This is a genomic window from Belliella baltica DSM 15883, from assembly GCF_000265405.1.
Taxonomy (GTDB): domain Bacteria; phylum Bacteroidota; class Bacteroidia; order Cytophagales; family Cyclobacteriaceae; genus Belliella; species Belliella baltica.
The window spans coordinates 1-55,787 of record NC_018010.1 but is presented as its reverse complement, the minus strand read 5'-3'; the positions used below and the strand labels follow the sequence as shown (position 1 = coordinate 55,787).

General features: G+C 35.9%; 61 protein-coding genes (1 of these 61 running past the window's edge). 41 read left to right on the top strand and 20 right to left on the bottom strand.

Annotated elements, in window-relative coordinates:
• The 3 genes from BELBA_RS00300 to BELBA_RS00290 all read left to right on the top strand — a co-directional run.
• Positions 1-920: the 3' portion of a TonB-dependent receptor gene (locus BELBA_RS00300; protein ID WP_014770750.1), read on the top strand. Its footprint begins 1,594 nt before the window's first position; only the last 920 of its 2,514 coding nucleotides appear in the window; the start codon falls outside the window, past its left edge; the stop codon is at positions 918-920.
• A 116-nt stretch (positions 921-1,036) separates the two neighbouring features.
• Positions 1,037-1,276, top strand: coding sequence for an addiction module protein (locus BELBA_RS00295; RefSeq protein ID WP_014770749.1), 240 nt, complete (start codon positions 1,037-1,039; stop codon positions 1,274-1,276).
• Positions 1,266-1,568: a hypothetical protein gene (locus BELBA_RS00290; RefSeq protein WP_014770748.1), complete on the top strand. Its 303-nt coding sequence runs from the start codon at positions 1,266-1,268 to the stop codon at positions 1,566-1,568. The genes BELBA_RS00295 and BELBA_RS00290 overlap by 11 nt, the downstream gene beginning before the upstream one ends.
• 76 nt (positions 1,569-1,644) lie before the next feature.
• On the opposite strand, the gene BELBA_RS00285 is transcribed toward BELBA_RS00290, so the two are convergent.
• Together BELBA_RS00285 and BELBA_RS00280 are read right to left on the bottom strand one after the other, a co-directional pair.
• Positions 1,645-2,625: a pyruvate dehydrogenase complex E1 component subunit beta gene (locus BELBA_RS00285; RefSeq protein WP_014770747.1), complete on the bottom strand. Its 981-nt coding sequence runs from the start codon at positions 2,623-2,625 to the stop codon at positions 1,645-1,647.
• Positions 2,626-2,745: 120 nt separating this feature from the next.
• Positions 2,746-3,165 carry a rhodanese-like domain-containing protein gene (locus BELBA_RS00280; protein ID WP_014770746.1) on the bottom strand — a complete coding sequence of 140 codons (420 nt, stop codon included), beginning with the start codon at positions 3,163-3,165 and terminating at the stop codon, positions 2,746-2,748.
• Positions 3,166-3,244: 79 nt separating this feature from the next.
• Here BELBA_RS00280 and BELBA_RS00275 point away from each other — a divergent pair, with 79 nt between their 5' ends.
• A complete protein-coding gene (locus BELBA_RS00275; protein ID WP_014770745.1) occupies positions 3,245-3,745 on the top strand; it encodes a metallophosphoesterase family protein in 501 nt (166 codons plus the stop codon).
• A 63-nt stretch (positions 3,746-3,808) separates the two neighbouring features.
• On the opposite strand, the gene BELBA_RS19805 is transcribed toward BELBA_RS00275, so the two are convergent.
• Positions 3,809-3,946, bottom strand: coding sequence for a hypothetical protein (locus tag BELBA_RS19805; RefSeq protein WP_014770744.1), 138 nt, complete (start codon positions 3,944-3,946; stop codon positions 3,809-3,811).
• 190 nt (positions 3,947-4,136) lie between these two features.
• Here BELBA_RS19805 and hisS point away from each other — a divergent pair, with 190 nt between their 5' ends.
• On the top strand, positions 4,137-5,513 hold the full coding sequence (hisS, locus tag BELBA_RS00270) for a histidine--tRNA ligase (RefSeq protein WP_014770743.1): 1,377 nt from the start codon (positions 4,137-4,139) through the stop codon (positions 5,511-5,513).
• A gap of 4 nt (positions 5,514-5,517) precedes the next feature.
• Here the strand turns inward: hisS and BELBA_RS00265 are convergent, their stop codons facing one another.
• Positions 5,518-5,799 (bottom strand): hypothetical protein, encoded by a 282-nt coding sequence (locus tag BELBA_RS00265; protein WP_014770742.1) that lies wholly within the window; start codon positions 5,797-5,799, stop codon positions 5,518-5,520.
• A gap of 201 nt (positions 5,800-6,000) precedes the next feature.
• Between BELBA_RS00265 and BELBA_RS00260 the strand changes: the two genes are divergently transcribed.
• Both BELBA_RS00260 and BELBA_RS00255 read left to right on the top strand, forming a co-directional pair.
• On the top strand, positions 6,001-6,333 hold the full coding sequence (locus tag BELBA_RS00260; RefSeq protein ID WP_014770741.1) for a YbaB/EbfC family nucleoid-associated protein: 333 nt from the start codon (positions 6,001-6,003) through the stop codon (positions 6,331-6,333).
• On the top strand, positions 6,333-7,334 hold the full coding sequence (locus BELBA_RS00255) for a glycosyltransferase family 2 protein (protein ID WP_014770740.1): 1,002 nt from the start codon (positions 6,333-6,335) through the stop codon (positions 7,332-7,334). Before BELBA_RS00260 ends, BELBA_RS00255 begins: the two co-directional genes overlap by 1 nt.
• Here the strand turns inward: BELBA_RS00255 and BELBA_RS00250 are convergent.
• Positions 7,331-7,549 (bottom strand): PspC domain-containing protein, encoded by a 219-nt coding sequence (locus tag BELBA_RS00250; protein WP_014770739.1) that lies wholly within the window; start codon positions 7,547-7,549, stop codon positions 7,331-7,333. The two genes, BELBA_RS00255 and BELBA_RS00250, sit on opposite strands and share 4 nt — an antisense overlap.
• A 77-nt stretch (positions 7,550-7,626) precedes the next feature.
• Between BELBA_RS00250 and BELBA_RS00245 the strand changes: the two genes are divergently transcribed.
• The 4 genes from BELBA_RS00245 (at position 7,627) to BELBA_RS00230 (ending at position 11,890) form a co-directional block, all read left to right on the top strand.
• The gene (locus tag BELBA_RS00245; protein ID WP_014770738.1) at positions 7,627-9,420 is read left to right on the top strand and encodes a tetratricopeptide repeat protein; all 1,794 of its coding nucleotides are present in this window, start codon (positions 7,627-7,629) and stop codon (positions 9,418-9,420) included.
• Between the two features lie 153 nt (positions 9,421-9,573).
• Complete coding sequence (locus tag BELBA_RS00240) at positions 9,574-10,551, top strand: isoaspartyl peptidase/L-asparaginase family protein (protein ID WP_014770737.1); 978 nt, start codon at positions 9,574-9,576, stop codon at positions 10,549-10,551.
• Between the two features lie 4 nt (positions 10,552-10,555).
• Positions 10,556-11,293, top strand: a complete 738-nt coding sequence (locus tag BELBA_RS00235) for a copper homeostasis protein CutC (protein ID WP_014770736.1) — start codon at positions 10,556-10,558, stop codon at positions 11,291-11,293.
• 138 nt (positions 11,294-11,431) lie between these two features.
• A complete protein-coding gene (locus tag BELBA_RS00230; protein ID WP_014770735.1) occupies positions 11,432-11,890 on the top strand; it encodes a CBS domain-containing protein in 459 nt (152 codons plus the stop codon).
• Positions 11,891-11,926: 36 nt separating this feature from the next.
• On the opposite strand, the gene BELBA_RS00225 is transcribed toward BELBA_RS00230, so the two are convergent.
• The 3 genes from BELBA_RS00225 to BELBA_RS00215 all read right to left on the bottom strand — a co-directional run bounded on the left by BELBA_RS00225 (position 11,927) and on the right by BELBA_RS00215 (position 14,604).
• Positions 11,927-12,964 (bottom strand): sensor histidine kinase, encoded by a 1,038-nt coding sequence (locus tag BELBA_RS00225; RefSeq protein WP_014770734.1) that lies wholly within the window; start codon positions 12,962-12,964, stop codon positions 11,927-11,929.
• Positions 12,965-12,974: 10 nt separating this feature from the next.
• Positions 12,975-13,664 carry a response regulator transcription factor gene (locus tag BELBA_RS00220; RefSeq protein WP_014770733.1) on the bottom strand — a complete coding sequence of 230 codons (690 nt, stop codon included), beginning with the start codon at positions 13,662-13,664 and terminating at the stop codon, positions 12,975-12,977.
• 148 nt (positions 13,665-13,812) lie between these two features.
• On the bottom strand, positions 13,813-14,604 hold the full coding sequence (locus tag BELBA_RS00215; protein ID WP_014770732.1) for a DUF3108 domain-containing protein: 792 nt from the start codon (positions 14,602-14,604) through the stop codon (positions 13,813-13,815).
• A 187-nt stretch (positions 14,605-14,791) separates the two neighbouring features.
• On the opposite strand from BELBA_RS00215, the gene recA reads away from it, so the two are divergent.
• The gene (recA, locus tag BELBA_RS00210; protein ID WP_014770731.1) at positions 14,792-15,823 is read left to right on the top strand and encodes a recombinase RecA; all 1,032 of its coding nucleotides are present in this window, start codon (positions 14,792-14,794) and stop codon (positions 15,821-15,823) included.
• Positions 15,824-15,992: 169 nt separating this feature from the next.
• Positions 15,993-16,406, top strand: coding sequence for a hypothetical protein (locus BELBA_RS00205; protein WP_041779158.1), 414 nt, complete (start codon positions 15,993-15,995; stop codon positions 16,404-16,406).
• Between the two features lie 33 nt (positions 16,407-16,439).
• On the opposite strand, the gene BELBA_RS00200 is transcribed toward BELBA_RS00205, so the two are convergent.
• Positions 16,440-17,690, bottom strand: a complete 1,251-nt coding sequence (locus BELBA_RS00200) for an ABC transporter permease (protein ID WP_014770729.1) — start codon at positions 17,688-17,690, stop codon at positions 16,440-16,442.
• A 123-nt stretch (positions 17,691-17,813) separates the two neighbouring features.
• Between BELBA_RS00200 and queA the strand changes: the two genes are divergently transcribed.
• The 5 genes from queA to BELBA_RS00175 all read left to right on the top strand — a co-directional run bounded on the left by queA (position 17,814) and on the right by BELBA_RS00175 (position 22,326).
• Complete coding sequence (gene queA / locus BELBA_RS00195; protein WP_014770728.1) at positions 17,814-18,863, top strand: tRNA preQ1(34) S-adenosylmethionine ribosyltransferase-isomerase QueA; 1,050 nt, start codon at positions 17,814-17,816, stop codon at positions 18,861-18,863.
• Positions 18,864-18,944: 81 nt separating this feature from the next.
• Positions 18,945-19,613 (top strand): 2-C-methyl-D-erythritol 4-phosphate cytidylyltransferase, encoded by a 669-nt coding sequence (locus BELBA_RS00190; RefSeq protein WP_041779157.1) that lies wholly within the window; start codon positions 18,945-18,947, stop codon positions 19,611-19,613.
• A gap of 136 nt (positions 19,614-19,749) precedes the next feature.
• Positions 19,750-20,541, top strand: a complete 792-nt coding sequence (locus tag BELBA_RS00185) for a LiaF transmembrane domain-containing protein (protein ID WP_014770726.1) — start codon at positions 19,750-19,752, stop codon at positions 20,539-20,541.
• Between the two features lie 14 nt (positions 20,542-20,555).
• Positions 20,556-21,614 (top strand): sensor histidine kinase, encoded by a 1,059-nt coding sequence (locus BELBA_RS00180; RefSeq protein ID WP_014770725.1) that lies wholly within the window; start codon positions 20,556-20,558, stop codon positions 21,612-21,614.
• Positions 21,592-22,326 (top strand): LytR/AlgR family response regulator transcription factor, encoded by a 735-nt coding sequence (locus BELBA_RS00175; protein WP_014770724.1) that lies wholly within the window; start codon positions 21,592-21,594, stop codon positions 22,324-22,326. The genes BELBA_RS00180 and BELBA_RS00175 overlap by 23 nt, the downstream gene beginning before the upstream one ends.
• 29 nt (positions 22,327-22,355) lie before the next feature.
• Here the strand turns inward: BELBA_RS00175 and BELBA_RS00170 are convergent, their stop codons facing one another.
• A complete protein-coding gene (locus BELBA_RS00170) occupies positions 22,356-22,577 on the bottom strand; it encodes a DUF2795 domain-containing protein (protein WP_008625540.1) in 222 nt (73 codons plus the stop codon).
• Positions 22,578-22,652: 75 nt separating this feature from the next.
• Positions 22,653-23,903, bottom strand: a complete 1,251-nt coding sequence (locus BELBA_RS00165; RefSeq protein ID WP_014770723.1) for a DUF349 domain-containing protein — start codon at positions 23,901-23,903, stop codon at positions 22,653-22,655.
• 131 nt (positions 23,904-24,034) lie between these two features.
• On the opposite strand from BELBA_RS00165, the gene ettA reads away from it, so the two are divergent.
• From ettA to BELBA_RS00145, 4 genes are all read left to right on the top strand, one after another.
• Positions 24,035-25,714 carry an energy-dependent translational throttle protein EttA gene (gene ettA, locus BELBA_RS00160; protein ID WP_014770722.1) on the top strand — a complete coding sequence of 560 codons (1,680 nt, stop codon included), beginning with the start codon at positions 24,035-24,037 and terminating at the stop codon, positions 25,712-25,714.
• Positions 25,715-25,902: 188 nt separating this feature from the next.
• Positions 25,903-26,103, top strand: coding sequence for a hypothetical protein (locus BELBA_RS00155; RefSeq protein ID WP_014770721.1), 201 nt, complete (start codon positions 25,903-25,905; stop codon positions 26,101-26,103).
• 124 nt (positions 26,104-26,227) lie between these two features.
• Positions 26,228-27,532 (top strand): pyridoxal phosphate-dependent aminotransferase, encoded by a 1,305-nt coding sequence (locus BELBA_RS00150; RefSeq protein WP_014770720.1) that lies wholly within the window; start codon positions 26,228-26,230, stop codon positions 27,530-27,532.
• 63 nt (positions 27,533-27,595) lie between these two features.
• Positions 27,596-27,823, top strand: coding sequence for a hypothetical protein (locus tag BELBA_RS00145; protein WP_014770719.1), 228 nt, complete (start codon positions 27,596-27,598; stop codon positions 27,821-27,823).
• Positions 27,824-27,970: 147 nt separating this feature from the next.
• On the opposite strand, the gene BELBA_RS00140 is transcribed toward BELBA_RS00145, so the two are convergent.
• Positions 27,971-28,990 carry a zinc dependent phospholipase C family protein gene (locus tag BELBA_RS00140; RefSeq protein ID WP_014770718.1) on the bottom strand — a complete coding sequence of 340 codons (1,020 nt, stop codon included), beginning with the start codon at positions 28,988-28,990 and terminating at the stop codon, positions 27,971-27,973.
• A 210-nt stretch (positions 28,991-29,200) separates the two neighbouring features.
• Between BELBA_RS00140 and rpsT the strand changes: the two genes are divergently transcribed.
• The 9 genes from rpsT to BELBA_RS00095 all read left to right on the top strand — a co-directional run bounded on the left by rpsT (position 29,201) and on the right by BELBA_RS00095 (position 37,911).
• Complete coding sequence (gene rpsT / locus BELBA_RS00135; protein WP_014770717.1) at positions 29,201-29,455, top strand: 30S ribosomal protein S20; 255 nt, start codon at positions 29,201-29,203, stop codon at positions 29,453-29,455.
• A 117-nt stretch (positions 29,456-29,572) separates the two neighbouring features.
• Positions 29,573-30,268, top strand: a complete 696-nt coding sequence (gene radC, locus BELBA_RS00130; protein ID WP_014770716.1) for a RadC family protein — start codon at positions 29,573-29,575, stop codon at positions 30,266-30,268.
• A gap of 3 nt (positions 30,269-30,271) precedes the next feature.
• Positions 30,272-30,892, top strand: a complete 621-nt coding sequence (locus BELBA_RS00125) for a DUF1684 domain-containing protein (RefSeq protein WP_014770715.1) — start codon at positions 30,272-30,274, stop codon at positions 30,890-30,892.
• 113 nt (positions 30,893-31,005) lie between these two features.
• Positions 31,006-33,417: a phenylalanine--tRNA ligase subunit beta gene (gene pheT, locus BELBA_RS00120; RefSeq protein ID WP_014770714.1), complete on the top strand. Its 2,412-nt coding sequence runs from the start codon at positions 31,006-31,008 to the stop codon at positions 33,415-33,417.
• A gap of 3 nt (positions 33,418-33,420) precedes the next feature.
• Positions 33,421-33,705, top strand: a complete 285-nt coding sequence (locus BELBA_RS00115) for a hypothetical protein (protein WP_014770713.1) — start codon at positions 33,421-33,423, stop codon at positions 33,703-33,705.
• 1 nt (position 33,706) lies between these two features.
• Positions 33,707-33,991 carry a cell division protein ZapA gene (locus BELBA_RS00110; protein ID WP_014770712.1) on the top strand — a complete coding sequence of 95 codons (285 nt, stop codon included), beginning with the start codon at positions 33,707-33,709 and terminating at the stop codon, positions 33,989-33,991.
• A 65-nt stretch (positions 33,992-34,056) separates the two neighbouring features.
• A complete protein-coding gene (rny, locus tag BELBA_RS00105; RefSeq protein ID WP_014770711.1) occupies positions 34,057-35,622 on the top strand; it encodes a ribonuclease Y in 1,566 nt (521 codons plus the stop codon).
• A gap of 155 nt (positions 35,623-35,777) precedes the next feature.
• Entirely contained in the window at positions 35,778-36,557 is a 780-nt protein-coding gene (locus tag BELBA_RS00100) for a zinc-dependent peptidase (protein ID WP_014770710.1), read from the top strand.
• A 73-nt stretch (positions 36,558-36,630) separates the two neighbouring features.
• Positions 36,631-37,911: a M20/M25/M40 family metallo-hydrolase gene (locus BELBA_RS00095; RefSeq protein ID WP_014770709.1), complete on the top strand. Its 1,281-nt coding sequence runs from the start codon at positions 36,631-36,633 to the stop codon at positions 37,909-37,911.
• 16 nt (positions 37,912-37,927) lie between these two features.
• Here BELBA_RS00095 and BELBA_RS00090 read toward each other — a convergent pair whose 3' ends face one another.
• Both BELBA_RS00090 and BELBA_RS00085 read right to left on the bottom strand, forming a co-directional pair.
• On the bottom strand, positions 37,928-38,848 hold the full coding sequence (locus BELBA_RS00090) for an IS1595 family transposase (protein ID WP_014770708.1): 921 nt from the start codon (positions 38,846-38,848) through the stop codon (positions 37,928-37,930).
• Positions 38,849-39,136: 288 nt separating this feature from the next.
• A complete protein-coding gene (locus BELBA_RS00085) occupies positions 39,137-40,771 on the bottom strand; it encodes an ABC-F family ATP-binding cassette domain-containing protein (protein ID WP_014770707.1) in 1,635 nt (544 codons plus the stop codon).
• 194 nt (positions 40,772-40,965) lie between these two features.
• Here BELBA_RS00085 and BELBA_RS00080 point away from each other — a divergent pair, with 194 nt between their 5' ends.
• A complete protein-coding gene (locus BELBA_RS00080; RefSeq protein WP_014770706.1) occupies positions 40,966-41,232 on the top strand; it encodes a hypothetical protein in 267 nt (88 codons plus the stop codon).
• A gap of 79 nt (positions 41,233-41,311) precedes the next feature.
• On the opposite strand, the gene sucD is transcribed toward BELBA_RS00080, so the two are convergent.
• Positions 41,312-42,193 (bottom strand): succinate--CoA ligase subunit alpha, encoded by an 882-nt coding sequence (gene sucD, locus BELBA_RS00075; RefSeq protein WP_014770705.1) that lies wholly within the window; start codon positions 42,191-42,193, stop codon positions 41,312-41,314.
• A 129-nt stretch (positions 42,194-42,322) separates the two neighbouring features.
• Between sucD and BELBA_RS00070 the strand changes: the two genes are divergently transcribed.
• The 5 genes from BELBA_RS00070 to BELBA_RS00050 are packed head-to-tail and all read left to right on the top strand — an operon-like array spanning position 42,323 to position 49,321.
• Positions 42,323-45,754 (top strand): ATP-binding protein, encoded by a 3,432-nt coding sequence (locus BELBA_RS00070; RefSeq protein ID WP_014770704.1) that lies wholly within the window; start codon positions 42,323-42,325, stop codon positions 45,752-45,754.
• Positions 45,755-45,805: 51 nt separating this feature from the next.
• Positions 45,806-46,984, top strand: coding sequence for a hybrid sensor histidine kinase/response regulator (locus tag BELBA_RS00065; RefSeq protein ID WP_014770703.1), 1,179 nt, complete (start codon positions 45,806-45,808; stop codon positions 46,982-46,984).
• Positions 46,985-46,986: 2 nt separating this feature from the next.
• Entirely contained in the window at positions 46,987-47,616 is a 630-nt protein-coding gene (locus BELBA_RS00060; RefSeq protein ID WP_014770702.1) for an ABC transporter ATP-binding protein, read from the top strand.
• Entirely contained in the window at positions 47,616-48,839 is a 1,224-nt protein-coding gene (locus BELBA_RS00055; RefSeq protein ID WP_041779156.1) for an ABC transporter permease, read from the top strand. Before BELBA_RS00060 ends, BELBA_RS00055 begins: the two co-directional genes overlap by 1 nt.
• 44 nt (positions 48,840-48,883) lie before the next feature.
• Complete coding sequence (locus BELBA_RS00050) at positions 48,884-49,321, top strand: hypothetical protein (protein ID WP_014770700.1); 438 nt, start codon at positions 48,884-48,886, stop codon at positions 49,319-49,321.
• A 78-nt stretch (positions 49,322-49,399) separates the two neighbouring features.
• On the opposite strand, the gene BELBA_RS00045 is transcribed toward BELBA_RS00050, so the two are convergent.
• Complete coding sequence (locus BELBA_RS00045) at positions 49,400-50,221, bottom strand: aminotransferase class IV (RefSeq protein WP_014770699.1); 822 nt, start codon at positions 50,219-50,221, stop codon at positions 49,400-49,402.
• 55 nt (positions 50,222-50,276) lie between these two features.
• On the opposite strand from BELBA_RS00045, the gene BELBA_RS00040 reads away from it, so the two are divergent.
• Positions 50,277-50,702, top strand: coding sequence for a MerC domain-containing protein (locus BELBA_RS00040; RefSeq protein WP_014770698.1), 426 nt, complete (start codon positions 50,277-50,279; stop codon positions 50,700-50,702).
• Positions 50,703-50,757: 55 nt separating this feature from the next.
• Complete coding sequence (locus BELBA_RS00035; protein ID WP_014770697.1) at positions 50,758-51,189, top strand: hypothetical protein; 432 nt, start codon at positions 50,758-50,760, stop codon at positions 51,187-51,189.
• A 2-nt stretch (positions 51,190-51,191) separates the two neighbouring features.
• Here BELBA_RS00035 and BELBA_RS00030 read toward each other — a convergent pair whose 3' ends face one another.
• The 3 genes from BELBA_RS00030 to BELBA_RS00020 are packed head-to-tail and all read right to left on the bottom strand — an operon-like array spanning position 51,192 to position 52,836.
• On the bottom strand, positions 51,192-51,635 hold the full coding sequence (locus tag BELBA_RS00030) for a c-type cytochrome (protein WP_014770696.1): 444 nt from the start codon (positions 51,633-51,635) through the stop codon (positions 51,192-51,194).
• A complete protein-coding gene (locus BELBA_RS00025; protein ID WP_014770695.1) occupies positions 51,635-52,285 on the bottom strand; it encodes an SCO family protein in 651 nt (216 codons plus the stop codon). Before BELBA_RS00025 ends, BELBA_RS00030 begins: the two co-directional genes overlap by 1 nt.
• 8 nt (positions 52,286-52,293) lie before the next feature.
• Positions 52,294-52,836 (bottom strand): CopD family protein, encoded by a 543-nt coding sequence (locus BELBA_RS00020; RefSeq protein WP_014770694.1) that lies wholly within the window; start codon positions 52,834-52,836, stop codon positions 52,294-52,296.
• A gap of 52 nt (positions 52,837-52,888) precedes the next feature.
• Here BELBA_RS00020 and BELBA_RS00015 point away from each other — a divergent pair, with 52 nt between their 5' ends.
• The gene (locus tag BELBA_RS00015; RefSeq protein WP_014770693.1) at positions 52,889-53,296 is read left to right on the top strand and encodes a hypothetical protein; all 408 of its coding nucleotides are present in this window, start codon (positions 52,889-52,891) and stop codon (positions 53,294-53,296) included.
• Positions 53,297-53,317: 21 nt separating this feature from the next.
• Positions 53,318-54,322, top strand: coding sequence for a methylmalonyl Co-A mutase-associated GTPase MeaB (meaB, locus tag BELBA_RS00010; protein WP_014770692.1), 1,005 nt, complete (start codon positions 53,318-53,320; stop codon positions 54,320-54,322).
• A 15-nt stretch (positions 54,323-54,337) separates the two neighbouring features.
• On the opposite strand, the gene dnaA is transcribed toward meaB, so the two are convergent.
• Positions 54,338-55,762 (bottom strand): chromosomal replication initiator protein DnaA, encoded by a 1,425-nt coding sequence (gene dnaA / locus BELBA_RS00005; RefSeq protein ID WP_014770691.1) that lies wholly within the window; start codon positions 55,760-55,762, stop codon positions 54,338-54,340.
• Between the last annotated feature and the right edge of the window lie 25 nt (positions 55,763-55,787).

The following is a 55,787-nucleotide window of genomic DNA, read 5'->3' as shown; positions in this document are numbered from 1 at the left end:
CTGATTTTAAAAATTCTGATTTGCCAGCAGATATTCCTTCTTATGGGGTATTTGTACCAAGTTTCAACATCGGTAGAAAGTTAGCAAATGGGAACATGCTGAAGGCAGCTTATAACAGAAGAATCCAAAGACCTTCTTTGCAGTTTTTGAATCCTAACATTAATCAGGCAAACCCACAGCAACAGTCTCAAGGAAATCCATTACTTGACCCTGAATTGACAGATAATTATGAATTGGCTTATAGTACATTTATAGGAGGGAGTTCTTTAAACTTTACTTCTTATTTCAGAAATACGACAGGATCTATCCAGCCAGTAAGAACGATCAGTGATAATGATGTGATTTTCACAAGCTTTGAAAACATTGGTAGTGAAAAAGCAATAGGTTTCAGTGTGTTTTCAAATATTAATATATCAGGGAAATTCTCTTTGAACGGAAGTATTGATACCTATTATGCAATGCTTACTAATGGCTTAGATGACCCAATGTTTGCGGCTTCAAATGAAGGTTATGTAGTCAGTGGTAGATTATTTGGTAACTATACACTTCCGAAAAACTGGCAGCTTCAGGCTTTCACTTTTGCAAGAGGCAGAGCAGTTCAGTTGCAAGGTTCAGCGGGCGGATTTGGAGTCTATGGAATGAGCATCAACAAGCAGTTCAATGAAAAACGTGGTAGTGTAGGTTTTGGAATGGACAATTTCTTTACTAAAGAGTTTAGAATCAAAAATGAATTGATCACTCCGACAATCATGCAACAAAGTACGGTTGGTATGAGAAACATGAACTTCAAAATCAATTTCTCTTACAGAATCGGTAAACTTAGTGTAGAAGGAAGCAGAAGAAAGAAAAGAGGAGTAACTAATGATGATATGAAAGAAGGTGGTGAAGGTGCTGCTGGAGCGATAATGAATAATAACTAATAAGAATTTTAAATTCTTATTTTATCAAAAAAAAGTCTGCTGGAAACAGTAGGCTTTTTTTTATCTTTACATTCAATTCTAAAAAAAAGTATCTTTATCTATTAAAATAATCAACCATGGATATTCAATCGCTTAAATTAGACTTGATTAATTGGCTAACTAATTTACAAGATAAAGCCATTTTGAAACAACTTCAAGGTTTAAAAGAACAAGATAAGAATTCAATTTTAATGAGTGCAGATCAGGAAAGTGAATTAGAAAGAAGAATTCAGCATTATGAAAATGGGGATTCAAAGTTTTCATCTTGGGAAGATGTAAAGCAAAGAGTCAAAGATAAAGCTAAAGATGTCTTATAATTTCAGATATTCTGAAGAAGCAGAAATAGATATTTTTGATTCATATCTTTTTTATGAACGTAAAAAGCTTGGCTTGGGAGAAGATTTTTTAGTGGAACTAGAATATGCTAAGAGGGCAATTTTGATTAGCCCTTTTACATACAGAGTAGTTTTCAAAAATAAAGTCAGAGTGTTTATTATTCAAAGATTCCCTTATTCTTTATATTATATCATAAATGGTTCTAATGTAGATGTGATTTCTGTGTTCAATACAAATCAAAATCCAACGAAGTGGAAAGAAAGATTGGGTTAAATCGATATGTTATCTGGGATTAAAAAAGACCTACTTCTCAGCAGGTCTTTATTAATTCTATTTTTCGAGATACTTCTTATTTCTTATACATCACTTGCTTTACAGCATCGATGGTTCTTTTTACGTTCGGGATAGTTACATCAATGTAAGTTGGTGCATAACTCAATGGCACATCCATCGAGTTTACTCTAACAACAGGTGCATCAAGGTAATCAAATGCATTTCTTTGGATATTGTAAGTCAATTCAGAAGAGATGGCAGCAATTGGGTTTGCTTCTTCCACTACAACGCATCTGTTTGTCTTCTTAACAGACTCAAGACATGTAGCGTAATCAATTGGTCTCACAGTTCTCAAATCAATCACTTCAGCTTCAATACCATCTTTAGCAAGTTCTTCAGCAGCTTCCAAAGCTACTTTCATCATCTTACCAAAAGAAATTATCGTTACATCTTTTCCTTTTCTTTTGATATCAGCAACTCCGATAGGTAACAAATATTCGCTTTCGGGAACTTCACCTTTGTCACCATACATTAATTCTGACTCCATGAAAATTACTGGATCATCATCTCTGATTGCTGCTTTCAATAAACCTTTTGCATCGTAAGGATTAGAAGGAACTACTACTTTCAATCCTGGCGTGTTTGCAAACCAGTTTTCGAAATTTGAAGAGTGCGTAGCACCAAGTTGTCCGGCATTCCCTGTTGCACCACGGAATACGATAGGTACATTGTATGCACCACCAGACATGGCATACATCTTAGCGGCAGAGTTGATGATTTGATCAATTGCTACAAGAGAAAAGTTGAAAGTCATAAACTCAATGATTGGTCTAAGTCCATTCATCGCAGCGCCTACTCCAAGACCAGAAAATCCTAGTTCAGCAATAGGAGTGTCATATACTCTCTCTGGACCAAACTCGTCTAACATGCCTTGGGATACTTTGTAAGCTCCGTTGTATTCTGCTACTTCTTCACCCATGAGAAACACGTTTTTGTTGCGTCTCATTTCTTCTGACATAGCTTCTCTTAATGCTTCTCTGAATTGTATAACTCTCATTTTTATATCAAAATTTTCGTGCGTAAAAATAGAAAGTAATCGTTCAATTACAAAACCATATCAGGAACTTCCAGATATATTTTCAACTCAAAACCGATTGTTTTTACCTTAAAATTGAATTTATTCTGGTTTTATTACGCTTTTACCAGATTCGATCCAGTTGTTTAGACCTCCTTCCAGCATAAAGACTTTTTTGAAACCCATCTCTTTCATTTTGGCAGTGGCTGGAATCGTTCGTTTGGCAGATCTGCAATAGACATAGTATGTTTTCTTCTTGTCTAAGGTGCTGATTTCCTTTTCAAAATCATCACCCAAAAAGTCTGCAAACTCAGCGCCTTCGATATGACCATCAGCTACTTCCTCGGGAGTTCTAATATCAAGAATTACCGCTTTTTTGCTCTTTTTGGTAGCTTTTTCGAATTTATCAGGAGTTAAAGCTTTTACTTCTTCCTGAGCAGAAGCGTTGTTGATCTGCAAAGTGAATGTGAAGACAAAGGCTAAAAGGATGGCTTTTGAGAAGTTGTTAAATATGTTTTTCATGATCGTTTTTATTGGTGATTCATTTGATTTACTTTAGCATAGTATTGCATCAAATTTACAAACTTATAACACATCAACCTTGAAGAAAATTGCTTTAATTTCAGATTCTCATGGATATATGGACGAGGCGATTGTAAGCCATTTGCAAGATGCAGATGAAGTTTGGCATGCAGGAGATATTGGCGACTTGGAAATTTTGGAATATTTACCAAAAGAAAAAATCCATAGAATCATTACAGGAAATATTGATGACCAAACTGCTCAGGAACGCTATCCCGAAGAAATTTGGTTTGAAGTAGAGGGTTTGAAAGTTGGGATGCTTCATATTGGGGGCAAACCACCGAGATATGCAAATGGTGTGAAGGAGAAAATCCAAAAAAATGGTGCAAAGTTATTTGTTTGCGGTCATTCACATATTTGCAAAGTGGAATTTGATCCGAAAGTAGATTGCCTTTATATGAATCCAGGAGCTATTGGAAGACATGGATTTCATGTGATTCGGACCATGTTGCTTTTTGAAATCAATCAGGGAAAATTACAAAATCTTCGTGTTGTTGAACTTGGCAAAAGAGCAAAATAAAAAGGGTAGCAATCTGATCGCTACCCTTTTTATTTCTCGAAAAAAGAAACGTTGAATTCCAACTTAGAAGTTTTTCTTCAACTCTTCGATGTCCACATTTTTGATTACCGGCTTGGCACTCAATTGCTTAATCTTTATAACTCTAGTAGTCTGAGCTTGTCTCTTTCTTTTTAATTTTCTCTTTAATGTAGTAACAGCCATTGTCTTATCTGTTTATATGATCTCAAATGAAGCGCAAAATTAATGGATTATTTTGAAATGACCCTACAACCTTCAGAATATTTTGTAATTCATTTTGTCAAAGTTAATCATACAATACAAATGATATTGTAAATTTAGATTCAATTGTTTCACTTGATCTGTTAACTTTGCCCAAAATTCAGAAATCAGCATGGCAATTCAGAAACCTACTTTACCTAAAGGCACGAGAGATTTTGGTCCGCTTCAGATGGCTAGGAGAAATTATATTTTTGATATCATCAAAGATACTTTTAAGCTTTTTGGCTATCAGCAGCTTGAGACTCCTTCAATGGAAAATCTCAGTACGCTAACTGGGAAATACGGTGATGAAGGAGATCAGTTGCTTTTTAAAATTCTGAATAGTGGGGATTATTTGAAGGATGTTACTGCTGCTGACTTGGAAGCAGGAGCGAGTGCTACTTTATCAAAAGTTTCAGAAAAAGGACTTCGTTATGACCTCACAGTTCCTTTTGCGCGCTATGTGGTGATGAATCGGAATGAGATTTCTTATCCATTCAAACGATTCCAAATTCAGCCTGTTTGGAGAGCCGATAGGCCGCAAAGAGGGAGATATAGGGAATTCTATCAGTGTGATGCAGATGTAGTTGGGACGGATAGTTTGGTTTGTGAGTTGGAGATTTTACTGATGATCAAGCGGGTATTTGCTCAGTTAGGTTTGAAGGATTATGCGATTAAAATCAACAACAGAAAAATTCTCACAGGCTTAGCAGAAGTAATCGGTTCAGCAGGGCGAGAGTCAGATTTGTGTGTCGCAATTGATAAACTGGATAAAATTGGTTGGGAAAAAGTACAAGAGGAACTTGTTCAGCGTGAGTTTTCTTCCGATGCTATCAGCAACTTAAACCCTATTATAGATTTAAAAGGATCGAATGCTGAAAAATTAGAGTTTTTATCTTCCTTCTTGGCGAGTTCAGAAACTGGACTAAAAGGAGTAGAAGAATTAAGAGAAGTTTTTGACCTAATCGAACAATATGGAGACACGGAAGATTTTATTGATTTTGATGTGGTTTTGGCCAGAGGCTTGTCTTATTATACAGGTGCGATTTTCGAAGTAAAAGTAAATAACGTATCCATCGGCTCGGTTAGTGGAGGCGGAAGATATGATAATTTAACAGGTGTTTTTGGTCTTGAGGGGGTTTCTGGAGTTGGTTTTTCCTTTGGAGTAGATAGGATTTATGATGTTTTAGAGGAGTTGGATTTATTCCCGTCTGATCAGCTGAAAGGAACTCAGGTTTTGATTACATACTTTGATGAGGAGGGTAAAAAATATGGTTTGAAGGTGCTCAATCAATTGAGAAGCAATGAAATTCCAGCTGAACTTTATCCAGATATTTCCAAAATTAAGAAGCAATTTACTTATGCTGACAAGAAGCAAATTCCTTTTGTGATTGTAATTGGATCTGAAGAAATAGAAAAGAGCGAAGTGAGTTTGAAAAATCTAATTACTGGAAACCAAAAAGCTATGTCACTTAAGCAGGCAATTGAAGAAGTAAAAAAAGGAGTTTGATAAATCAATCAACTTCTAAAACTGCATTGACAGGAATATGAACACCGCCTTTAAGCGTGATAAACTCTTGGCCAACTGCCCAAATTGTAGAGTAAACCATAAATATTCTTTCATCGGCTGTTTCGAAGGTGATGTTCACTTTGCTTTGCAGTAGATTACCCAAAGCCTGAGCTCTAAAAAGTTCATTCCATCTTTTTTTGATTTCTACATTTGTCGATAAGACTTCTCTTTTGTTGAAATTCAAGTTTTTGATATCTTCTTTTTCAATTTTTTCAATAGTTTTCATCGCCTTTAATCTCCTTTATGTTTAGATATACTGATTTAATACTGTGAAAATCTTATAATGGTTTCATTTTTGTTGAATTAATTTTAAAAATAAAATTATATTTTATTTTTATTGTTTTTATGATATAATATATCGAGTCGCTAACATTTAAAACTCTAGCTAAAAAGATTATATTTGCAGTCAAAAATAAGGAACAAGAATATGTTTGATTTTATGAATATCATGAATAAGGTGAAAGAAGCTCAAGCCAAAATCAAAGAGACTCAGGCTAAGCTCGTGCACCTTACTGCAGAGGGAGAGGCTGGTGCAGGAATGGTTAAAGTAATTGTCAACGGTAATCGAAAAGTAGTTTCCATAGCTATGGATGATACGCTAATCAATCCATCAGACAAAGAAATGCTAAGTGATTTGACCGTGGCAGCGATAAACAAAGCAATGGAAGCGATCGAAGTTAAGATTAAAGAGGAAATGAAGTCAGCTACCGAAGGAATGATGCCAAATATTCCAGGCATGGATTTAGGAAATATGTTTTAATGCAGAAGGCTGCAATAGTTATATTGAATTATAATGGGGAGGAAATGCTCAAGCGTTTTCTTCCTTCTGTTTTGGAGCATAGTTATTATCCAGTGATTATTGCAGATAATGCAAGTACTGATAATTCGCTTTTATTTTTGGCTCAAAATTATCCATTGCTTCAAGTTTTAAAACTTGAAAAAAACACAGGTTTTGCAGGTGGATATAATGAAGTGCTTCTGCTGCTCCAAGGGCATTATGAATATTATATCTTACTCAATTCTGATGTCGAAGTTACTCCTTTTTGGGACAGAAAACTGATTGATTTTTTAGAACAAAATCCGAAATATGTGGCTGTTCAGCCAAAAATTCTATCAGTTCTTAATGAAGGTTATTTTGATTATGCAGGTGCAGGTGGTGGTTTTTTGGATCATTTAGGTTACCCCTATTGTCGAGGAAGGATTTTTGATTCAATAGAAAAAGACAGTTCACAATATAATGATACAGTAGAAGTAGATTGGACTTCAGGAGCATGTATGGCTATCAAAGCTGAAGTTTTCAATAAATTTGAAGGCTTTGATGATCGTTTTTTTGCACACATGGAAGAAATTGATTTATGTTGGAGAATCAGATCTGCGGGATTCAAAGTTGCTTATTTTGGAGAGGTGGAGGTTAAGCATCTAGGGGGAGGTACCTTGTCAAGATCAAGTCCTAGAAAAACATTTTTGAATTTCAGAAACAATTTAATCATGTTGCATAAGAATTTACCACTTGAGGAGTTCAGAAAGAAATATTTCGTAAGAATTCTTCTTGATTGTCTAGCAGCAATTGTGTTTTTGTTTCAAGGAAAGAATAGAGAAAGCAAAGCAATTTTCGAGGCACACTATGATTTTCAGCGTATCAAAAAAATATCTAAGGTAAATTCTATGGCATTAAACTTGTCGTCAAAATCTGTCAAGAAAATTGACTCTATTGTTTGGCAATATTATGTTAAAAACAAAAAGTTATTTTCTGAACTTTAATCGAATAAAACAGGATTGTTCATCTTTCTAAAATACTTCCTGATTTTCATCATCATTGCCATGCTGACATAAATAATCACAGGCGAACCTAAAGTGATGAAAGAGCTGTATATAAAAAATAGTCTAATGCTATCAATTGGAAAGTTGAGTTTTTCCCCTAATCTAGAGCAAACACCAAAGGCACGGTCTTCAAAGAAAAGTCTTAGTTTATTCATAATAATTGGTTTTCAACTAGTTTGAAATAAATGTAACAAATAAATTGCAATAATTTGATAATCTATTTTAATGCCAAATGTTTAAAATCACGCAAAGTATATTGACAATCGCATTTTTAATTGTTCTTTTTGGCAACTGTTCGCCAAAGCTAAGCAAATTTGATAATTTGTTAGACGGAATAAATGCAAAACCTGAGGCATTGACTATGCATAGAGATTCTGTAAGGTTCAAATTGGATGGCGCTATTCCATTACAATATCTCAGAAGTGATGTAAAAATTCTTCTTTATCCAGAATATAGCTATGGAGAAGGTGCATTGAGGCTCTCTGAAATAGTTGCTTTTGATGGTGCTTACACGAAGGTTAATAATGAGGTTAAAGTAGAATCTAATTTTGTTTTCCCTTATCTACCAGGTATGGAATCGGGTGAGTTGATTCTCAAAGGCCTTGTTATGCAAAAAGGTCGTGCTAGAAATATTACTTCAAAAAAAGTGGCTGATGGATTATATACAACTCCACTTTTAGCGAGAATTGGTCAAGTGACTCCTGATGAGCCAATTCCATCAATTGGAGTTTACATGGAATCTGATTTTTCCCAAATTCAAAGAGAGGTTTCTCAAGAATTTACTGTTTCATTTCCTTTGGCAAGTAACTTATTGAAAGATAATTCCTTGGATAATTCAGATGGTTCGCCTATGATATCTTTGGTAAATCCAGGTAAGGTTCTCAAAAAAATCACCGTTACAGGAATACATTCATTGGAAATTCAAGAGCTTGATGATACAGATGTTGCTTTACGAAGGAGCGAAATAGTCGGTCAAAAATTAAGAACTCTAATTAATAATCCAAATATTCCAGTCATCTCTACCATAAGGCGACAGGATTGGTTTGATTTTAGGATTTTGCTTGCAGAATATGATGGAATCACACCTCAGCAAAAAGAAGAATATTATAAAATTATTTTAAGTGAAAAGGCTTTCGATACGCAACTCAGGGAGATTCAGCGATTGAAAACTTATAACCAAGTGTCAAGAGCACTTTTCCCGAAATTAAGAGTTGCAAAAATATCGGCTGTGTATGAGAATACAGGTTTTTCTGATCCAGAAGTTTCAGCGAGTGTATATAAATTATTGAATGAAGGGAATTCATTAGAAGGGTTTTCTAAAGAACAATTAATTTATGCTGGCCAAGTCGCAAAAAGATTAAAAGAGAAAGAGCAGATTTTTTCGCTTTTAAATGAAACAGATAAATCTGAGCTTTCCTTAAACAATCTTGGCGTAGTCTATCTCAATCAAGCCCAACGTGAGTTGAATTTGCGAGAGAAAAATCAACTAATAAGCAAAGCAATTAGTCTTTTTAGAGAGGCAAATAGATTAAACCCTAATTCCTATTCTTTTTATAATTTGGGACAAGCGTATTTATTGAGAGGAGATTATTTTGAAGCTTATGTTGCCATTTCTGAAGCATCTTCGCTTGAAAGAGATGAAACTAACGAGTTTTTAAGATTTAATGAAGGGCTACGTGGAGCTATCGATATCATTAATGGAGATTATAAGCTCGCAACGATTAGATTAAATCGAGCTCCTGAAAATGAAAGTAATTTGTTTAATAAAGGACTAGCATATTTTTTGGCAGAGGATTTTCGAAATGCTTTGGAGGCCTTCGAAGAAAGTGTCCAATATAATCGTGAATATGGCTATGGTTTTTATGGACTTGCTATGGTAGCAACGATTACTGATGATAAGCAAGCAGTTTTTGAAAATCTTTCAAAAGCTGTAGAAAGAAGTGAGTATTTACGAGAAAGGTCAATGACAGATTTGATTTTTAAAAAATTCAGATCAGATCCAGAGTTTCTGGAAGTATATAAATAGGACTTAAAATGAAACATATAAAGCTACTCGTAAGGGTGGCTTTTTTTATTTCGTCAAAAATATGCTGCGTGGACATTAACTTTTTGTTTTTTTTTAGAATATTGAGAGTAAATACCGAAAATCAAATACTTTCTCAATTCTAACAGTTCTTACATGACAAACAGAAGATCATTTCTAAAAAAATCCTTTTTATCTACATCTTTATTATTGCCAGGAGTTTTAGGTAGTGCATGTGGAAGCGAGAAAAAACTTGGGGAGCATTTTAAGCCTTTGATCCTTTCTACTTGGGAACATGGAATGGCTGCAAATGATGTGGCATGGGATATTTTATCTAAAACAGGGGATTTGGTAGAGGCGGTTGAACAAGGTGTGAAGGTGACCGAGTTAGATTTGACCAATCTTTCCGTAGGGTTGCAAGGTTTACCAGATAGAGAAGGTTATGCGACTTTAGACGCTTCCATAATGAAAGGTGATGGTTCCTGCGGTACTGTGGCCTTTGTCAGAAAAGTCAAACATCCAATATCACTTGCTAGAAAGGTGATGGAAGAGACGCCACATGTAATGCTTGCAGGGCAAGGTGCACTACAATTTGCCATGGAACAAGGTTTTCCAATTGAAGAAGAAGTGCTTAGCCCAAAAGCAGAAGCACTTTATAATGAGTGGAAAAAATCATCTGAATACAAGCCAATTATCAACATTGAAAATCATGATACTATTGGCATGATTGCATTGGGAGCCGATGGGAAATTAGCAGGTTCTTGTACTACTTCAGGTCTAGCTTATAAAATGCATGGCAGGGTAGGCGATAGTCCAATAATTGGGGCTGGTCTATTTGTAGATGATGAAGTAGGTGCCGCTACAGCTACAGGATTGGGAGAATCAATTATTCGAATTTGCGGAAGTTTTTTGATCGTCGAACTGATGCGTCAAGGAAGAAGTCCTCAAGAAGCATGTGAAGAAGCAGTAAGAAGATTGATAGCCAAAAACAAAAATATAGATGATATCCAGGCTGGTTTTTTAGCTATCAATAAAGACGGGGAGTATGGTGCTTATTCTGTTCGACAAGGCTTTAATTTTGCAAGGCATCAGGCTGATGGTAGCGATTTGATAGATTCTAAGTATAAGTTGTGATCCAATGACAAAGATACTTTTGGAAGTGCCCGTATTTACTATTGAGGCTGCACTTTTAGCAAATCGATTTGGTGTAGATCGTTTAGAGTTGTGTTCTGATTTTGGAGAAGGTGGAGTTACACCAAGTGTTGGAGCATTGGCTTTCCTGAAAGAAAAAATGAAGACTCCAATCTTTGTCATGATCAGACCTAGAGGAGGAGATTTTGTATATACCGAGGAAGAAATAGAAGTGATGCGTAGAGATATTCAAATATTATCTTCTTACGGTGCTGATGGTTTTGTTTTTGGTGTTTTAGATGAGAAGGGGAATATTGATAAAAGGGCTTGCGAAGTTTTGATTAAAGAATCTAGGGGAAAACCCTGTACTTTTCACCGTGCTTTTGATGTCTGTTCAAATCCATTTATGGCATTAGAAGAGATTATTGATTGTGGGTTCAAGCGAATATTGACTTCAGGAATGCGGAATTCAGTTTCAGAAGGGTTAAAAATAATTTCTGAATTACTTAAATTGGCTCAAGACCGAATTATTGTAATGCCTGGAGGAGGTTTGAAACCTTCAGATGTTGAAAAATTGAAACCTTCAAAGCGTTTATTAGAAGTGCATGCAAGTTGCAAGAGTTATAGAAACTCAAAGTCAATTTACACATCAAATGACCTTAATTTGTCTCAAAATATCGATACGTCTAATAAAGTTTTGACCTTAGATGAGAAGGTGCTTTCAGAATTTAATAAAGTTCTTTAGAGTCAATACTTTTTTATAATTCTGAAATATGGAGATATAAATATTGAAATCATTGAATTTTGTATTTTTTCCAAATTAATGTTTTGAATGGTAATTTATTTTAGCTATTTTTAAACTCACATTTAACTCAAAATCAAGATGGTAAAAAGTTTTCAAGGAGTAAGAGTAGTAGAATCAAAAAAGGCAGCAGCACCAATTTTAGTTCAGGATCACATGTCAACGAATTTGGTGACTTTTTATCCAGAAGATACCATTGATCATGTTTTAGAATTATTAACTAAAAGGAAAATTTCAGGTGCTGCTGTAGTAGATCAAAGTGGACATTTAGTAGGGATAATATCAGAAGTTGATTGTCTCAAAGAGATCATCAAAGGGAAATACTCCAATACTCCTAAATTCCCAGGTACAGTAGCTGAACATATGACAAAAGATGTGATAACCCTGAAGCCGGATTTAAGTCTTTTTGATGCAGCTCAATTGTTTTTGGATAAAAAAATTAGAAGATTTCCAGTAATGAAAGATGAAAAGCTTGTGGGACAATTAAGCTTGTCTGATGTGATTCGTGCGTTTCCAAAGTTGAAAGATACTACATGGTAAAATTTTTGATTACTAAGGAAGGTTTTAGAAAAAAAATTACTTCTCAGCTGCTAGTGAAAAACTAAATACAGAACCTTTTCCTAATGTGCTGCTTACAGAAATTTTGCTCTTATGAGCTTCTAAGATGTGTTTTACGATAGCCAATCCAAGTCCTGTGCCTCCCTTTTCTCTTGATCTGCTTTTGTCTACTCTATAGAATCTTTCAAATATTCGCTTCAAGTCCTCAGGAGGGATACCTTTTCCATTGTCTTTCACATCGACAGTTTGTTGGTTTTTATTTGAATTTAAGCGAACCTCCACTTCTCCACCTTCATGATTATACTTGATGGCATTCGAAATAAGGTTTTGACAAACACGGAAGATTTTATCTCTATCAGCATTGGTTAAGAAAGACTTTTCTTTGTCATAGTAAAACCTGATCAAAACATCTCTCTTTTCAGCTTTGTGTTCCAATTCATCTATCACTTCAAGAAGGACATCCTTTAGATCAAATTTCTCAAAATGAAATTTAATCACTCCACTCTCCATTTGGTTTAGTGTCAAAAGATCTTGAACAAGTTTGTCAAGCGAATTTAGACTTTTGGCCGCTCTCTTGAGAAATTTGTATCTAACTTCTTCATCATCTACTGCACCATCAAGTAGCGTGTGAATAAATCCCTGTGCGGCAAAAATAGGAGTCTTCAGTTCGTGTGAAATATCCGCAATAAACTCCCGTCTAAATTCTGCATTTTTTTGTAGGGTTTCAATCTCCTTATTTTTTGAAAGTGCGTAGGAATTGATAGTCTTATTGATTTTTCGAAGAGGTGAGATTGAAGTCTTAGTGGACTTATCTGCGATGGTAGAAAGATCTTTTTTTTGTATTTTTTCTAAAACTGTGTAGATATTACTTATCTCCTTGAAGATTAAAAATTCCAGTGTGATGTTCATCAAAATATAAGAAACTGAAAAGGAAATTCCCCCAGCTACTAACAATAAAGTAGCCGTAGCTTCATCCATCAAAAACAAAAAAGCCACAGTCAGGGCAGAAATAGCTATTGCTAAAATTAGAGAAATACCCCGTGATGTGGTAAACATGTGTTTAAAATCAGTTCAGTTCGAATTTATATCCTACTCCTTTTACAGTAGTGATGTAATCGTCACCAATTTTTTCTCTCACTTTTCTAATGTGGACATCAACGGTTCTTGCTAAGACAAAAACATCTGCTCCCCAAATATTTTGTAAAAGTTCATCTCTACTAAATACCATATTAGGGTTTTTTGCAAGGAAATACAAGAGTTCAAATTCTTTTTTTGGAAGGATGATTGTTTTACCGCTTTTGTCGATAGTGTAGCTAGTTCTATCAATCGTAAGGTCCTTGATTTTGATTTGGGTGAGTTCTTGTTCTTTTTTGGATTCTCTTCTGAAAAGCGCAGCAATTCTACTCATTAAAGCCCTAGGCTTGATAGGTTTCGTGATATAATCGTCTGCCCCTACATCAAAAGCCGCAACTTCAGAATATTCTTCCGAGCGAGCAGTTAAAAATATAATAAAAGTATTTTTTAAATCTGGATTTTCTCTGATTTGCCTACAAGTTTCAACACCATCTTGGTTCGGCATCATGATATCTAGCAAGATGACATCTGGTTGAAATTTGGCGGCTAGTTTTACGCCTTTAATCCCGTCTTCTGCGGAGGCTACTTCATAACCCTCTTTATTGAGATTGTAAGAAAGAATTTCAACAATATCTGGCTCGTCATCTACTACTAAAACCTTGACTTTTTGTTTTTCGCTCATTTTTGACAACAGGTTTATTAAGCTATCGTGATGCTAATTTAAAAAAAGACCTAAGATAAAATCACTTTTAATTATTTGCTTCACACAAATACAATAAAAATTTTTAATAATCGACTTTAATATTATGAAAATGTTATCTCAGGATAAATTAATTATTACGTAAACCAGTGGCTTTAGTAATGTCCATGTTGAGCGCACCAACCATAAGCCTAGCTTTTATTTTCAAAGGGATTTTGTTCTGATCATCAGAAACCCATATAGTCACAGGGTGCTCTCCTCTGAAAAGTTTGTTAGAGGGCATAATTGGAGTTAAAACGAATGTTTCAAAGTCTCCAACTTGGGTGGAAAGCCTTTCTTTTCCCTCGAATATTAATTTTAGGTTATATATTTCTTTATCAAAAAAACCAGTTAGCGTGATAATGTCACCTTTTTTGAATTTTTTCATGTCCATCGTTCTTAGATAATAAAATCCGCTAACTATATCTTGAACATTTTTTGGTACATCATAACTTTTAGTTTCTACAATTTTTTTATTCTCTCTATCATAGAGACGCATCATGGCTTTCCCCTGGTCATGGTCAAAAACTACTCTTTCATTTTTTCTGTATTTCCCTTCTTCAATAAATCGGTAAGATTGATGAGGAATTATTTTCACTGTATCTAAATAGCTTCCCCATGTATCGTTTACTTTAAAAAGTTTGAAAAGACCCAAAGTTTCTCCAGTTACATCAATACGATATACTGGTCGGCTTTTAATTGTATTTACATAAGGATTGATTTTCATCTTGGCTTCAGCGGCATCAAGAAAACCATAGCTAACTTTAAAAGTAAGTTCCTCTCCATTTTTGAAGGCAGTATTTTTTTGCTGAGCAAAACTGCTTATTGCTGTTATGCATGAAAAAATTGCGACAATTACTGACTTTAATAGCTGATTTTTCATTAACTTAAGGTTTCAGAATAAATCTTTTCAAATCTTATTCCAATATTTACGAGGAATAAAATATAAGTTGATTTTCTACGCAGCAAATACATACGCAATACCTCGATAGAGTGTTCAATCATTTGAATCTCCAAGTATCAATTATTATTTTCACAAATTCAAATTAGATAATTAATAATAAAGAAATATGAGCGCAAATACAGAAAAACTTAAAGCACTTCAATTGACCATAGATAAATTGGAAAAAACCTATGGAAAAGGGACAGTGATGAAGCTTAGTGATAATAAAGTTCAGGATATCCCTGCGATTTCTACTGGTTCATTAGGCTTAGATATGGCACTAGGTATTGGTGGAATTCCAAGAGGAAGAGTGACGGAGATTTATGGACCTGAGTCTTCTGGTAAAACCACATTGACTATGCATTGTATAGCTGAAGCTCAAAAAGCTGGAGGTTTGGCTGCGTTCATTGACGCAGAGCATGCTTTTGATAAAGCTTATGCAGAAAAGCTTGGTATAGATACGGAAAATTTATTGATATCTCAGCCTGACAATGGTGAGCAGGCGTTGGAGATTGCTGAGCATTTGATTCGCTCTGGTGCAATTGATATTATTGTAATTGACTCTGTAGCTGCCTTGGTGCCAAAAGGTGAATTGGAAGGCGATATGGGTGATAGTAAAATGGGTTTACAAGCTAGATTGATGTCTCAAGCATTAAGAAAGCTCACAGGCGCAATAAATAAAACTGGCTGTGCTTGTGTATTTATTAATCAGCTTAGAGATAAAATAGGGGTTATGTTTGGTAGTCCTGAGACAACTACTGGTGGTAATGCCTTGAAGTTCTATGCTTCGGTAAGGTTGGACATTAGGAGGATTGGTCAAATCAAAGAATCAGCTGACAATATTCTTGGAAACAGAACTAAAGTAAAGGTGGTGAAAAACAAAGTAGCACCACCGTTCAAAGTGGTCGAGTTTGACATCATGTATGGTCAAGGGATATCTAAAGTAGGAGAAATTATCGACCTTGGAGTTGAATTTGAAATCATCAAAAAAGCAGGATCTTGGTTCTCTTACGAAGGAAATAAGCTTGGACAAGGTAGAGATGCAGTTAAATCCTTGCTTTTAGACAATCCGGAGTTGATGGAAGAATTAGAAAAGAAAATCAAAGATAGAGCCGGTTTAAATGGCGAAGCTTTGAAAGTAGAAATTGAGAAAGAATAGATTTTAATTTTCTGCACAAAAAAAAGGGAGTTTGACTAGATCAAATTCCCTTTTTTATTGATTTTAAAGTATTGATTTTTAAATATTTAAGGATAATTTTTAGAGGGGGTTATTAGATTATAATTTGGCGATTTTTTTAAATTTATTATCTTATTAGACCCCAGAACCTATGAAAAATCTAATAAAAAAAATTACCGAATTCGGCATATGTTTAATTTGCTTTAGTTCTTGTTTTACTTTCACCAAAATTGAAGAAAGCAAATCAAAGGATTTTGAAAAAAAAATCACCTCAGAAATGTTTGAGAAAAACAAAAAGTATCAAATTTTAACAAAAAATCAGAAAGAATTCAAAGTAGTAGTTAAAGAGGTTTATGATGAGGGAATCTTGGTTAAATTAATTGTTGACAACAATGTAAATAGGGAATCTAACAATTTAGGATTGTTTGAAATTCCTTACAGCAGAATGGAAGAAGTAAAAGTGTCTAAATTTCGACCCTTAATTTCATTGGGAATAATTCTAGGTATTTCAACTGGATTTACAATCTATCAATTAAACAATATGAATTTTAATATTGGCTGGTAAGTCTGTGATTCGATCAGCTTGATTAATTTCAAATCAAGCTGATCGAATTGCTTCTACAGGGTCAAGTCTTGCTGCCAATGTGGCGGGTACTATTCCCGAAACAATCCCTATTACTGATGAAACGCCAAGTCCAAGAATGATATTTTTAATGGACAGTGTTAACTCTAAAGAGCCAAGTTGAACAAATGTGATTAGGTAGACTAAAATAATTCCAGTGATTCCTCCAATCAAACTGAGGAACATAGCCTCAAAAAGGAATTGATATAATATGAAATAATTCTTTGCTCCAAGGGATTTTTGAATTCCAATGATATTCGTTCTCTCTTTTACCGAAACGAACATGATGTTAGCGATTCCAAAGCCTCCAACTAAGATAGAAAATCCGCCAATTACCCATCCTGCACCACTGATAACATCGAAAATCGAACCGATGGTATTCATGATAAACTCAGATTTGTTGAGTGAAAAATTACTGTCCTGAGTTGGTTTTAATCCTCTTTTGGCTCTTAACAAGCCAGTGACTTCATTTTCTAAAGCAATCATTCCAGTGTCATCATCCAAACCTTTCATGGCAATACTTGGTCCTAAGCCATATCTTCCCACATTATATATTTTTGAAAATGCTCCGAAAGGAATCATGCAAGCTTCATCTTTTGTGGGAGTATCAAAAAGCGCTTCCCCTTCTTCTTCGAATGTTCCTATTACAAAGAATTTTTGACCTCTGATTTTCATTTCTTTCCCGAGTGGATCTTGGTTTGGAAAGAGGGTCTGAGCGATCTTAGTGCCGATAATCACGACATTTCGAGCGCCAGAAATTTCAATTTCAGTGAAAAACCTTCCAGCACCAATCGGTACATCATATACATCTTTGTAAGAAAAAGTCACTCCTTTGACGTTGCTACCGCTAAAGCTATTATTTCCAAATTGGACTGTTGTATTAGCATCTGCAAAAAGTGTTGTTCCTGCTGAATTTCTAAGATTGTCCTTTAAGAATAGGTATTCTGAATAAGAATTATTTGGTCTTCTGAAGTAAACCCACCATGGAAAATCGGGTCCACCTCCAGCTGAATAGTCAAATTTATCAACGGTCATGACATTGCTTCCTAAGAAGCTTAAACTAGACTTAATGTTTTTTTCCAAAGAATCCACTAAAGTGAACACAGCAATGATTGCAAATATGCCAACTGTCACGCCTAGTAGAGATAAAATCGTTCTTGTTAAATTGGCTCTTAATGCTTGAAAAGCGAATCTCACACTTTCCCAAATGAGTTTGAGTACTTTCACAGTAATAATTGAGGGTTAAAAACTAATTGACAATATAGGTAGATTTCGTGATTTTTCTTGTTATCTTTGCACTTTTTACAATCTATTGTAAAATTAATCTTAAGCATACTACATTCATTCCATATGAAGTTATCCGATTTTAAATTCGAAGTCCCAAAAAAGCTCATAGCCTTACATCCAGCAGATAATAGAGATGAATCTCGTCTGATGGTAGTCCACAGAAAAACAGGTGAAATTGAACACCGACTCTTCAAGGATATTACCGATTATTTTGGTGAAGGTGATGTTTTTGTGATGAACAATACCAAAGTTTTTCCTGCTAGACTTTACGGAAATAAAGAAAAAACAGGTGCCAAAATCGAAGTTTTCCTTTTAAGAGAGTTGAATCAAGAATTGAAGCTTTGGGACGTGTTGGTCGATCCAGCTAGAAAAATCCGAGTAGGAAATAAGCTATACTTTGGAGATAGTGATTTGGTAGCAGAAGTTATTGACAACACTACTTCAAGAGGAAGGACAATCAGGTTTTTGTTTGATGGCTCGGAAGAGGAATTCTACAAAACCATTGATACATTAGGAGAAACGCCTATCTTGAAAGAATTCATTGATAGAAAAGTTGAGCCTGAAGACAGAGAAAGATATCAAACAATTTTTGCTGAGCATGTTGGTGCAGTAGCTGCTCCAACAGCAGGCTTGCATTTTACGCCTCACTTGTTGCGAAGATTGGAATTGAAAGGAGTAGAAGTTTCTCCAATAACGCTTCATGTAGGTTTGGGAACATTTCGTCAGGTTGATGTTGAGGATTTGACCAAACATAAAATGGATTCTGAGAATTATGATATTCCGCAAAAGACAGTTGATCTAGTCAATGAATCTTTGGATAATAAAAAAAGAGTAGTAGCAGTTGGTACCACAGTTTTGAAAACCATAGAGTCATCTGTGACAGCTAATAATAGGCTGAAAGTTAGCAGCGGATGGACTGACAAGTTTATCATTCCTCCATATGATTTTAAAATCGCTAATACACTTATTACTAACTTTCATTTGCCAGAATCAACTTTGCTGATGACAGCATCGGCTTTTGGTGGTTATGATTTGATCATGAAAGCTTATAAAGAAGCAATCAAAGAGAAATATCGCTTCTTCTCTTATGGAGATGCAATGTTAATCTTATAATAACAGAAAGGCTCCTCGTGAGCCTTTTTTTATTTTTATAATTTCCCCAACTTGCTACTCAAAATAGATCTCAAAAACATTATGAAAAAGTATGCAATTATAGTTGCGGGAGGCAGTGGAACAAGAATGGGAGCACCTATGCCAAAGCAATATTTAGAAATTGGTGGCAAACCCATATTAATGCATACATTATCGCGATTTTTCGAAGCTGAACCCAAAGCAGAATTAATTCTTGTCATTCCTGAAAAGGATTTTTCACTTTGGAAAGACCTCTGTGTTCAGTATAAATTTTTCATACCCCATAACCTGGTTTCTGGAGGAAATAGTAGGTTTCAGTCTGTAAGAAATGGATTGAATTCTATTACAGAAAATGAAGGACTTGTCGCCATTCATGATGGTGTTCGGCCTTTTGTAAACCCTGAGGTGATTCAAGAAAGCTTTGAAGTAGCAAAGGAAAAAGGGAGTGCCATTGCCGTGGTTGCTCTAAAAGACTCGATTAGAAGATTAACTGATGATGGCAAATCTGTCTATCAGGAAAGACAATACTTCCGCTTAGTTCAAACTCCACAGACTTTTCAAATACGAAAAATCAAAAAGGCCTTTGATGTGACGGAGCTGCATACTTTTACTGATGATGCAACAGTTTATGAACACCAAGGATGGCAAGTATCTCTTATTGCAGGGAATTTAGAAAACATTAAAATTACTACTCCAGAAGATATGGCTTATGCAGCTTACTTGTTCAAGTAAAAAAATAGCACAAGAAAATTCGCCGATAAATTTCTCACGTTCACCGAATATTTACTTGCTCTCACCTAATTTGACTCCTTGATTTTTGTTTTCTCTCTTAGTTTTGAGCATCATTAACAATCAAAACACATACATCATGGCAAATCAGAAATTTTCTACTCAAAGTAATAATTACACACTAGGGATTATCTTGGTTGTGGTAGGAGGTATCATATTATTGAAGAAATTAGGGTTTTTCTTACCTTTGTGGCTTTTGAGCTGGCCGATGATCTTTATCGCAATCGGATTGGTAATCTTAGTAAGTCAACAATTTAAAAGTGGCTCAGGATATTTTTTCTTGTTGTTTGGTTCTTATTTCATGTTGAAAAAACATGTTGATTTACCAGATGGATTTGAAGGGTATTTTCTTGCTGGGGGGTTGATCGCAGTTGGTCTTTATTTTATCCTCAATCAAAAATCAGTTAAAATCCCTGATTATAATCAATCTTTTAAAAATGAACCTTTTGGCTACTCAGCTCAAGAAGCAGAAGTTGTTGGAGATGAGAATGCGACAAGTTCCGAAAGCAATACAAATACTGGGTTTGATCAGCCTGAAATTCTTACATCGCAAGCATTTTTATCTGGTGATCAGCGTAGAGTTTTATCGAAAAACTTCAAAGGAGGGAAGATTTCTGCTATTCTTGGAGGGTCTGAGATTGATCTTTCTCAAGCGGATATGACTGAAACCGCAATGCTCAATATAGAAGTAGCATTAGGGGGTGTGAAGCTGATTGTGCCTCCTCATTGGAGCGTTCAGGTCAATGTATCTAATGTGCTAGCAGGTGTGGAAGATAAGCGTCTTTATTCTCATGTGACTCCAGACCCAAAGAAAGTATTGAAAATTTATGGTTCAGTAATTCTTGGAGGTTTGGAGATTAAATCTTTCTAATCCAACTTGTAATTGTGATAAGCTCAGCTCTCAGTTTCAAAGATAAAACCTGGTATAAAGCCATTCTGATCATCCTCATTTGGGTGATTGGAGTGGCTTATTTGGTTCATCATTATCATGCAGGTTATCTAAATGCTTTGCTTGATGTTGGGAGTCATACTTTTTTTATCTTAATAGGTTTTTTCTTATTGGAAAATATATTTCGATTCTTTACACCTCAGGAGAAACACTTTCTGATATTTCTAGCTTTTCCCTTGATACTTTCTAGTCTTGTATTCTTTTTGGGAAAATTCACTTTAGTGTTATTTTTAAGTGAGAATAATAATTACTTATACTTTTTTAAAGAGATCTATTTATTACGTGTATTTGTCATTTTTCTAATCATTCTTAGTTATGCACTTTTGCTTTTATTTCATTCGAAGTTGGAAAGTCAGATCAAAGCTCTTGAGCGAGCAGATCAGATGGAACGTTTGGCTAGAGAAGCTGAACTATATCAATTAAGGCAACAATTACAACCTCATTTTTTATTTAATAGCTTGAATTCTATAAGCTCTTTAGTCAAAAGAAAGCCAGAGGAAGCAAGAGAGATGGTGTTGCAACTATCGGATTTTTTGAGGAAAACGATTCGGAAGGAAAATAATAGGTGGATCAATGTTTCAGAAGAATTGGAATATTTGCAGCTGTTTGTTGGGATTGAAAAATTAAGATTCGGACATCGTTTATCTGTAAATTTCAAAATTGATTTAGAGTGTGAAAAGTTTATTTTACCTCAACTATTGGTCCAACCACTTCTTGAAAATGCTGTGAAGCATGGTCTTTATGGCGTGCTAGGTGATGTTTTGATTAGTGTAGTTTTTGAAAAGGAAGATCAATATCTGAAAATAAATATCTCAAACCCTTTTGACCCTGAAGCAGGACAAGCTTCTGGCGAAGGATTTGGTTTGAAAGCAGTGAAACGAAGATTGTTTTTGCTTTTCGGGAGGCATGATTTACTTCAAGTAAAGGAAGCTAAAAATCTTTTTGTTGTTGAACTTAAAATACCACAAAACTATGATCAATATAGTAGTCATTGATGATGAACCGCTAGCAGCAGAGTTGATTCTAGAGTACCTTTCGGGTTATAAACAGACCAACGTTTTAGCTGTCTGTCATGATGGATTTGATGGGCTGAAGACGATCAAGGAATTACAGCCTGATTTGATTTTCTTAGACATCCAAATGCCAAAAATCACTGGCCTTGAAATGCTGGAATTATTGGAAAATCCTCCTTCTGTGATTTTTACGACAGCATATGACGAATATGCAGTGAAAGCTTTTGATGCTCAGGCAATAGACTATTTGTTGAAGCCATTTTCAAAAGAACGCTTTGCCAAAGCAATTGATAAATTTCTAGTAATGGGAGAGACCCTCAAGGATCTAGGAAAATATAATTTTTCTAAAATGGAAGCTCCTGGCGTTTCAGAGAGGATTGTGCTTAAGGATAAAAATGATATTAAAATTATTCCTTTTTCAACAATAAAATACCTCGAGGCCAATGATGACTATGTAAATATTTACACAAACGAAGGGAAGTTTTTGAAGAATAAGACAATGAAATTTTTCGAGCAAGTTTTAAATTCTGATGTTTTTGTGAGAGTTCACCGGTCTTACATTGTGAAAGTAACAGAAATCACCAAAATTGAAGGGTATGAAAAAGACAGTTTTCTGATTATACTTAAATCAGGAGAAAAAATTCCAGTTAGCAAGTCCGGCTATCCAAAGTTAAAATCAGCCTTAGGGATATAAAAAAAGAGCCTTTCAGGCTCTTAATTTTTTTAGTATTCATCTTCATTAAAGAAGAAGTCATCTTTTGTGGGATAATCCGGCCAAATCTCTTCGATATTCTCGTAAGGCTCACCGTCATCCTCCAATTCTTGAAGGTTCTCTACGACTTCCAAAGGCGCACCCGAGCGAATCGCATAATCAATTAATTCGTCTTTGGTTGCAGGCCATGGAGCATCTTCTAGGTATGATGCAAGTTCTAATGTCCAGTACATAGTGTCAATGTTTTAATGTTTACCGCCTTAACGGGTTGCAAAAATAGAAATTGTTTTAAATTTTCAATCTTAAACTCAATATTTGTTTGAAAGTTCCTTCAATATAAAATTTTTCACATCTATTTTTCTTCTGAAAGCACTGATTTTTCTTCTTAGCATGATTTCAAAATCTGGTTCGTTGCTTTTGAAATTTTCAGCATTCTCTTTTACTGTTTTTAATTCACTTTCATCTCTGTGAATTAAGTCTCTTAAGATAGAAGATTTGATTTTATTTTGCTCCGATTCAGAAAGATCTCTGAAATTAGAGTTTTTGGATAGAGCAAGTTTATTCAAAAAGGATTTTTCAAAAACGATTTCAGAATAGTAAATGAAATTTCTCGTGATCAAATTCGCATCCCTTGGTCTTGTTTGACTTAAAGGTTTCCATTCGTTTTGAAGTTTTCTTGCTTGTGAGACAGTCATTGGAGAGGTGTCCTGATGTGCTAACTTCTTCATTTCTTCCGCAAGGGATTCCATTTTTAAGAGCACTTCTCTTGGATTCAATCTAGGGCCAGACTGCATTTCTCTCTTAAACCTGCTGAAGATTCGATTGTTCAATTTTGAAAATTCATCCCAAAGGGGTTGTCTTTTTTCAGCTGGGACTTTTCCAGACGCCTTCCATTCTTTTTGGATTTTCTTACTGATTTCAAAAGCTTTTTTTGCATCTGGATTATTGAAAGCTTGCTGCGCTTGTCTCACTAAATCTTCATAGATCTTGATGTTTTGCTCAGCCTGAACAGCCATTTCTTCAAAGAATGCCTTTCTATTATCAAAGAAAGTATCAACAGCTTTGTTAAAAGCATTTTCAATTTCTTCTTCAAATTCTTTTTCTACTGGGCCAGTCTTGATCCATCTTAGCTTTAGATTTTTGAATTCTTCAGTTGTTTCTTTCCAATCTGTATTGTCTTTCAAATCCTCAGCTTCCAAAATCAAACCTCTCTTGATTTCTAGATTTCTCTCCCTGTTTTTTTGGATGATTTCTTCAAGATAGATTTCCAGTTTGTTGAGTTCTTCGATCAAAGGTACAAAATCACCCAATGCATCATATTGCATCAGTGAATCTCTCAAATGAATCAACTTCATCAGGAAGGATCCTTTGTTCTGATTTTCTTCAATGTCTTTCTTTAGATTCTCTACTTTCTCTTTGATAGTAGCAAATCGATCTTCAAAGTACTTAAGGGTTGACGCTTCGTCTTCTTTCACCTCACCAATCACACGATCAGCTTGATTCAAAAATCCCTTTAAAAATACCTTTTTGTCCTTAATGTATCCGTATGGATGTTCCATTTTGATTTAATAGGTTGTAGATTTTTTCTTGCTTTCTGCAAATTAATTAATTCAAAACCATTTATCCTAAGAAAGCCCTTTTTTTGCATCTTTGTCTTTCAGTTTATTCATTTTAATAAAAAAACTACACAATGAGCGGAGAAAAAATCATATTTTCAATGGCGGGGGTGTCAAAGATTTATCCTCCTCAGAAGAAAGTTCTGAAAGATATTTACCTATCATTTTTTTACGGAGCTAAAATTGGCGTTCTAGGTCTCAATGGATCAGGAAAAAGCTCCCTTTTAAAGATTATTGCGGGAATAGATAAAGAGTTTTTGGGGGAAGTTGTTTGGTCTCCAGGTTATTCCGTCGGAATGCTGGAGCAAGAGCCTCAGTTAGATCATGAAAAGACGGTGAAAGATATCGTGGAGGAAGCAGTGTCCGAGACAGTCGCTTTGCTGAAAGAATTTGAAGCCATCAACGAGCAATTTATGGACCCTGCCTTAATGGAAGATCCAGATGCAATGGATAAGTTGATCGAGAAGCAAGGAGATGTACAGCAAAAGCTTGATGCTGCCAATGCTTGGGAGTTGGAGACTATGTTGGAGAAAGCTATGGATGCTCTTAGACTGCCTCCAAGTGATGCTATTGTCGGCAATCTTTCTGGTGGTGAAAAAAGGAGAGTAGCGCTTTGTCGACTTTTGCTTCAAGAACCGGATGTATTGCTTCTTGATGAACCTACCAACCACCTCGATGCTGAGTCAGTTCTTTGGCTTGAGCAACACCTCAAACAATATAAAGGAACTGTCATCGCGGTAACTCACGATAGGTATTTCTTGGATAATGTCGCGGGATGGATTTTGGAATTGGATAGGGGAGAGGGGATTCCTTGGAAAGGAAATTATTCCTCTTGGCTAGATCAAAAGCAAAACAGATTGAAACAAGAAGAAAAAACCGAATCCAAAAGGCAGAAAACGCTCGAGAGAGAATTAGAATGGATCAGAATGACTCCGAAAGCCCGTCAGGCCAAAGGAAAAGCGCGTCTAAGTGCTTATGATAAACTGATTAGTGAAGAAGGCAAGGAAAAAGAAGCAAAGCTAGAACTTTATATTCCACCAGGATCAAGATTAGGGGCCAAAGTGATTGAAGTCAATGGAGTTTCTAAAGCATTTGGGGATAAATTATTATTTGAAGACTTATCTTTCAACCTACCTCAAGGAGGAATTGTAGGAATCATCGGTCCGAATGGTGCTGGCAAATCCACCCTCTTCAAATTGATCACTGGGAGAGAAAAAGCGGATGCCGGTAACTTCGAAGTAGGTGAGACCGTGAAGCTCGCTTACGTAGATCAAGAACATGATACTTTGGATCCAAATAAATCGGTTTATGACTCGATTTCTGGTGGCAACGAAATCATTAAACTTGGAAATAAAGAAATGAACTCCCGAGCTTATGTAGGAAAATTCAATTTCACTGGTTCTGATCAGGAGAAAAAAGTAGGCGTACTATCCGGTGGAGAGCGGAATAGAGTTCACTTGGCGATGACACTCAAAGAAGGTGGAAACCTTTTGTTGCTCGATGAGCCTACCAATGATCTTGATGTCAATACGCTGAGAGCTTTGGAAGAGGCTTTGGAGAACTTTGGTGGATGTGCGGTAATTATTTCCCACGATAGATGGTTCTTGGATAGGATTTGTACCCATATCTTGGCATTTGAGGGAGATTCTCAGGTATATTGGTTTGAAGGAAACTTCTCCGATTATGAAGAGAACAAGAAAAAACGCCTCGGGGATTTGACTCCTAAAAGGATTAAGTATAAGCCTTTGAGGTAATAAATTTGTCAATTGACCATGGTCAACAATGCATAGCAGCTCCACATATAGTATTCCTATTATATTGAGTGGCTACTGCTAAGAAAGCGTGTTACAGATAATTTGATTTGGTAATTGCATTTAAAAACCATCCTTAAACTTTTGAGTTGAGGATGGTTTTTTTATTTTAGTAAATCAAAATTGATCAGATGAACAAAAAAATATTAAATATCGCCATTGCTATCCATGCAGCTATTTTAGCACCGCATTATTTGGGTTTTGAATACCTAGGGAGTATCAAAGGGGCGATTTGGGTTTCCTTGATCTTTCTATTGCTGGCAAATTTTCTCCATATGTTTTGTATTGAGTGGAAAAAGCAAAAAGAGATCAAGTCCAAACAAAAATTATAAGCTTTTTTGAAATTTCACTTGAGGAATATTTTTCATTAGAGCAGGTTTGAAAATCATTTTAAAACTTTTTTAAATCACTAAGTTCTTTTTTGTTTCTTTACTCTGAAATCCAAGCAGGAAATATATGAGGACTATTTTGCTAAGGCCGGGGGCTGAAGAGTTGAATTATGAGATCAGGGGTATTGTCAAAAAGGCAAGGCAAATAGAAGCTTTGGGGCAAACAATCACTTGGGAAAATATAGGAGATCCAATTCAAAAGAATAATAGAATCCCAACTTGGATGAAAGAGATTGTCTCTGAATTGGTTAGTCAAGACCATACTTACGGCTATGCAGATTCTAAGGGAGTGTTAGAGACAAGGAAGTTTTTGGCAAATTTGAACAATCAGAAAAAAGGTGTTCAAATCACTGCTGACGATGTGCTTTTCTTTAATGGACTTGGTGATGCCATCGCCAAGCTTTACCAATTTTTAATTCCTACAGCTAGGATTATCGGTCCTTCTCCTGCTTACAGTACGCATAGTTCTGCAGAGGCAGCTCATGCCAATACTGCACCGATTACTTACAAGCTTGATCCAGATATTCAGTGGCTTCCTGATATGGAAGACCTTTATAACAAAGTCAAGTACAATCCCAGTATAGTAGGGATACTCATCATCAATCCCGATAACCCCACCGGAATGGTCTACCCCAAAGAAGTTTTGGAGGATTTTGTCAGAATCGCTAGGGAATTCAAGCTACTCCTGATTGCGGATGAAATTTACCAGAACATCACATATAATGGCCTCCAAGCTGTAGCATTATCTGAAGTTGTTGGCGACTTGCCTGCGATTTCCATGAAAGGAATATCCAAAGAATTTCCTTGGCCAGGTTCTCGCTGTGGATGGATGGAATTTTATAATCGAGATGGTTCAAAGGAATTTAGCAAGTATGTGCAAACCCTAGAAAATGCTAAAATGATAGAAGTTTGCTCAACTATATTGCCTCAGCTTTCTATTCCTAAAATTATGTCGCATCCCGATTATGCGGCATATCGTCAAGCTGAAAACTTCAAAATTGGCCAAAGAAGTAAGCTGATGGAAGAGTTACTTTCAGATATTCCTGGTATTAAATTTAATCCTACACAAGGGGCATTTTACAATACTATTGTTTTTGAAGAAAGCTATCTCAGTCCAAATCAGTTTTTGCCAATTGAAAACAAAGACATCAAAGCTTTAATGGAGTCTTGGCTGCATGAAGAAAATATGCCGATGGACAAAAGATTTGTATATTATTTATTGGCTTCGACAGGAATCTGCGTGGTCCCAGTATCTTCTTTTTGTTCTGATCTGAGAGGGTTTAGAGTGACTTTGTTGGAAGATGATGAGGCTACTTTTAAAGATACATTTACTAGACTAGCAGATGCTATTAAGATCTATTTGGGGTTATAAGACTGTTAGTACATAAATGCAATTTTTTTGACAGGAAGGAAATTAACCAGTAAATAAAATGTTATGAATTCAATAAATATAAAAGAGGAAATACGGTCTCTAATTGAGAAAGAAAATGATAGTCACGTTCTAGAAGTGGTAAAGAATTTACTTACGAAATCCAAATTAGATCCAATTCTTAAAGAAAAACTAGCCTCAAGAGCTCTAAAAGCTGAAAGAGATATTGATGATGGAAATGTTTTTACTCGGGAAGAGTTAGAGGAAAAGCTGGATAAGAGCTTAGGTCTATGAAAATTATCTAAACTGAACAGTCCTTTCAAAGCTTAAAAGAAATTATTTAATTTTAGTGTTTAAAAACTACGTTCGTTCGTTACTTTTTCTCTTCTGCTCCCTCTACACCTTGGCTTTTTTTGCGAGCAAGCTAAATCCTTACATTTATCAATTCCCAGTCCGCCACATCGCCCTATAAAATGATTTCCTAAGCTCTTCTGGCGATTCTTGGAGGGTGATGCCTTCATGCTCTCGAATGTTGAGTGGAGTAGGAGGTGGAGCAAACTTCTCTTCCAAATCTTCCACAGGCTTGTCCAGCAAATCATTGAGTACAGGCTGCCCTGCATCGATCCAAGCGCTGTACCAAAAGTCAGCAATCATCTTAATAGAGCGCTTCATTTGCCTCTCTATTTGGCCAGCAAGCATGTCATTATAGGCTTTTGTGAACTCCTTCGAATAAACCCTTGTATTGATGCCGCCTCTTTCTTCAAAACTGAATTTCTTATCCTCAGGAAATCGCTGACTAAGAATTTTCTCAAAATTTAACACAGAATCCAAAGCCAAATGTGCGCCGATGATCGCATCCCAAGCTTCAAGTTGGGTATTGGGAATATATTCAGCTTGTCCTACAAAAAAGTCAAAATCGTCTGAAAGCAATTCTGGAACTCTACTTTCCCAAAAGGCGTGGATTCCATATTGATTGGTGAGTTGTCCGTTATAATTCTTGGTGGTGTGCAAGGGAACATTAATGTCTCCGATATAATGGCCTAGGTCAGCAGCAAGTCTTAGAATGGCTTTTTGGTCCTTTTTTTTGAAAGCTTCTGTCAATTGATTCTTGGTATTGTAGGCATTCCAAGGGCCGATGCCGTGTTTTCTTAATTCCTCTTCGCCAAATTTCTCCACAGCCTGATTCCAATATCTCGGCAAAAAATAAACCGCACTATCGCCGTATACATCAGCATCTAAAAAATGCTTTTCAGCCTCACCCTTTACTGCATATCGTCTTCTGTCAGGGTTTACTGCATTTTCGGTGATGAATTGGATGTTTGATTTGAAAAACCCGATCATCTCTGGAGGAAGTGAGAAAACCGCCAAGCGATTGATCCTTTTGTGTGCAAAAAATCCCCAAGCCACAATGTCTGTGCTTAAGAATAAAAAGATTGCGATAAATGCTAAAAATTTTTGCATGATTAAAAATAATAAAAAAATCACAATTCGGATAATAAAAATAATGCTACATTTGTGATTCTAAGGCGGTATTAGAATTAAATTAACCGTGATTTCTCAGCTTTACGAGGTTTAGTTAAGAAATCCTATTGCGTTTAAAAATTAATCCATTAACTTTGCACTCCATTTAGGAATAAGGGGATTGTTAAAAGAAATTAAGTAAATTAAGATATGGCAAATCACAAATCGGCACTTAAAAGAATTCGTGCAAACGAAGCCAAACGTCTGAGAAACAGATATCAGGCCAAGACAACTAGGACTTTTATCAAAAGATTGAAATTGACTACAGACAAAGTAGAAGCTCAAGAACTTTTGAAAAAAGTAACTTCTATGATTGATAAATTGGCTAAGAAGAATATCATTCACAAGAATAATGCTTCAAACAAGAAATCAAAATTGACTAGATTAGTCAATTCTTTAGCTTAAAATTTAAGCGTTTAAAATATATGAAAGTCCTGATTCATCGATCAGGACTTTTTTTGTTTCTCAAAATTCCTTAATTTTAATTCATCCAATTTACTCACTTTTAATATTTTAACTTTTATGGATGACTATCTATCTATCAAAATATCAGCCTTAGCAGAGGAGGACAGGCCAAGGGAAAAATTACTTTTAAAAGGCAGAGCGGCATTATCAGATGCGGAATTAATAGCTATTCTAATTGGTTCGGGTACAAGGTCGCTGAGTGCTGTCGATCTTTCGAAATATATCTTAGCATCTGTCAATTATGACCTAGGGTCTTTAGCGAGAATGTCCATCAAAGATTTGCAGCAATTCAAAGGAATAGGTGAAGCAAAGGCAATTAGCATAGTCAGTGCCTTGGAATTAGGAAGAAGACGAAAAAATGAAACCCCTCAAAAACGTCAAAGAATAAATTCCTCCAAAGAGGCTTATGACCTGATGAAGCCTGACTTGATGGATGAATCAGTTGAGTCATTTTACATCATCATGTTAAATCGTAACAACCAATTGATCAAAAAGCAATTGATCAGCAGAGGAGGGACTAATGCCACTGTAGTTGACCCTAAGGTTATTTTTAAATATGCATTAGAAGTTATGGCAAACTCGATTATTCTGGTCCACAATCATCCTTCTGGAAACCTAAAACCTTCAGAACAAGATAAAAGATTGACACAAAAGTTGGTAGCTGCGGGAGAAAGTTTGGATGTAATGGTTATGGATCATGTAATATTCGCAGATTGTGGCTATTTTAGCTTCGCAGATGAAGGAATATTATAAACTATGAGTACAAAAAATATTTTATTGACTATAGTTACGGTAATTGTTTTGGCAGCCGTTATCTATACTTTGACCAACGCTGATGACCCTGAAGTTTATGTCGAAAACATTGAGAAAGAACGAGAAAAGCAATTTAAATTTTTAAGATTCAATCCCGAGTCACCTTTGGATACAGAACAAAAAAATAACTTAGGAGCTCTAAGTTTTTATCCCATTGACCCAGCCTTCAAAGTCAGAGCGAGGTTAGTTCCTGCCGAAGACCGAAAGGTTATCACCATTCCAATGACTGACGGATCTGAGGAGAAATACATCAAACACTCCTATGCTGAATTTGATTTGAAAGGTGTTCCGCAAAAATTACTTTTGCTGCAGAGCATCAATGAAATCGATAAACGCAATTTCTTTTTAGCTTTTGCAGATTCCACAAGTGGATTAGATACTTATGGTGGAGGTCGCTACCTTAATCTGAGACAAGATGGGAAAAATAGTGTTTCCATAGATTTCAATTTAGCTTACAACCCTTATTGCGCCTACAACCCTGATTTTGCATGTCCTCTTCCTCCCAGAGAGAATTTGATGGAACTAGGAATTCTTGCAGGTGAAAAAGATTATAAAAAGGAGTAAGTTTTACAAACCTTCCTATAAATATAAAGAAAAGTAAAAAAATAGCTTCTATTGCCTTCCTGCCTATTCCAATTCTCTTAAATTTGTGCCTTATTCTGAAATAACTTGAATTCATGAAAATTTCTATAAATAGACTGAAAGATTTTATACTGCTTGATCAATCTTCTGAGGAAATCGCTTCGCTGCTGACCGGTTCAGGTCTTGAAGTAGAAGGAATTGAGCGTTTTGAATCGATCAAAGGGGGCTTGGAAGGGATTGTTATCGGAGAAGTTCTAACTTGCGAAAGACATCCAAATGCGGATAAGTTGAGTGTTACTACAGTGGATATAGGTACCGAAGTGGTGCCAATTGTCTGCGGAGCGCCAAATGTAGCGGCTGGACAAAAAGTGGTAGTAGCCACCGAAGGTTGTATGTTGTATCCAAGTTCTGGAGAACCTTTTCAAATCAAAAAAGCAAAAATTAGAGGTGAAGTGTCTAAAGGAATGATTTGTGCCGAAGATGAAATTGGTTTTGGAGAAAGTCATGCAGGAATCATGGTTTTGGACACAGACTTACCCAATGGGTCTTCAGCTGCTGACTATTTTAAAGTTGAGAAGAGTGATGTTTTGGAAATTGGGTTAACGCCAAATAGAGCTGACGCTGCATCACATCTGGGTGTAGCGCGCGACCTAAGAGCACTTCTGAACAAGGAAATTTGTCTTCCTTCAGTTGATAGATTTAAAGTAGATCATACCCAGTTATCTATACCTGTATCAGTAGAGAACGCTGAAGATTGTCCCAGATACTCAGGATTGACAATTTCTAATATTAAAGTTGGACCATCTCCAGCTTGGCTTCAAAACTATCTGAAAGCGCTTGATTTAGAGCCAATCAATAATATTGTTGACATCACTAATTTCATTCTTCATGATTTGGGTCAGCCGCTTCATGCTTTTGATGCAGAGCAGATTAGTGGAGGAAAGATTCATGTCAAGAAATTGGCTAAAGACTCAAAATTCATCACACTTGATGACAAGGAAAGAAAACTTTCTGGCGAAGAATTGATGATTTGTGATGAAAATGGAGGGCTTTGTATAGCAGGTATTTTTGGAGGAAAAGGCTCTGGTGTTTCAGATACTACGACAAAGATTTTCTTAGAAAGTGCTTATTTCTCACCAGATATCATCAGAAAAGGAAGTCAATTCCACGGACTCAAAACAGATGCTTCCTTCAGATTTGAAAGAGGGACTGATCCCAATATGCCGATTTATGCATTAAAAAGAGCAGCGCTTCTGATTCAGGAATTAGCTGGAGGAGAAATTTCATCTGAGATCATTGACATTTATCCGAATCCAGTTGCAGACTTTGAGATCGATGTGTTGTACAAACATGTGGATAGATTGATAGGAAAGCATATTCCAAAAGATCAGGTTAAATCCATCTTAAAAGGGCTGGAGATAGATGTGATTAACGAAAAGGAAGATGGATTTACAGCGATTGTGAAGCCTTATAGAGTTGATGTGACCAGAGAGTCTGATGTGATCGAGGAGATATTGAGAATTTATGGTTTCGAAAATGTAGCCTTATCAGAGAATCTAAATGCAGATTTTCTGGCAGAGCATCCAGTCAAAGACTTGAACAAGTTGCAATACAGATTGAGTGAAGTACTTTCTGGTCTTGGTTACTTTGAGATTATCACCAATTCATTGACCAAACCTACCTATGTAGAGAAATCTGCGCATCTAAAATCGGAAGACAATGTTGTTATTCTCAACAAGCTGAGTGAGGATTTGGGTGTGATGAGACAAAGTCTTCTTTTCACAGGTTTGGAAGTTTTGGCACACAATATCAACAGAAGGCAAAAGGATTTGAAATTATTCGAATTTGGATCCGTTTACTTCAAACAAGTAGAAGGCTATAGAGAAGAAAAGAGACTTTCACTTTTCTTGACAGGTGAAAAAACTGCGGAGAGCTGGTTAGAGCCGTCCAAAGACGTTCAATTCCCAGATCTATTTGCTGTAGTAGAGCTGATTTTAGAAAAACTTAATATCGACAATGCCACTGTAGAAATTGTTCATAGTGCCCCGTTTGATTACGCTTTACAGCTTAATTTAGGAACCAAAATATTGGGAACTGTTGGGATGTTGGATACATCGGTCAGCAAATTAGCGGAAGTGAAGCAGCCCGTTTTATTTACCGAACTCAATTGGGATTTGCTTTGCAAAAAGTCAAAAGGCTTGAAGAAATATCAAGAAATCTCCAAATTTCCGGAGGTAAGAAGGGATTTGTCTTTGGTGATTGATAAAAAAGTTACTTTTGATGAAGTAAAAAAAGTAGCTTTAAAGGCTGGTGGAAAGTTATTGCAGCGCGTTGGTGTGTTTGATGTTTACCAAGGAAATAAGATTGAAGCAGGCAAAAAAGCTTATGCTTTGAGTTTTTATTTGCAGGATTTGGAGAACACATTGACAGATAAAATTATTGATAAGACCATGAGCCGACTGATTCAAAGCTTTGAGAATGAGACTGGTGCTTTTATTCGAAAATAAAAAATGATTCACGAAGAACTCCAACGACTAGAGAAACTTGCTGCGCAGGTTAGTAAAAAGCTAGAGCAGATAGAAGAGCAAAACCTGATGCTCAAACATGAGGTAGATTTCTTGAGATCCAGCATCAAAGAGAAAGATGCTGCGTTGGAGGATTTTAAAAATCAAATTAAAATTACTAAACTTGTAAACAGCATACCAGTGGAAAACATTGAGTCTGCCGAGTTGAGAGAAAGGATCAATAATTATATACAGGAAATCGATAATATAATTGCCTATTTGTCTGAATGATATGGAAACACTTTCTGTGAAAATTAAAATCGGAGATCGCGAATACCCGATGAAGGTAAAAGTGGAGGATGAGGCGAAAATCAGACATGCAGGAAAATTGATTAATGATAAAATCAAAAGATATAGAGAAGAATTTGGCTTGGATGACAAACAGGATTTATTGGCTATGGCAGCATTTGACTGCATGGTGGAATCCATGGAACAAGACAAGGTCAACTCTGATGACAGCGAAATGATAAAGGCAACTATTGCCAAAGTAAACCGTCAGTTAACAGATCTTTTATAATTGGAACCATAAACTCAAAAAGGCACTTTTTGCTTTCCTAGAAGGTATTCTTATAAAAATAACCTATGGGAGAATCATTATACATCATCATTTCAGGTCTAGTGGGACTTGGAATAGGAGCCTTACTTGTAGGCTTTTTTCTGAAAGGAAATAATAAGAAAATCGAGGAAGAAGCTAAAGAAAAAGCTAAAATCATCTTGCGTGAAGCAGAGATGAACGCAGAATCTTTGAAAAAAGACAGGATTCTTGAAGCCAAAGAGAAGTACTTGAAGCTAAAATCTGAATTTGAAGAAGAGGCTAACAAGAAAAAAGCAATTATCATCACCAATGAAAATAAGCTAAAACAAAAAGAACAAGTACTTTCAAAGGAGCTAGAGCAAATCAAGCGTAAAGAAGCAGAGCTTGATAGTAAGAAGGAAAATCTAAGTGCTCAGATGCATGCTGTTCAAGTGAAGAAAGATGAGCTCGACAGGGTCACCAATCAGAGAATTGCTGATTTAGAAAAAATCGCAAATCTAACCAAAGAAGAAGCTAGAGAGCAATTGGTAGAAATGCTGAAAGATGAAGCTAATACAAAAGCTTCTTCACACATCAAAGATATTCTTGATCAAGCAAAATTATCCGCAACTAAGCAGGCCAAAAAGATCGTGTTGGATACCATTCAGCGAACAGCCACAGAGCATGCTATTGAAAATTGTGTGTCTGTATTCAATATCGAAAGTGATGATATCAAAGGTAAAATCATCGGTAGAGAAGGTAGAAATATCAGAGCGTTAGAAGCTGCTACTGGAGTTGAAATTGTAGTAGATGATACGCCTGAAGCGATTATTATCTCAGGTTTTGATCCGGTAAGAAGAGAAGTTGCGAGGTTATCGCTTCATAGATTAGTGCAGGATGGTAGAATCCACCCAGCAAGAATCGAAGAGGTAGTTGCAAAGACAGAAAAAAACATAGACGAGGAAATCGTAGAAATAGGAGAGAGAACTTGTATAGAACTTGGAATTCATGGCCTTCATCCTGAGTTGATCAGAATGGTGGGAAGAATGAGGTTCCGTTCTTCTTACGGTCAAAACTTACTTCAACATTCCAAAGAAGTAGCCAAGCTTTGTGCTACCATGGCAGCTGAAATGGGCTTGAATGCTAAGATGGCCAAAAGAGCAGGTTTGCTTCACGATATTGGTAAAGTTTATCCTGAGGAAGCAGAATTGCCTCACGCAATCTTGGGAATGGAGCTTGCCAAAAAATACAAGGAACACCCAGAAGTATGTAATGCTATCGGAGCTCACCATGATGAGATAGAAATGACTTCGATGATTTCTCCAATCGTACAGGCATCTGATGCGATCTCGGGCTCTAGACCGGGAGCAAGAAGAGAAATCATGGATAGCTACATCAAGAGATTGAAAGATCTCGAAGATTTAGCACTCAGCTTTGATGGAGTAAATAAATGTTTTGCTATGCAAGCAGGACGTGAACTTCGTGTTATCGTAGATGCTGATAATGTAAGTGATCAGACAGCAAGTCAGCTTTCTTTTGATATCTCTCAGAAAATCGAAAAAGAAATGCAGTATCCTGGTCAAATCAAAATCACTGTAATCAGAGAAATGAGATCTGTGAGTTACGCTAAGTAAGAGCAGATAAATGAATTTAAGCAATTAGATTACCGAGTTGCTTGAAGCATAAAACTAAAAAAGGTGTAGGGGAGATTCTACACCTTTTTTAGTTCAGGTTCTTTTCCTATTTTAGTGAAAATTTAAAATCTCCATTTTCATCAACCACCTTTTTAATGTTCTTCTTTCATCACATTTTCTTTAGCATAGGAGAGGTTTTTTATTCTTCTTACAAAAATCTAAAGGTTCGATTAGCTAAGAAAAAATTATCTGAACAAGATAAAAATATCTTAAAAAATCTCCTTCCCTACTATGCAAAATTGAATGCAAGCCACAAACAAGAGTTTATAGAAAAGGTAGAGTGGTTCATTGCTGAAAAGAATTTTGTACCAAGAGGGGAAATGACGATGGTTACTCAAGAAATGAAGCTATTGATCTCAGCCACAGCAGTGATGGTTACATTTGGGTTTCCGGGAGTGACTTTAAAGCATTTCAAAAAAATACTAATTTATCCTGATTCCTATTATTCGACGATCAATCAGCAATTTCATCAAGGAGAAGTCAATCCAAAGTTGGGAATCATTGTATTGTCTTGGGAGAATTTTGTAAGAGGATTTATTGATCTGCAGGATGGGATAAATCTAGGGATTCATGAAATCGCCCACGCGATGAAGCTCGAAAATCAAATTCATTATAATAGTGAGAGTAATTTCTTCAATCCAACACTTTGGGGACGATACGCTGAAAATGCAGCTATGGAAATAGACAAAATCCTAAATGGAGAAGAGACTATTTTCCGCTCCTCTGCAGCCAATAATCAACACGAGTTTTTTGCAGTTGCATTGGAAGTATTTTTCGAAAGGTCAGTCGAACTCAAAAGCTACAATCAAAGACTCTATCAATCTTTGGTTTATTTGCTCAATCAAGATCCACTGGTTCTGGCTCGAGAAGTTTAACCCAGTTTGTTTACAAACGGTATTGCCATCTTTTTGAATTATTGTGACTTTTGAAGTTCTAAATTCTTCCTTTATGAAATTATTCAAAAGCTTACTATCACTCGCTCTATCGTTTCTGTTTATACAAGTTTCTGCTCAGGATATTAAATCAACTTATAAGACAGAAGTAGAAAAACTCGCAAAGAAAAAAGAAGTTCAGGATGCTTTTGCTTATATCCTTGAGATTGATGAGCAAACGATAGCTGACATGATCACTTTGACAGAGATTCCTGCACCATCTTTTGAGGAAGCAGAAAAGGGATTGGTTTTCGCAGAAATGCTTCGGGATGCTGGTGCTGATTCAGTTTGGATCGATGAGGTGGGCAATGTCATCGCATTGAGAAAAGGTAAGAATTCTAATAAAACCATCGTGATAGATGCACATTTGGATACTGTTTTTCCGATAGAAACTGATATCACTGTAAAACAAAGAGGTGATACTTTATATGCCCCTGGAATAGCTGATGCAAACCGTTCTTTGGCTATGTCAATTGCCTTGATGAAAACGTTAGCTCATGAAAATATCAGAACAACACATGACTTATGGTTTGTAGGTTCGGTTGGAGAAGAAGGACTTGGAGATTTGAAAGGGATGAAACACCTTTTTAGAGAAGGAGGACAGAAAATTGATGCTTTTATCGCAATTGATGGTGGAGGAATAGATGGTATCGTCAATGGAGGAATTGGCTCTCTTCGGTATAGAGTTACTTTCAAAGGTTCAGGAGGGCATTCCTATGGCGCTTTTGGAATAGGCAACCCGCACAATGCCTTAGCCAATGCGATTTCTAGTTTTGTTCCGAAAGCCGATCAGTTTACCAAAGAAGGAATCAGAACAACTTACAGCGTGTCAGTTCTAGGAGGAGGAACTTCAGTGAATTCTATTCCTTATGAATCTTGGATGCTCGTCGATATGAGGTCTGAAAGTCAAGAAAGACTACAAGGAATCAAGAAATTATTTTTAGAATCAATTGAAGAAGGTTTAGAAAAGGAAAACAGTATTATTCGCAGAGGAGAAGCTCTGACAGTAGATATCGAAAATGTAGGAGATAGACCTAGTGGAATTACCGATCCGGGTAATCCATTGGTTCAGCAGTCCATGGCTGTTGCGAACTATCTGACAGGCAATCAACCAAGGTTAAGTTCCAGCTCTACAAATAGTAATATTGCTGTTTCTTTGGGAATTCCCGCAGTAACAATAGGGAGAGGAGGGCAGGCCGGAGGCGGACACAGTCTAGATGAATGGTTCCTCAACAAAGATGGCTATCTCGGGCTTCAGAATGCTTTATTATTGATTTTATTGCAGGGGGAATATTGATAAATGATTTATATGATTATCCGCTACTTTGCCAGTAGGGTTGGATAGAAGCAATAATAAGTCGGTCAAAGAGTCTTTCTCCAAAGTATCTTCGGTTTAGTTTGTAGCAAAACTCGTCGATGTAGTTCTGAAGCCTTCTTTCTGAAATCATTTTATACTTTCTAAGATCACTTTTGAGGTTACTGATTGCTGTATGAGCCCATTTAAGGTTGAATCTACCCTCTTTTGTTGAAGATAATTCGGTGACATGGACATCCACGAAGTCCTCAAATTTAGCGTAAGTGGTACTATCATCGGTTTGAAGAACAGCATCTTTATTGATGAAGTCTTTAATCAGTTTCTCTGCCGTTTTGGCCTTTAAGTCCTCTATTTTCTTCATCTTGAAGTATCGGCAGCTTTTGGATAACTTCTTTGTTTTAGGATCCTCCAGAATGGTTGATTCAGCCATCACAGCAACTGTGGACTTCTGCTGGGTTCCTCGGCCCCGATTGAGAGACTTCTTTTTCTCTGCTGCGGTTGCCTTGGTGATGTAAGCTTCATCATATTCTACCATGTCTTCGAGCTTATATTGATCATCCCGCTTACCCATTATGACACGAATCTTATGGCATAAATCAAAGACGGTTTGGTAGCGAGTAAACCCCATTTGTCGCTGGAGTTCAAGAGCGGTAAACCCCTGCTTAGTGGCACTAAAGAAGGTCATGGCCATCAACCACTTACGAAGTGACAGATTGCTATTTTCCATCACAGTTCCACTTTTCAAACTGGTACGGAATCCGCAACTTTTGCATTGAAACATACTTTTACGGTGGAGCCAATAGTGATCTTTTTCCTTGCACTTTTTGCAAACCACGCCTTCTTGTTCCCTTTTAACCTTGAAAAACCTGATACAGGATTCTTCATCTGGAAAGCGCTCTTCGAACTTCAAAATATTCATGGTCAGAACCTTTGTTTTGACCAAGTAACCTCACTTTAGCTTGATTACCAATCGATTGTCACCAACTGTCAGTATATAATTTGGCTACTGGCAGAATTACGTATATTCATAATGATTTATTCAAAAAAGGAAAATCCCAAGCTTTAATGAACTTGGGATTTTCTTTTTTTAACAGATATTATTTATAAAGCAAAAACTATTTAAAAGCCAAAATAGGCCTTATATAGCCATGTTTCTATTTATTTCACGATGTGTATTCTATCTTAATTCGCTGCGCTTTTTTCAATTTTATTTCCTCTCCACCTCTCTTAAGTTCTCCAGTTTCTTATTTCTCAAGAATCCATTGATGTCTTCGAAGTGTTCTTTGACACGCTTGTTGCCAAATTCGAATACTTTGGTTACTAAGCCATCCAAGAAATCTCTATCGTGGGACACAATAATCAATGTTCCATCAAATGCTTTCAAAGCATCCTTGATGATGTCTTTGGTTTTCATATCCAAATGATTGGTAGGTTCATCGAGAATCAAGAGATTGACAGGTTCCAGCAAAAGTTTGATCATGGCCAATCTGGTTTTTTCACCACCAGAGAGCACTTTGACTTTTTTGTTGATGTCATCGCCTTTGAACATAAATGCTCCCAAGAGATCCTTGATCTTGGAGCGGATTTCTCCTACGGCGATCTGATCTATGGTTTCAAAAATTGTCAGACTCTCGTCGAGAAGTGAAGCTTGATTCTGAGCAAAGTAGCCTATCATGGCATTGTGGCCTAACTCACACTTTCCTTCGTAGTCGATTTCTCCCATGATGGCTTTGATCATGGTGGATTTACCTTCACCATTTTTCCCTACAAAAGATACTTTTTGACCTTGCTCAATGATCATGTTGGCATCTTTGAAGACCACATGATCTCCGTAGGATTTAGAAAGGTCCTGCACGATGACAGGATATTTTCCTGACCTTGGAGAAGGGGGGAAGCGTAATTTCAAAGCAGAAGAATCTACCTCATCTACCTCAACAATATCCAATTTCTCCAACATCTTCACGCGAGATTGCACTTGTAATGTCTTGGAATAGGTTCCTTTAAATCTTTCTATAAATTGAGTTGTCTCAGCTATAAATTTTTGTTGCTCGTCAAATTGCTTTTGCTGCTGCTCTCTGCGCTCTTTTCTTAGTTCAAGGTAATGGGAGTATTTGGCTTTGTAATCATAAATACGGCCCATCGTCACTTCAATAGTCCTATTTGTGATGTTATCCACAAAGGCCCTATCATGGGAAATTACAACAACAGCTTTTGCTTTTTCTGTTAAAAATTCTTCCAGCCACTGAATGGACTCAATGTCAAGGTGATTGGTAGGTTCATCCAAAAGTATCAAGTCTGGTTTTTGCAATAAGATTTTAGCAAGTTCAATTCTCATTCTCCATCCACCGGAGAATTCTGATGTTGATCGTGTGAAATCAGGCCTTTCGAAACCTAATCCTAAAAGTACTTTCTCTACTTCAGCTTCATAATTTACTTCTTCGATGGCGTAGAATTTTTCGCTAAGCTCAGATACTTGCTCGATGATTTTATAATACTCTTCCGAATCATAATCAGTTCGTACAGTTAATTCTTCGTTGAGCCTATCGATTTCTGTTTTCATATTGAGGTAAGAAGCGAAGGCTTTGGAAGTTTCTTCCATCACAGTGCAATCATCCGCGGTGAGCAAATGTTGTGGCAAGTATGCAATTACCGCGTCTTTCGGAGCAGAAACCCCACCTTTAGTCGGCTTAGATACTCCAGCGATGATCTTAAGCATCGTGGATTTTCCAGCTCCATTTTTACCCATGAGGGCTATTTTGTCATTCTCGTTGATGGAAAAAGAAACGTCACTAAACAATGCCGAGCCTCCATGCAATACCGCTATGTTATCTACAGAAATCATAATCTCAAATTTGAAGTTGCAAATGTAAGGAATAGATGACTGAAAAATTGGAAGTTTTTAAAATTACTCAATGATTGATAAGGTTATTATTATTCTAACCTTTCTAGACTTGAATGCTTGATTAAAAAATCAAAAGATGGTCTTCGGAATGGTCTTTGTTTTATATCTTATTGATAATCAAATTTTAAAAAAAAATGGATAACAGAGAAAAATTAGAGAAGATGGACAGGGCTTTGAGATTGATGCAAGATCTAAGACATAGCCAAGTTGCCATGGTTGAAAAATCTTCTAAGCTTCAAATGGATGCCATGGAATTCAACTTTTCAGAAATGGAAAAAAATATGGGCGATCTTTTTAGCAGATACAATGAATCTCTCGATTTGATCGATACTGAGATTGAACGCTTCGAAATCAAGAGAAATCAATTTGAACAAAAGTATGGTTTAGATAAAATTGAATAAGAATAAATTTTCCTATAAACATAAAAAAACCGTTTTGATTAAATTCAAAACGGTTTTTTTTAAACTATTTAGTTTTAGATTAAGCTTCTACGCCCAATGCTTTTGCCATTACGGCTCCGATTTCAGCTGGTGACTCAGCTACATGGATGCCATTTTCTCTCATAATTCTCATTTTTGCGATAGCAGTATCATCTGCTCCACCTACAATCGCTCCCGCATGTCCCATCCTTCTTCCAGGAGGTGCTGTTTGTCCAGCAATAAATCCTACTACAGGTTTTTGATTTCCATTTTCTCTGATCCATCTAGCAGCATCAGCTTCATAGTTTCCACCTATTTCTCCGATCATGACGATGGCATCAGTTTCAGGATCTTCCATTAATAATTGTACTGCATCTTTTGTAGATGTTCCGATGATAGGGTCACCACCGATACCGATCGCAGTAGATACACCCATACCAGCTTTTACTATTTGGTCAGCTGCTTCATAAGTCAAAGTACCAGACTTAGATACAATACCAATTCTACCTTGTTTGAAAACGAATCCAGGCATAATACCTACTTTGGCTTCTCCTGGAGTAATTACACCAGGGCAGTTAGGGCCGATAAGCGTAGCGCCTCTTTCCTTGATATAAGGTTTAGCTTTCATCATGTCAGCGACAGGAATTCCTTCGGTGATTGCAATGATAACTTTGATGCCAGCGTCTGCAGCTTCCATAATTGCATCTGCAGCAAAAGCAGGTGGTACAAAGATAATAGAGGTGTCAGCACCAGTTTTAGAAACAGCCTCTTCCACGGAGTTGAAAACTGGCTTTTCTAAATGTGTTGACCCACCTTTACCTGGAGTTACCCCACCGACTACATTGGTTCCGTACTCGATCATTTGCTGTGCATGGAAAGATCCTTCAGATCCAGTAAAACCCTGCACGATCACTTTTGAATTCTTATTAACTAAAACACTCATGTTGCGATTTTTAAAGTTTGCACAAAAATAAAGGAATAAGCCCTTACATAAAAAGAAATTGGAAACAATATCCATTTAATTTACACTCTGCATATCTTTTTCTATTTTAGACGGCGCTTAAGACCCAATATGAAAAAAAATGTACTCGTAATATTCTTCTTTTTTGTGATTGATTTGGCTTTTGCACAATCATTTCAATTCAATCGGCAAATAAAGGGAGTTGATTTACCTACTCAAAATGTGTCTGGAATCATTCAAGATGATCAAGGATTGATGTGGTTTAATACATCTGATGGGATTTTTTATTCGGATGGATTTGCCACTTATCCAATTCCAAAAAGGATTTCTAATCAACTTACCAATAAAGTCCGATTGTTGATTGATGATGATGGAATTGTATGGATTGCCAACCAATTGAAAGAAGCCAAAGCATTCACTTATCAAAATGGAATATGGAAAGAGCTTTCTTTTCCAAAAAAAATCACTGATAGAAAAGGATTATCTTATTTGGACTTTGCCGTTTTGGGTAAAGGAAGTGAAAAGAAATTCATTGTTCTTTTTCCAGATGAAATTCATTTCTCAAAAAGCAATTCAGATGTCTGGAACTCCACGAAGTACAATTTTTTTAATGAAGGATGGTTACAGTCAGTTTATCAACATGAAGGCAAAAGCTATTTGTTCTTTGAAATGAACATGTTTTTGTTGGAAGAGAATAGCTTGATTGAGATTCAATCAGAAGGGTTGGAGCTAGATTCAAAGATTTTTCATGTCTCTTATTGTACGAGTGAGAAGAAATTTTACTACTTAGGAACTGATTTTTTAGCATCTGGTGATAGTTTTATGGAAGTAGATGAGATCATTCATGAAGGTTTTGTGAAATATATATATAGTGCTGTAGATTATAGTTTTTTGCAAGTTGAAAATGGAAAGGTTTATTATTTCTATAATTCACAGTTGTATAAATACAATCCTATAACCAAACAAAAACAAGAAATCAGTGCTCAAGAGGCAGTAAAATCTTACAATATTTATACAGCATTTGTTGATCGAGAAGGGATAATTTGGATAGGAACTCATAGAGGTTTGGTTAATATCAATTCACTGAGATTTTTAAATTTCAATTCAAATGTCTTAATGGATGATGAAGTGACTGCTTTGGTAAGGCTTGGTGAGAATAAGTATTTGATTGGCTACAACAATGGGCTTCAACTTTTAGATAATGGACAAACAAAATCGATAATTCAAGACGAAGCCCTTCAAGGTCAGCCAAGAAATCGAATCACTAATTTTTCTATGGATAAAAATGGGATTGTTTGGTTTTCTTCAAATTTGGCAGGAGTAGGGAGGTACGATACTAAAACTTCAACAGTTAGTTTTGAAGAAAGTCCTCTTGGCAAGTTTGTGACATCAGTAAAAGCAATAGGTGATAGCCTGATTATAGTGAGTAGAGATAAAGTTTATCTTTCTACTATCAAAAATAAAACAGGCCATTTTACAAATGATATCACAGAAATTATTTTAGAAAACCTCAGACAAGAAGAGATTTTTCTTAGGAAAGTAGGCAGATTAAATGATGGAAGATTGATTTTTATGCAAGGAGGGAATCCCTACATTCAAGAGATTTTTATTGAGACATCTGAGTATATCAATTTTATTGGTTTTGATTTTTTACAATTTGATGATAAAATGCTTCTGGCTACAGAAACTGGTCTTAAAGTATTTGAAAATGAAAAAGTAAGCCCTTATGCTATCAATGACCAAACTATAGATAGACCTATTTATGCCTTACATCAGGATATTTCAGGGAATATTTGGGTTGGCACGGATCAAGGGGTTTACATGATAAGAGGCTCTCAAATCAGTAAATTTGATGAAAAAAGTGGTCTTTCTGGCTCTGAAATCAACAGAGGAGCACTTATAGATGGTGAAGATGGTCAAGTGATGATAGGTTCTCAAAGAGGACTTTCAGTCTTTTACCCAGATGAAGATGATCAAAGAAAAAGCAAGCCAGTCACAGATATAGTTGGGATAAAACTTCTAAATAAAAATGCCAAATTCCCTGACTCAAGAAGGATTCAATTTGAGAATAATTCCATTGAGATTACATACAGAGCAGTAAGTTTTTTGCAGACATCAAATTTGGTCATTAGATATCAACTTGAAGGCTTACATGATACTTGGCAAGAACTTGTCAATCCCCGAACAAATGTGTTGACATTCAATAATCTTCCACCAGGAGAGTATGTTTTCAAAATGCAAGCGAGTTTAGGAAGTGTTTTCGATGATGAGGTTATTTCAAGCAAACCTTTTGAAATACTTAAACCTATTTATTTGCAAACTTGGTTTGTTTTATTGCTTCTTTTGATTTTTTTGGGAATAGGTTTTTTGCTGAATGCATTAATGAATCAATGGAGGAAACAGAGTATCCTGCGGCAAACTATAGATGAAAAAACTAAGGAAGCATTTATAAGTGAAAATCAATTTAAAAATGTTTGGAACAGTTCTGCGGACGGTTTGATGCTGTCAGCAGAAGGTGGGAGAATATTGACGATAAATCCAAGTTTCTCAAGATTAGTTGGGATTTCAGAAGAGAAGCTTTTGAATTTATCTATAAAGGACTTGTTCACAGATGCTGATTTCTATCCTAAGCAAAAGAATCTCATTTTAAATAAATTGGGAGATTCAAAGGAAATAGGCTCCGTTTTCGAAATGGAAATGCCACTTCAAAGTGGAAATAAGTTTATTGAACTTTATGTGGCAAGGATGAATACAGAATATGACAATAAGCCAATAATTTTGTCTGTATTTAGAGATGTGACAGATAAAAAGAATTATGAAAACGGGCTTCAAATTGCGAAAGAAAAGGCCGAAGAAGCTAATAAACTTAAGTCTAACATTCTTTCCAACATGAGTCATGAAATCAGGACTCCATTAAATGGGATTTTGGGAAGTACAGAAAACATAATGGAAAATTGGGAAAATGATTCCAAATTAGTCTCTCAACTGGAAATTATTCATGAATCTGGAGAAAGACTTTTAAGTACAATCAATAGTATTTTGGACTTGGCAAAGATCGAAGCCAACAAATTTGATTTAATATATAAAGAGACTGAAATAAATGATTTCATTAGCAAAATCCTGCTTCCTCTCAAAAATATGGCAATCAATAAGGGATTATTGCTTTCTACTAAATATGAAACCAAATCCTTCACAGCAAAAGTAGATCAACGCTATCTGGAAATGATTATAAATAATTTGGTTGGAAATGCAATCAAATATTCCGACGAAGGAATGATTTTCATCAAAGTAAAAGAAGAAAATGATAAGTTGAGGTTTGAAGTGTCAGATAGTGGGATAGGGATGAGTGAGGAATTTATGGAAAAACTTTTCCGTCCATTTGAGCAAGAAAGTGAAGGATATGGGAGAAGATACGAGGGGTCCGGACTAGGATTGACCATAACAAAAAATTTAATAGATCTATTAGGAGGGGAAATTTATATAGAAAGCACCAAAGGAAAAGGGACTTATGTGAAAGTCATTTTGCCATTGCTGAAAAATTGATTTTAGTAAATGATATAATCTTGTAATTTGCACCTGCAATAACCACCGCCTATGTTTCCATTAAGGATATTAATTACTGAAGATGACCATGTCTCAGCGTTACTTTTGAAAAAAGCGCTAGAGAAAAATAACCATGAAATTATAGGGATTTCAGATTCTGGAGAAAAAGCCCTAGAAATCTTAGCCGAGCATCCTGCTGATATCGTAATGATGGATATCAATCTTGCAGGAGAACTCGATGGGATCAAAACCACAGAGATTATCAATGAAAAATATGATATTCCAGTAGTCTATTTGAGCGCAAGTTCAGATGCGGAGACACTTACTAAGGTGGTGGGTACAAATCCTAGTGCCTATGTAATCAAACCCTTCAACATCAGGGAGTTGAACATGGTGATTGAGTTGGCAATATTCAAAGATAGAAAGGAAAAAGAACTCCAAAAATTGAATAATGAGCTTGAGGAAAAAGTGCGGCAAAGGACTGCTGATCTCCATGAAGCAAATAAAGAACTCACAAGAGCTTTAGAAAAGGAAAGAGAAATAGGGGAGTTGAAATCTAGAATTGTTTTGAACGTATCTCATGGTTTCAAAACTCCTTTGACATCAATTTTGAGTTCTGCTCAACTTCTTCAGATGTATGCTGATAAGGATCATCCATTCAAACCAAAAATTATCAAACATGCTTCAAAAATAGAAAATTCAGTTAGGAGTTTGAACAGTTTGTTGACTTCTGTGCTATTCTTTGGAAAAGCAGATGCTAATAAAATTGACTACAACCCTAAGAAAATGTTTACAGCTGCTTTTATCAATGAAGTGGTAGATGTGGTAAGAGCAGGTGCTGAAAATGACGTCAAAATCAATTTAAATATTGGTAAAATCCCTAAGACAATCGTGTCAGATGTTGATTTACTATATCAAGTATTCGAAAACCTACTTTCTAACGCAGTAAAATACTCAAAGGATGGTCAAGAAGTAGATTTTTCTATTTGGGAAGAGGATGGAATGATCAAATCCAAAATAGTAGATCATGGAATTGGAATTCCTAAAAAGGAACATAATCAATTATTTGATAGATTCTTCCGAGCTAAAAATGTGGGGATAATCGAGGGTTCTGGACTTGGATTGTCTATTGTGAAAAAATGTATAGATGTCCTCAAAGGCAAAATCGAATTTGATAGTGACGCAGGTAAAGGAACAACCTTTTACGTGAGTATTCCGATAAAAAAATAAATATGTTATCAGTAAAAAATTTAAAATTTCAATACGATTCTTCAACCAAATTTCAAATTCCTGACATCAATCTGGCTGCAGGGGATGAGCTTTTGATTCTCGGTAAATCTGGAAGTGGGAAAACTACCGTACTCAACATTTTGGGAGGACTGCTTAAGCCGCAGTCTGGAGAAGTTTTACTCGGTGATACCCTTCTCAGTTCTCTTCAAGGTGCCAAATTAGATAAGTTTCGTGGAAAAAATATTGGGATTGTTTTTCAAAAACCTCACATTCTTGCTCCACTTACCGTAGAGGAAAATCTCAAATTGGCAAATTTCTTTGTTGGCGAAAAAGGGGAGCAAAATATTGCTTTACTCAAGGAATTAGGGATTTTGGATAAAAGAAAGTCAAAAGTAACTACCCTAAGTGAAGGAGAGGCGCAGAGAGTTTCTATTGCAAGAGCTTTAGCAAATCAGCCAAAATTGATTTTGGCTGATGAACCCACAGCGAGTTTGGATGATGAAAATGCTGCGATAGTTATTAAACTTTTACAAGAGCAAGCAAAAAAATTTAATGCAGTGTTAATCATCGTAACACACGATCAGCGTGTGAAAGATCATGTTTCGAAACATATAATCATGGGAGGTCTATAATGAATATGATCAAGTTAAGTTGGAAATATTTAGTAGCTAAACCCCTGAATACAGGTTTAAACATCCTGCTTTTGGCTTTAGGGTTAGCGATTATTACCGTTTTGATTTTGATTGAAGATCAATTTGAAAACAAAATGACTAAAGATGCAGAAGGTGTTGATCTTGTAGTTGGAGCCAAAGGGAGTCCACTTCAGTTGATCCTTTCGAGTGTTTATCATATTGATTATCCCACGGGAAATATAGACATGAATGACGCTAAAGCACTGTCTAGAAATCGTCTTGTGAAAAACATAATTCCTTTGGGAATGGGAGATAATTATCAAGGTTATAGAATTGTTGGAACAAATCATGATTATTTAGAACTCTACGATGCAGGTTTTGATAGTGGAGAAGCTTGGCGTAAACCTTTTGATGTAGTTCTTGGATTTGAAGTAGCCAAAAAATTAGGTTTAGGACTTGGAGACACCTTCGTGGGGTCTCATGGTATTGGAAGCAGTAGTCACGAACATGATGAACATCCATATAAAATCACGGGTATATTGTCAGAAAAAGGAAATGTCTTAGATAAGCTGATTTTAACTAGTATCGAATCTGTATGGTATTCCCATGATGAAGGCCATGACCATGAAAAATTTGAGGCTGATGTGAGTATTACTGGATTTCCTGAGACAGAAGAGGATAGGGAAGTGACATCACTCTTGTTACAATATAGAAACCCAATTGCAGCTGTCCAATTGCCACGATTTATCAATAGCAAAAGTGCCCTGCAAGCAGCTTCTCCTTCCTTTGAGATAAGTAGGTTGTTTGAATTGCTCGGAGTAGGAGTGAAATTGATTCAAGGATTGGCTATTGCAATTATCATCATTGCTGGCTTAGGGATATTCATCGCTTTATTCAATTCTCTAAAAGAACGAAAATATGATTTGGCTGTGATGCGAACTTTAGGAGCTTCAAGTGCTCAATTGTTTATTCACATCGTATTAGAAGGAGTGATTTTGACAGTTTTAGGAGCAATAGTTGGGATTGCTATTGGGCACCTTTTCTTGGCTGTTCTCGTTATGCAAAATGAACAAGGAGCGATTAGCGGATTGAGTGCGGCAGTATTCTTGCAAGAAGAGCTGTGGATTGTGGGTTATGCAGTGCTTGTCGGGTTTATTGCTTCTTTGATCCCTGCTTGGACCGCGTATCAAACAGATATTGCAAAACAGCTTACAAAGTCTTAAATCGCATTTATTAAAAATTGAAAACACAAAGAGAATTAAATCAAATGAGGTTAAAACAAACAATATTAATTATAGGACTGCTATTCAGTACTTCCATCGCATGGGCACAGTCATCACCGAATGTTTGGAGAGAGTTGTCTGAAGTGACATATAAAATTGGTGAAGACGATTTTGGAGAATTATATATTCCAGTATTTAGTTCAAAAATAAAAGGTCTTGAAGGTAAAGTAGTAGAAGCAGATGGGTATATTATTCCGTTTGAGGGAATGTTTAAGCCCGAACATATAATACTCTCTTCTTTGCCTTTGGCTGAATGCTTCTTCTGTGGGTCGGGTGGTCCTGAGACAGTAATGGAAGTGATGATGAAAGATCCTATTAAGTACACTTCAAAAAGGGTGAAAGTAAGAGGGAAGCTTACGTTAAATGATAAAGACCCTGAAAAACTAATGTATATCTTAGTAGATGCAGTGTTGTTAAATTAAGAAATAATTTTCAAGTTTATAAAAAAAAATGGTCAGCGAAATATTTTTCCTGACCATTTTTTTTGGGTTAAGTTTCATTTAAGAAGTGTGCATTTTTTCCATCTCAACAAAATCAGCCATCAATTTTTTTGTTATAGACCCCACTTGACCGGTTCCTATTTTATGGTCGTCAACAAGAGTGATAGGTAATATTTTTTTTGTGGTACTTGTAATGAATATTTCATCAGCTGAGAGAAGTTCCTCAAAACTTATTGGTCTAATTTCAGTCTCAGGCGCAAGTTCAAGAACTCGCATTCGGGTAATTCCATGAAGAATATGCTGGTTTGGAGTTGATATCTTACCCTCTTTGATGATAAAGATATTGCTTCTTGAGCTCTCCGAAATCATCTCATTGAAATGATAAATGACATCTTCTGCACTTTTAGCTTTCCAATCAGTGCTAAGCCAAACAGGATAGGCATAATTTGTCGTTTTTATATCAGCAATGGCTCTGACATGTTCCACACTTAATAATTTTACTCCTTTTTCGTATTTTTCTTGACTTGGGAAAAGAAGGTCTTCGCAAAAAATAAAAAGTTGTCCATCTGATGGAGAAAAATGGTTTTCAGATACTCCACCCGTCAACAACATTCTTATTCCACCATTTTCCAGATTGTTTTTTTGAATTAATTCTTTAATGATTTCAGCTAATTCAGGTTTGCTGAATTGTAAGTTGAGGTGAGTTTTTGCAGCTGACCGAATGAATCTATCCAAATAGTCAGATAGAAATAATGGGACATAATTTGATGTCCTAAAAAAATCAAAAATTCCATATCCTCTGATCAAGCTGATGTCCATGGGATGAATATGTGCGGCAGAGGAGTCGATTATTCCGTTTTTGGCAAAGCAATATGGTTTCATGAAATATATTTTGGTTTTTTGTTTCAAATATAGTTAAAGATGTATATTTGCAATTATGTTGCAAAGAATAAAAAGAATCTCAACTCAATCAGCAGATCTTATGGGTATTTCTGCTTCTCTACTTTGTTTGATTCATTGTTTGGTATTCCCTGTTTTTATCTCACTAGGTTTTATTTTTTCTCCAAGTGAAAATCATATTCATGATCATAACCACGAACATGTCCATTTTGATTGGCACATTTTGGATTATTTATTTATTCTTCTAGCAATTTGGGCCGTCTATAATGCCGTTAAAAGTACGCAATCTAAAAGTATAAAAATAGCACTTTGGATAGCTGTTTCTATTTTTTCTATTGGGGTCATTTTGCATGAAATATTTGATTGGATGATCATTATTTCATTTTTATCATCTGTTGGTTTAGTTATTATTCATGTTATTAATTGGAAATTTCACAGAAAATGTAATGTTATTGTTAAATAATTTCTTTTTTAAGTGAAATTATTTTTTATTTGTATTCAGAAATATAACAGCACTAATGAGACTTATCTATTCTTATTTTACTATTTTATTCTTTTCATTAATTCTATTTTCTTGTAGCGAAAGAAAAGTAAATGAAAATCAGGTTCTTAAAAATGAGGTGATTGCAATTCATGATGAGGTGATGCCTTACATGGGAGAATTAAAAACTTTGAGAAAAAAGGTTAATGAAAAAGCAGAGATTTTAGTAGAAGAAGATTCTTTGTCAAATTCAGAAAAAGTTATAGAATTAAGAATTTTAGCAAAAAATCTTGATGATGCTTTTGAAGGTATGTTTATTTGGATGCGTCAGTTCAAAAATAGCTATGAAGAAATGAATGAGGAGGAAATTGAATCTTATCTACTTGAACAGAAAAAAATGGTCATTAAAGTTAGAGATGATATCAATTCTAGTATGAAAGCCGCTAAAGATGAATTAGAAGAGGTTTAGAATTATTTTTTGAGGTAACGTCCAACTTGATTGGCATCAATAATTCCTTCTTCATTACCCCAAATATTGTAAATGTAAGTTGTGATTTTTGCGATCTCCATATCCGTGAGTTGACTATTTGCTGGCATAGGTTGGTTGTAAATCTCTCCATTCACGATAATTTCACCTTTCAATCCATTTTTTATAATTGAGACTGTTCTTCCTATATCTACTTTCATATAATCAGATCCTTTTAGTGGAGGGATTAGTTTCCCTAAACCTGTACCATCATTTTGATGACAGTTACCGCAATAATTTTCATATAAAATCTTCCCTTCAATAGCGTATTGAAGTATTTTAGTGTCTTTTATGTCGGAAAGACCTCGGTTAATTTTGTCTTTTTCAGGACCGCATGAAAAAAGACTAAATGAAATAAATATAAAGTAAATGCTTATATATTTTTTCATTAGTTGTTTAACAGTTTTGGGATGTCATTTATCAATCGATCTACTTGTACTTCTTTGGTACCATCATACACGCCTCTAATTCGCCCTTGTTGATCTACCAAAACGAAGGCTCCAGAATGTAAGATTCCTCCTGGTTCTAGCTTATCCTCCATGGCTGTCGTCAAATAGCTTGTTTGACCTATTTCAAAAATTTTCTCTTGATCTCCAGTTAAAAAATGCCAAGTCTGATCATTTTCAACACCGATTTTTGCGGCGTAATCTTTCAAGAGTTCTTGAGTGTCATGCTCTGGATCTAACGTATGACTTAAGATTAGAAATTTAGATTCATTTTGAAATTTTTCGTAAACTCTCAGCATCTGAGTTTTCATGATTGGACAGATAGTCGGACAGGTTGTAAAAAAGAAATCTGCCACATATACTTTCCCAGCTGTGGACAAATTGCTGATTTCTTTTCCTTCTTGATTAATAAAACTAAAATCCGAAATCTTATGATAAACAGTGTCCTGAACAGTCTTACCTTCTTTTTCTACTTGATCAACATGCCAATTTCCTAGAATAGGCAACTCCTTTTCTGATTCTGTTTCCTGAGTAGAACATGACCAAAAGAATAAGCTAAAAATTACTAAGGGTATATATTTCTTGAATTTCATCATCATATTTAATTTTGATTCTTTTCTCTTACTTTTTTGTAAAACTTAATTCCGATCATCATCAATGCGCTCAAACTAAACAGTCCAACTATTCCCCAAACAACACTAATCAGACTTTTGAGGACGATAAGGAATACTATAGCAAATAACAATAGAGTTGCTACTTCGTTCCAAATCCTCAGTTTGGTAGAGGTCCATTTGGAAGGTCCTTTTTGCAAATCTGAGTAGATTTTTTGGCAATAAAAGTGATATAAGTACAATAGAAAGACAAAGGCGAGTTTGGCATGCATAAATCCCAATTGCATATATCCCCAACGATATGAAAGAACCCAAAAGCCAAATATCAGAGTCAAAATTGCGGAAGGCCAAGTGATGATGTACCAGAGCCTATTGGCCATTAGATTGAGTTGAGGAACGAGGATTTTTCGTTCTTCCTCTGGTTTCTCCCAAGCTTCTGCCTGATAAATAAACAACCTTACGATATAAAATAAACCTGCAAACCAAGTAACTATAAAAATGATATGAAGAGCTTTGATATATTCGAAGGCCATTGTTCTTTTTTTCTGCTAAATTAAGGCTTTAAATCTAAACAACCTTAAAAACATGCCCACTAGATATTTGTTTTATATCATCACTTTGATTGTTGCATTATTGATTATTTGGATTGGAAAGGAGTCATTTACTCAGCCTGGTGTTGGAGATCTTGATTTGGAATTTGAAGAAACGGCTTTTTACAGAAATGAAAATAATACAGGTCCTGTGGTGCGTGTCTATGCGGTGTATGCGGCAGACACTTTATGGAATGTTTTAGAGCAATACGGTCAATTTATGCCACATACCAAATATGGAAATACAAAAGTGTTTTTCTTTGAATCGAAAGAAAATAGCCCACAAGATATTTATCCTGATGAACCTTATTTTGATGAAAAGTACAATCAATACTGCATAGCAAAATATGAAAAATCAAGTATGGGAGATATTAACTTTGTAAAAAGACCTTTTCAAAAGTAAACTCAACTAAAAATATCAATTTTGAAAAAGAGGAACAGACATTCGGCACAAGTATATATTGATGGGGTCTTGACTGGAGATAGAGTGATTTTAAGTCAAGCGATTACTCTTGTAGAAAGTGCCTTGTCATCGGATCAAATGCTAGCTGAAGAAGTGATGTCAGCTGTTTTGCCTAATACTGGTAAATCTGTTAGGATTGGAATAACAGGAGTGCCAGGAGTTGGGAAAAGCACTTTTATTGAGCGATTCGGACAATTAGTTCTTGAACAAGGTTTGAAGCTTGCAGTTTTGGCTGTTGATCCAAGCAGTCAGTCTAGTAGAGGAAGTATTTTAGGAGACAAAACTAGGATGGAAGTACTCTCTATGGACAAAAGAGCCTATATAAGACCAAGTCCTTCCGGAACCACATTAGGTGGCGTAAGTGCAAGAACACGAGAGGCAATGTTACTTTGTGAAGCTGCTGGTTTTGATGTGATTTTTATAGAAACTGTAGGGGTGGGTCAGTCAGAGATTGCTGTCAAAGGTATGGTAGATTTCTTTTTGCTTTTGATGCTTGCAGGTGCTGGAGATGAATTGCAGGGGATAAAAAAAGGGATTATAGAGATGTGTGATGCTTTGATTATCAACAAAGCTGATGGCGAAAATAGAGAGGCTGCGAAAAGAGCCAAAAGAGAATATGCCAATGCTTTGCATTTATTTCCTGCTAGAGAAAACTCTTGGCTTCCTCAAGTACTAACCTGTTCAGGATTGGAAGGAGATGGATTAGAGTCAATTTGGGAAATGATCGAAACCTATAAAAATAAAATGATTTCTAACGGATTTTTCGAAGCTAATAGAGCTGAACAAAGAGTCAGGTGGATGCATGACCATATTGGATATTTACTTGAATCATCTTTTTATCAAAATGAAGTAATCGAAAGAAGTATCCAAGAAGAACTTTTAGAAATCAAATCGGGCAATGTATCTGCTATCAAAAAGGCGAGAGAACTTGTTCAGATCTTTATGAACCAAATTCGACCCGAATGAAAAAAAATGCGCTTCTTAATAAGAGCGCATTTTGAATTTTTTCTTTAAGTCATTGACTGAGTTTCTAAAAGCAGTATCAGTTTCCATTAGGTCATTTACAGTTTGTACTGCATGGATCACAGTACTATGATCTCTACCGCCAAAATGATAGCCAATCGATTTTAAAGAGTGATTAGTGAATTCCTTTGAAAAATACATAGCAACTTGTCTTGCAGTTACAATTTCTTTTTTTCTTGTTTTGGCTTTTAGATCGTCTAATTTGATATCAAAATAGTCAGAAACAGTTTTTTGAATAAAATCTATCCCTACTTCTGTTTCTATATCTTTGACGATATTCTTCATGATCTGCTTGGCCAAGGTCAAGTCAATTTCAACTCGATTAAGTGATGCGTGCGCTATAAGAGAAATCATCACTCCCTCTAGTTCTCTGACATTGGTATCTACCGTATAAGCCAAATATTCAATCACATCATCAGGTATATAAATCCCTTCGGATTGCATTTTTCTTCTGATGATTGCTACCCTTGTTTCAAAATCAGGCATCTGCAAATCTGCTGTGAGTCCCCACTTAAACCTTGATAGCAATCTTTCTTCTAAACCTTTCAAATCCCTTGGAGGACAATCTGAGGTCATGATGATTTGCTTTTTGTTCTGATGCAAATGATTGAAAATATGGAAAAACATCTCTTGTGTTCTGTCTTTCCCAGCTAAAAATTGAATGTCATCAATGATCAATACGTCCACTTGCATGTAAAAATTAGTAAAGCTTTTCACATTTCCATCTTTAATGGAATCCATGAATTGATTCACAAATTTCTCAGAAGAGACATAAAGTACGAACTTCTCCTCAGGACCGTTTTTGATTTCATTCCCAATGGCTTGAACCAAATGTGTTTTTCCAAGCCCAACACCCCCATAAACCATCAAAGGATTGAAGGAAGTAATTCCAGGTTTTGTGGCAACTGCAAATCCTGCGGATCGGGCTAGTCTATTGCAATCTCCTTCTATGTATGAATTGAAAGAATAGTTGGGATTTAAATTGGATTGAAGAAGCATATCACTATTGAGTGATTGCATTTCAAAAGGGCTTCTGCTCTCTTCCATGGGAGCAGGTTTCTTGGGGTTATTGACAGCAGCATTTCCTTGTGGATAGCTAACCATATATGGCTGGTTCTGTGAATTTCCTCTGTCAACTACGACAGCGTACTCTAAACGACCGTTTTGACCTAAAGTAGTTTTGATTGCTAGTTTGAGAACTTCAACATAATTATCTTCTAGCCATTCATAAAAAAACTGGCTCGGAACCTGAATTGTTAAACTACTCCCTTCTAATCTTGCAGGATTGATTGGTTTGAACCAAGTAGAGAAACTTTGTTCGCTGACGTGTTGCTCTATAACACGTAAGCATTCTTTCCATACTGCATTAGCCTCTGAACTCATTAATTCCTGTAAAATAATATAAATT

Excerpts from the sequence above, each read along its gene's own strand:
- BELBA_RS00295 (WP_014770749.1), top strand. The coding sequence starts at position 1,037 with ATGGATATTCAATCGCTTAAATTAGACTTGATTAATTGGCTAACTAAT.
- BELBA_RS00290 (WP_014770748.1), top strand. The coding sequence starts at position 1,266 with ATGTCTTATAATTTCAGATATTCTGAAGAAGCAGAAATAGATATTTTT.
- BELBA_RS00285 (WP_014770747.1), bottom strand. The coding sequence starts at position 2,625 with ATGAGAGTTATACAATTCAGAGAAGCATTAAGAGAAGCTATGTCAGAA.
- BELBA_RS00280 (WP_014770746.1), bottom strand. The coding sequence starts at position 3,165 with ATGAAAAACATATTTAACAACTTCTCAAAAGCCATCCTTTTAGCCTTT.
- BELBA_RS19805 (WP_014770744.1), bottom strand. The coding sequence starts at position 3,946 with ATGGCTGTTACTACATTAAAGAGAAAATTAAAAAGAAAGAGACAAGCT.
- hisS (WP_014770743.1), top strand. The coding sequence starts at position 4,137 with ATGGCAATTCAGAAACCTACTTTACCTAAAGGCACGAGAGATTTTGGT.
- BELBA_RS00265 (WP_014770742.1), bottom strand. The coding sequence starts at position 5,799 with ATGAAAACTATTGAAAAAATTGAAAAAGAAGATATCAAAAACTTGAAT.
- BELBA_RS00260 (WP_014770741.1), top strand. The coding sequence starts at position 6,001 with ATGTTTGATTTTATGAATATCATGAATAAGGTGAAAGAAGCTCAAGCC.
- BELBA_RS00255 (WP_014770740.1), top strand. The coding sequence starts at position 6,333 with ATGCAGAAGGCTGCAATAGTTATATTGAATTATAATGGGGAGGAAATG.
- BELBA_RS00250 (WP_014770739.1), bottom strand. The coding sequence starts at position 7,549 with ATGAATAAACTAAGACTTTTCTTTGAAGACCGTGCCTTTGGTGTTTGC.
- BELBA_RS00245 (WP_014770738.1), top strand. The coding sequence starts at position 7,627 with ATGTTTAAAATCACGCAAAGTATATTGACAATCGCATTTTTAATTGTT.
- BELBA_RS00240 (WP_014770737.1), top strand. The coding sequence starts at position 9,574 with ATGACAAACAGAAGATCATTTCTAAAAAAATCCTTTTTATCTACATCT.
- BELBA_RS00235 (WP_014770736.1), top strand. The coding sequence starts at position 10,556 with ATGACAAAGATACTTTTGGAAGTGCCCGTATTTACTATTGAGGCTGCA.
- BELBA_RS00230 (WP_014770735.1), top strand. The coding sequence starts at position 11,432 with ATGGTAAAAAGTTTTCAAGGAGTAAGAGTAGTAGAATCAAAAAAGGCA.
- BELBA_RS00225 (WP_014770734.1), bottom strand. The coding sequence starts at position 12,964 with ATGTTTACCACATCACGGGGTATTTCTCTAATTTTAGCAATAGCTATT.
- BELBA_RS00220 (WP_014770733.1), bottom strand. The coding sequence starts at position 13,664 with ATGAGCGAAAAACAAAAAGTCAAGGTTTTAGTAGTAGATGACGAGCCA.
- BELBA_RS00215 (WP_014770732.1), bottom strand. The coding sequence starts at position 14,604 with ATGAAAAATCAGCTATTAAAGTCAGTAATTGTCGCAATTTTTTCATGC.
- recA (WP_014770731.1), top strand. The coding sequence starts at position 14,792 with ATGAGCGCAAATACAGAAAAACTTAAAGCACTTCAATTGACCATAGAT.
- BELBA_RS00205 (WP_041779158.1), top strand. The coding sequence starts at position 15,993 with ATGAAAAATCTAATAAAAAAAATTACCGAATTCGGCATATGTTTAATT.
- queA (WP_014770728.1), top strand. The coding sequence starts at position 17,814 with ATGAAGTTATCCGATTTTAAATTCGAAGTCCCAAAAAAGCTCATAGCC.
- BELBA_RS00190 (WP_041779157.1), top strand. The coding sequence starts at position 18,945 with ATGAAAAAGTATGCAATTATAGTTGCGGGAGGCAGTGGAACAAGAATG.
- BELBA_RS00185 (WP_014770726.1), top strand. The coding sequence starts at position 19,750 with ATGGCAAATCAGAAATTTTCTACTCAAAGTAATAATTACACACTAGGG.
- BELBA_RS00175 (WP_014770724.1), top strand. The coding sequence starts at position 21,592 with ATGATCAATATAGTAGTCATTGATGATGAACCGCTAGCAGCAGAGTTG.
- BELBA_RS00170 (WP_008625540.1), bottom strand. The coding sequence starts at position 22,577 with ATGTACTGGACATTAGAACTTGCATCATACCTAGAAGATGCTCCATGG.
- BELBA_RS00165 (WP_014770723.1), bottom strand. The coding sequence starts at position 23,903 with ATGGAACATCCATACGGATACATTAAGGACAAAAAGGTATTTTTAAAG.
- ettA (WP_014770722.1), top strand. The coding sequence starts at position 24,035 with ATGAGCGGAGAAAAAATCATATTTTCAATGGCGGGGGTGTCAAAGATT.
- BELBA_RS00155 (WP_014770721.1), top strand. The coding sequence starts at position 25,903 with ATGAACAAAAAAATATTAAATATCGCCATTGCTATCCATGCAGCTATT.
- BELBA_RS00150 (WP_014770720.1), top strand. The coding sequence starts at position 26,228 with ATGAGGACTATTTTGCTAAGGCCGGGGGCTGAAGAGTTGAATTATGAG.
- BELBA_RS00145 (WP_014770719.1), top strand. The coding sequence starts at position 27,596 with ATGAATTCAATAAATATAAAAGAGGAAATACGGTCTCTAATTGAGAAA.
- BELBA_RS00140 (WP_014770718.1), bottom strand. The coding sequence starts at position 28,990 with ATGCAAAAATTTTTAGCATTTATCGCAATCTTTTTATTCTTAAGCACA.
- rpsT (WP_014770717.1), top strand. The coding sequence starts at position 29,201 with ATGGCAAATCACAAATCGGCACTTAAAAGAATTCGTGCAAACGAAGCC.
- radC (WP_014770716.1), top strand. The coding sequence starts at position 29,573 with ATGGATGACTATCTATCTATCAAAATATCAGCCTTAGCAGAGGAGGAC.
- BELBA_RS00125 (WP_014770715.1), top strand. The coding sequence starts at position 30,272 with ATGAGTACAAAAAATATTTTATTGACTATAGTTACGGTAATTGTTTTG.
- pheT (WP_014770714.1), top strand. The coding sequence starts at position 31,006 with ATGAAAATTTCTATAAATAGACTGAAAGATTTTATACTGCTTGATCAA.
- BELBA_RS00115 (WP_014770713.1), top strand. The coding sequence starts at position 33,421 with ATGATTCACGAAGAACTCCAACGACTAGAGAAACTTGCTGCGCAGGTT.
- BELBA_RS00110 (WP_014770712.1), top strand. The coding sequence starts at position 33,707 with ATGGAAACACTTTCTGTGAAAATTAAAATCGGAGATCGCGAATACCCG.
- rny (WP_014770711.1), top strand. The coding sequence starts at position 34,057 with ATGGGAGAATCATTATACATCATCATTTCAGGTCTAGTGGGACTTGGA.
- BELBA_RS00100 (WP_014770710.1), top strand. The coding sequence starts at position 35,778 with ATGTTCTTCTTTCATCACATTTTCTTTAGCATAGGAGAGGTTTTTTAT.
- BELBA_RS00095 (WP_014770709.1), top strand. The coding sequence starts at position 36,631 with ATGAAATTATTCAAAAGCTTACTATCACTCGCTCTATCGTTTCTGTTT.
- BELBA_RS00090 (WP_014770708.1), bottom strand. The coding sequence starts at position 38,848 with ATGAATATTTTGAAGTTCGAAGAGCGCTTTCCAGATGAAGAATCCTGT.
- BELBA_RS00085 (WP_014770707.1), bottom strand. The coding sequence starts at position 40,771 with ATGATTTCTGTAGATAACATAGCGGTATTGCATGGAGGCTCGGCATTG.
- BELBA_RS00080 (WP_014770706.1), top strand. The coding sequence starts at position 40,966 with ATGGATAACAGAGAAAAATTAGAGAAGATGGACAGGGCTTTGAGATTG.
- sucD (WP_014770705.1), bottom strand. The coding sequence starts at position 42,193 with ATGAGTGTTTTAGTTAATAAGAATTCAAAAGTGATCGTGCAGGGTTTT.
- BELBA_RS00070 (WP_014770704.1), top strand. The coding sequence starts at position 42,323 with ATGAAAAAAAATGTACTCGTAATATTCTTCTTTTTTGTGATTGATTTG.
- BELBA_RS00065 (WP_014770703.1), top strand. The coding sequence starts at position 45,806 with ATGTTTCCATTAAGGATATTAATTACTGAAGATGACCATGTCTCAGCG.
- BELBA_RS00060 (WP_014770702.1), top strand. The coding sequence starts at position 46,987 with ATGTTATCAGTAAAAAATTTAAAATTTCAATACGATTCTTCAACCAAA.
- BELBA_RS00055 (WP_041779156.1), top strand. The coding sequence starts at position 47,616 with ATGAATATGATCAAGTTAAGTTGGAAATATTTAGTAGCTAAACCCCTG.
- BELBA_RS00050 (WP_014770700.1), top strand. The coding sequence starts at position 48,884 with ATGAGGTTAAAACAAACAATATTAATTATAGGACTGCTATTCAGTACT.
- BELBA_RS00045 (WP_014770699.1), bottom strand. The coding sequence starts at position 50,221 with ATGAAACCATATTGCTTTGCCAAAAACGGAATAATCGACTCCTCTGCC.
- BELBA_RS00040 (WP_014770698.1), top strand. The coding sequence starts at position 50,277 with ATGTTGCAAAGAATAAAAAGAATCTCAACTCAATCAGCAGATCTTATG.
- BELBA_RS00035 (WP_014770697.1), top strand. The coding sequence starts at position 50,758 with ATGAGACTTATCTATTCTTATTTTACTATTTTATTCTTTTCATTAATT.
- BELBA_RS00030 (WP_014770696.1), bottom strand. The coding sequence starts at position 51,635 with ATGAAAAAATATATAAGCATTTACTTTATATTTATTTCATTTAGTCTT.
- BELBA_RS00025 (WP_014770695.1), bottom strand. The coding sequence starts at position 52,285 with ATGAAATTCAAGAAATATATACCCTTAGTAATTTTTAGCTTATTCTTT.
- BELBA_RS00020 (WP_014770694.1), bottom strand. The coding sequence starts at position 52,836 with ATGGCCTTCGAATATATCAAAGCTCTTCATATCATTTTTATAGTTACT.
- BELBA_RS00015 (WP_014770693.1), top strand. The coding sequence starts at position 52,889 with ATGCCCACTAGATATTTGTTTTATATCATCACTTTGATTGTTGCATTA.
- dnaA (WP_014770691.1), bottom strand. The coding sequence starts at position 55,762 with ATGAGTTCAGAGGCTAATGCAGTATGGAAAGAATGCTTACGTGTTATA.